Annotated in this window: 54 protein-coding genes, 1 tRNA gene, 1 pseudogene and 1 riboswitch (2 of these 57 only partly in view); of the genes and pseudogenes, 29 read left to right on the top strand and 27 right to left on the bottom strand. The window is 72.4% G+C overall.

Features of this window, described 5'->3' with window-relative positions:
• The 4 genes from ACGFI8_RS06395 to ACGFI8_RS06380 form a co-directional block, all read left to right on the top strand.
• Positions 1–863, top strand: partial view of a DNA polymerase III subunit delta' gene (locus ACGFI8_RS06395; protein WP_392800756.1) — the 3' portion only. It extends 337 nt beyond the left edge of the window; 863 of the gene's 1200 nt are visible here — the last part of the coding sequence; its start codon lies off the left edge, out of view; the stop codon is at positions 861–863.
• Between the two features lie 70 nt (positions 864–933).
• On the top strand, positions 934–1254 hold the full coding sequence (locus ACGFI8_RS06390) for a YbaB/EbfC family nucleoid-associated protein (RefSeq protein ID WP_392800753.1): 321 nt from the start codon (positions 934–936) through the stop codon (positions 1252–1254).
• Between the two features lie 276 nt (positions 1255–1530).
• Complete coding sequence (locus ACGFI8_RS06385) at positions 1531–1821, top strand: hypothetical protein (protein WP_392800751.1); 291 nt, start codon at positions 1531–1533, stop codon at positions 1819–1821.
• 133 nt (positions 1822–1954) lie between these two features.
• A complete protein-coding gene (locus ACGFI8_RS06380) occupies positions 1955–2650 on the top strand; it encodes a hypothetical protein (RefSeq protein WP_392800748.1) in 696 nt (231 codons plus the stop codon).
• Positions 2651–2752: 102 nt separating this feature from the next.
• Here ACGFI8_RS06380 and ACGFI8_RS06375 read toward each other — a convergent pair whose 3' ends face one another.
• Complete coding sequence (locus ACGFI8_RS06375) at positions 2753–4567, bottom strand: metallophosphoesterase family protein (protein ID WP_392801243.1); 1815 nt, start codon at positions 4565–4567, stop codon at positions 2753–2755.
• 86 nt (positions 4568–4653) lie between these two features.
• Here ACGFI8_RS06375 and ACGFI8_RS06370 point away from each other — a divergent pair.
• Positions 4654–4729, top strand: a tRNA-Thr gene (locus ACGFI8_RS06370).
• A gap of 175 nt (positions 4730–4904) precedes the next feature.
• Here the strand turns inward: ACGFI8_RS06370 and ACGFI8_RS06365 are convergent.
• Together ACGFI8_RS06365 and ACGFI8_RS06360 are read right to left on the bottom strand one after the other, a co-directional pair.
• Complete coding sequence (locus tag ACGFI8_RS06365; RefSeq protein ID WP_392800745.1) at positions 4905–5741, bottom strand: hypothetical protein; 837 nt, start codon at positions 5739–5741, stop codon at positions 4905–4907.
• Position 5742: 1 nt separating this feature from the next.
• Positions 5743–9738 carry a hypothetical protein gene (locus tag ACGFI8_RS06360; protein ID WP_392800744.1) on the bottom strand — a complete coding sequence of 1332 codons (3996 nt, stop codon included), beginning with the start codon at positions 9736–9738 and terminating at the stop codon, positions 5743–5745.
• Positions 9739–9921: 183 nt separating this feature from the next.
• Between ACGFI8_RS06360 and ACGFI8_RS06355 the strand changes: the two genes are divergently transcribed.
• The 6 genes from ACGFI8_RS06355 to ACGFI8_RS06330 all read left to right on the top strand — a co-directional run bounded on the left by ACGFI8_RS06355 (position 9922) and on the right by ACGFI8_RS06330 (position 20866).
• Positions 9922–10251, top strand: coding sequence for a hypothetical protein (locus ACGFI8_RS06355; protein WP_392800742.1), 330 nt, complete (start codon positions 9922–9924; stop codon positions 10249–10251).
• Complete coding sequence (locus tag ACGFI8_RS06350) at positions 10236–12710, top strand: hypothetical protein (RefSeq protein WP_392800739.1); 2475 nt, start codon at positions 10236–10238, stop codon at positions 12708–12710. Before ACGFI8_RS06355 ends, ACGFI8_RS06350 begins: the two co-directional genes overlap by 16 nt.
• Positions 12711–12737: 27 nt before the next feature.
• Positions 12738–15932, top strand: coding sequence for a tubulin-like doman-containing protein (locus tag ACGFI8_RS06345; RefSeq protein WP_392800737.1), 3195 nt, complete (start codon positions 12738–12740; stop codon positions 15930–15932).
• Positions 15929–18802, top strand: coding sequence for a hypothetical protein (locus ACGFI8_RS06340; RefSeq protein WP_392800735.1), 2874 nt, complete (start codon positions 15929–15931; stop codon positions 18800–18802). The genes ACGFI8_RS06345 and ACGFI8_RS06340 overlap by 4 nt, the downstream gene beginning before the upstream one ends.
• A gap of 115 nt (positions 18803–18917) precedes the next feature.
• Positions 18918–19319 (top strand): EAL domain-containing protein, encoded by a 402-nt coding sequence (locus ACGFI8_RS06335; RefSeq protein ID WP_392800732.1) that lies wholly within the window; start codon positions 18918–18920, stop codon positions 19317–19319.
• Positions 19214–20866 carry a cellulose binding domain-containing protein gene (locus tag ACGFI8_RS06330; protein WP_392800730.1) on the top strand — a complete coding sequence of 551 codons (1653 nt, stop codon included), beginning with the start codon at positions 19214–19216 and terminating at the stop codon, positions 20864–20866. Before ACGFI8_RS06335 ends, ACGFI8_RS06330 begins: the two co-directional genes overlap by 106 nt.
• A gap of 21 nt (positions 20867–20887) precedes the next feature.
• On the opposite strand, the gene ACGFI8_RS06325 is transcribed toward ACGFI8_RS06330, so the two are convergent.
• Positions 20888–21724 (bottom strand): stage 0 sporulation family protein, encoded by an 837-nt coding sequence (locus tag ACGFI8_RS06325; protein WP_392801240.1) that lies wholly within the window; start codon positions 21722–21724, stop codon positions 20888–20890.
• A gap of 228 nt (positions 21725–21952) precedes the next feature.
• Here ACGFI8_RS06325 and ACGFI8_RS06320 point away from each other — a divergent pair, with 228 nt between their 5' ends.
• A complete protein-coding gene (locus ACGFI8_RS06320; RefSeq protein ID WP_392800727.1) occupies positions 21953–22222 on the top strand; it encodes a hypothetical protein in 270 nt (89 codons plus the stop codon).
• 146 nt (positions 22223–22368) lie between these two features.
• Here the strand turns inward: ACGFI8_RS06320 and ACGFI8_RS06315 are convergent, their stop codons facing one another.
• The gene (locus ACGFI8_RS06315) at positions 22369–22608 is read right to left on the bottom strand and encodes a hypothetical protein (protein WP_392800724.1); all 240 of its coding nucleotides are present in this window, start codon (positions 22606–22608) and stop codon (positions 22369–22371) included.
• Between the two features lie 208 nt (positions 22609–22816).
• Between ACGFI8_RS06315 and ACGFI8_RS06310 the strand changes: the two genes are divergently transcribed.
• The 5 genes from ACGFI8_RS06310 (at position 22817) to ACGFI8_RS06290 (ending at position 27614) form a co-directional block, all read left to right on the top strand.
• A complete protein-coding gene (locus ACGFI8_RS06310) occupies positions 22817–23209 on the top strand; it encodes a winged helix-turn-helix domain-containing protein (RefSeq protein ID WP_392800722.1) in 393 nt (130 codons plus the stop codon).
• A 113-nt stretch (positions 23210–23322) separates the two neighbouring features.
• Positions 23323–23805 carry a MarR family winged helix-turn-helix transcriptional regulator gene (locus tag ACGFI8_RS06305; protein WP_392800719.1) on the top strand — a complete coding sequence of 161 codons (483 nt, stop codon included), beginning with the start codon at positions 23323–23325 and terminating at the stop codon, positions 23803–23805.
• A complete protein-coding gene (locus ACGFI8_RS06300; RefSeq protein WP_392800717.1) occupies positions 23802–25364 on the top strand; it encodes an MDR family MFS transporter in 1563 nt (520 codons plus the stop codon). Before ACGFI8_RS06305 ends, ACGFI8_RS06300 begins: the two co-directional genes overlap by 4 nt.
• Before the next feature lie 136 nt (positions 25365–25500).
• Positions 25501–27135, top strand: coding sequence for a fatty acid--CoA ligase (locus ACGFI8_RS06295; protein WP_392800714.1), 1635 nt, complete (start codon positions 25501–25503; stop codon positions 27133–27135).
• Positions 27132–27614: a hypothetical protein gene (locus ACGFI8_RS06290; protein ID WP_392800711.1), complete on the top strand. Its 483-nt coding sequence runs from the start codon at positions 27132–27134 to the stop codon at positions 27612–27614. The genes ACGFI8_RS06295 and ACGFI8_RS06290 overlap by 4 nt, the downstream gene beginning before the upstream one ends.
• Here the strand turns inward: ACGFI8_RS06290 and ACGFI8_RS06285 are convergent.
• On the bottom strand, positions 27595–28521 hold the full coding sequence (locus ACGFI8_RS06285; protein WP_392800708.1) for a Ku protein: 927 nt from the start codon (positions 28519–28521) through the stop codon (positions 27595–27597). The two genes, ACGFI8_RS06290 and ACGFI8_RS06285, sit on opposite strands and share 20 nt — an antisense overlap.
• 96 nt (positions 28522–28617) lie before the next feature.
• Between ACGFI8_RS06285 and ligD (ACGFI8_RS06280) the strand changes: the two genes are divergently transcribed.
• Positions 28618–29556, top strand: coding sequence for a non-homologous end-joining DNA ligase (gene ligD, locus ACGFI8_RS06280; RefSeq protein WP_392800705.1), 939 nt, complete (start codon positions 28618–28620; stop codon positions 29554–29556).
• The gene (gene ligD / locus ACGFI8_RS06275) at positions 29549–30436 is read left to right on the top strand and encodes a non-homologous end-joining DNA ligase (RefSeq protein ID WP_392800702.1); all 888 of its coding nucleotides are present in this window, start codon (positions 29549–29551) and stop codon (positions 30434–30436) included. The genes ligD (ACGFI8_RS06280) and ligD (ACGFI8_RS06275) overlap by 8 nt, the downstream gene beginning before the upstream one ends.
• On the opposite strand, the gene ACGFI8_RS06270 is transcribed toward ligD (ACGFI8_RS06275), so the two are convergent.
• Positions 30416–31603 (bottom strand): aminotransferase class V-fold PLP-dependent enzyme, encoded by a 1188-nt coding sequence (locus ACGFI8_RS06270; protein ID WP_392801238.1) that lies wholly within the window; start codon positions 31601–31603, stop codon positions 30416–30418. The genes ligD (ACGFI8_RS06275) and ACGFI8_RS06270 overlap by 21 nt on opposite strands.
• Positions 31604–31639: 36 nt before the next feature.
• Positions 31640–31757, bottom strand: a riboswitch (SAM riboswitch).
• A complete protein-coding gene (locus tag ACGFI8_RS06265) occupies positions 31750–32289 on the bottom strand; it encodes a hypothetical protein (RefSeq protein WP_392800700.1) in 540 nt (179 codons plus the stop codon). (Overlaps the previous riboswitch by 8 nt.)
• Between ACGFI8_RS06265 and ACGFI8_RS06260 the strand changes: the two genes are divergently transcribed.
• Positions 32264–33664, top strand: coding sequence for a PrsW family intramembrane metalloprotease (locus ACGFI8_RS06260; RefSeq protein ID WP_392800698.1), 1401 nt, complete (start codon positions 32264–32266; stop codon positions 33662–33664). The two genes, ACGFI8_RS06265 and ACGFI8_RS06260, sit on opposite strands and share 26 nt — an antisense overlap.
• On the opposite strand, the gene ACGFI8_RS06255 is transcribed toward ACGFI8_RS06260, so the two are convergent.
• Positions 33655–33963 carry a GroES family chaperonin gene (locus ACGFI8_RS06255; protein ID WP_392801235.1) on the bottom strand — a complete coding sequence of 103 codons (309 nt, stop codon included), beginning with the start codon at positions 33961–33963 and terminating at the stop codon, positions 33655–33657. The two genes, ACGFI8_RS06260 and ACGFI8_RS06255, sit on opposite strands and share 10 nt — an antisense overlap.
• Positions 33964–34134: 171 nt before the next feature.
• Here ACGFI8_RS06255 and ACGFI8_RS06250 point away from each other — a divergent pair, with 171 nt between their 5' ends.
• Positions 34135–35388, top strand: coding sequence for an AI-2E family transporter (locus tag ACGFI8_RS06250; protein WP_392800695.1), 1254 nt, complete (start codon positions 34135–34137; stop codon positions 35386–35388).
• Between the two features lie 116 nt (positions 35389–35504).
• Here ACGFI8_RS06250 and ACGFI8_RS06245 read toward each other — a convergent pair whose 3' ends face one another.
• The 10 genes and pseudogenes from ACGFI8_RS06245 to mtfM form a co-directional block, all read right to left on the bottom strand.
• Positions 35505–36242, bottom strand: a complete 738-nt coding sequence (locus ACGFI8_RS06245; RefSeq protein ID WP_392800692.1) for an alanyl-tRNA editing protein — start codon at positions 36240–36242, stop codon at positions 35505–35507.
• A 315-nt stretch (positions 36243–36557) separates the two neighbouring features.
• On the bottom strand, positions 36558–37448 hold the full coding sequence (locus ACGFI8_RS06240) for an alpha/beta fold hydrolase (RefSeq protein WP_392801233.1): 891 nt from the start codon (positions 37446–37448) through the stop codon (positions 36558–36560).
• Position 37449: 1 nt separating this feature from the next.
• Positions 37450–37776, bottom strand: a complete 327-nt coding sequence (locus ACGFI8_RS06235; RefSeq protein WP_392800690.1) for a DUF2516 family protein — start codon at positions 37774–37776, stop codon at positions 37450–37452.
• 473 nt (positions 37777–38249) lie between these two features.
• Positions 38250–38749, bottom strand: a pseudogene (locus tag ACGFI8_RS06230) (helix-turn-helix domain-containing protein); the annotation flags it as partial.
• 70 nt (positions 38750–38819) lie between these two features.
• Positions 38820–39773, bottom strand: coding sequence for an asparaginase (locus ACGFI8_RS06225; RefSeq protein WP_392800687.1), 954 nt, complete (start codon positions 39771–39773; stop codon positions 38820–38822).
• Positions 39766–40599, bottom strand: coding sequence for a 3-keto-5-aminohexanoate cleavage protein (locus ACGFI8_RS06220; RefSeq protein WP_392800684.1), 834 nt, complete (start codon positions 40597–40599; stop codon positions 39766–39768). The genes ACGFI8_RS06225 and ACGFI8_RS06220 overlap by 8 nt, the downstream gene beginning before the upstream one ends.
• A 116-nt stretch (positions 40600–40715) precedes the next feature.
• The gene (locus ACGFI8_RS06215; RefSeq protein ID WP_392800682.1) at positions 40716–41780 is read right to left on the bottom strand and encodes a YgfZ/GcvT domain-containing protein; all 1065 of its coding nucleotides are present in this window, start codon (positions 41778–41780) and stop codon (positions 40716–40718) included.
• Entirely contained in the window at positions 41774–42184 is a 411-nt protein-coding gene (locus ACGFI8_RS06210; RefSeq protein ID WP_392801231.1) for a Fur family transcriptional regulator, read from the bottom strand. Before ACGFI8_RS06210 ends, ACGFI8_RS06215 begins: the two co-directional genes overlap by 7 nt.
• Positions 42185–42221: 37 nt before the next feature.
• Positions 42222–42809: an FABP family protein gene (locus ACGFI8_RS06205; RefSeq protein ID WP_392800680.1), complete on the bottom strand. Its 588-nt coding sequence runs from the start codon at positions 42807–42809 to the stop codon at positions 42222–42224.
• Positions 42806–42910: a small membrane protein MtfM gene (mtfM, locus tag ACGFI8_RS06200; RefSeq protein WP_033363477.1), complete on the bottom strand. Its 105-nt coding sequence runs from the start codon at positions 42908–42910 to the stop codon at positions 42806–42808. The genes ACGFI8_RS06205 and mtfM overlap by 4 nt, the downstream gene beginning before the upstream one ends.
• A gap of 12 nt (positions 42911–42922) precedes the next feature.
• Between mtfM and ACGFI8_RS06195 the strand changes: the two genes are divergently transcribed.
• Positions 42923–43297, top strand: a complete 375-nt coding sequence (locus ACGFI8_RS06195) for a DsrE family protein (protein ID WP_392800677.1) — start codon at positions 42923–42925, stop codon at positions 43295–43297.
• Between the two features lie 156 nt (positions 43298–43453).
• Here the strand turns inward: ACGFI8_RS06195 and ACGFI8_RS06190 are convergent, their stop codons facing one another.
• From ACGFI8_RS06190 to ACGFI8_RS06165, 6 genes are all read right to left on the bottom strand, one after another.
• Positions 43454–44236 carry a hypothetical protein gene (locus ACGFI8_RS06190; protein WP_392800674.1) on the bottom strand — a complete coding sequence of 261 codons (783 nt, stop codon included), beginning with the start codon at positions 44234–44236 and terminating at the stop codon, positions 43454–43456.
• Between the two features lie 134 nt (positions 44237–44370).
• Positions 44371–44688 (bottom strand): DUF1416 domain-containing protein, encoded by a 318-nt coding sequence (locus tag ACGFI8_RS06185; protein ID WP_392800671.1) that lies wholly within the window; start codon positions 44686–44688, stop codon positions 44371–44373.
• 12 nt (positions 44689–44700) lie between these two features.
• Positions 44701–45564, bottom strand: a complete 864-nt coding sequence (locus ACGFI8_RS06180) for a sulfurtransferase (RefSeq protein ID WP_392800668.1) — start codon at positions 45562–45564, stop codon at positions 44701–44703.
• Between the two features lie 202 nt (positions 45565–45766).
• Entirely contained in the window at positions 45767–45835 is a 69-nt protein-coding gene (locus tag ACGFI8_RS06175) for a putative leader peptide (RefSeq protein WP_392801228.1), read from the bottom strand.
• Positions 45836–45890: 55 nt separating this feature from the next.
• The gene (locus ACGFI8_RS06170; RefSeq protein ID WP_392800665.1) at positions 45891–46664 is read right to left on the bottom strand and encodes a DUF2993 domain-containing protein; all 774 of its coding nucleotides are present in this window, start codon (positions 46662–46664) and stop codon (positions 45891–45893) included.
• 289 nt (positions 46665–46953) lie between these two features.
• Entirely contained in the window at positions 46954–48081 is a 1128-nt protein-coding gene (locus tag ACGFI8_RS06165) for a hypothetical protein (RefSeq protein WP_392800663.1), read from the bottom strand.
• A gap of 301 nt (positions 48082–48382) precedes the next feature.
• Here ACGFI8_RS06165 and ACGFI8_RS06160 point away from each other — a divergent pair, with 301 nt between their 5' ends.
• The 6 genes from ACGFI8_RS06160 (at position 48383) to pstB (ending at position 54348) form a co-directional block, all read left to right on the top strand.
• Complete coding sequence (locus tag ACGFI8_RS06160) at positions 48383–49084, top strand: winged-helix domain-containing protein (RefSeq protein WP_392800660.1); 702 nt, start codon at positions 48383–48385, stop codon at positions 49082–49084.
• A 32-nt stretch (positions 49085–49116) separates the two neighbouring features.
• Entirely contained in the window at positions 49117–50088 is a 972-nt protein-coding gene (gene mshD, locus ACGFI8_RS06155; RefSeq protein ID WP_392801225.1) for a mycothiol synthase, read from the top strand.
• A gap of 261 nt (positions 50089–50349) precedes the next feature.
• Positions 50350–51468, top strand: a complete 1119-nt coding sequence (gene pstS, locus ACGFI8_RS06150) for a phosphate ABC transporter substrate-binding protein PstS (RefSeq protein WP_392800657.1) — start codon at positions 50350–50352, stop codon at positions 51466–51468.
• 99 nt (positions 51469–51567) lie between these two features.
• A complete protein-coding gene (gene pstC / locus ACGFI8_RS06145) occupies positions 51568–52473 on the top strand; it encodes a phosphate ABC transporter permease subunit PstC (protein ID WP_392801223.1) in 906 nt (301 codons plus the stop codon).
• Entirely contained in the window at positions 52473–53555 is a 1083-nt protein-coding gene (gene pstA, locus ACGFI8_RS06140; RefSeq protein WP_392800654.1) for a phosphate ABC transporter permease PstA, read from the top strand. Before pstC ends, pstA begins: the two co-directional genes overlap by 1 nt.
• Positions 53556–53571: 16 nt before the next feature.
• Complete coding sequence (gene pstB, locus ACGFI8_RS06135) at positions 53572–54348, top strand: phosphate ABC transporter ATP-binding protein PstB (RefSeq protein WP_392800652.1); 777 nt, start codon at positions 53572–53574, stop codon at positions 54346–54348.
• Here pstB and ACGFI8_RS06130 read toward each other — a convergent pair.
• The gene (locus tag ACGFI8_RS06130; protein WP_392800650.1) at positions 54345–55109 is read right to left on the bottom strand and encodes an NUDIX hydrolase; all 765 of its coding nucleotides are present in this window, start codon (positions 55107–55109) and stop codon (positions 54345–54347) included. The two genes, pstB and ACGFI8_RS06130, sit on opposite strands and share 4 nt — an antisense overlap.
• Positions 55110–55118: 9 nt before the next feature.
• Positions 55119–55577 carry a hypothetical protein gene (locus ACGFI8_RS06125; protein WP_392800647.1) on the bottom strand — a complete coding sequence of 153 codons (459 nt, stop codon included), beginning with the start codon at positions 55575–55577 and terminating at the stop codon, positions 55119–55121.
• Positions 55578–55594: 17 nt separating this feature from the next.
• Here ACGFI8_RS06125 and ACGFI8_RS06120 point away from each other — a divergent pair, with 17 nt between their 5' ends.
• Positions 55595–55734: the beginning of a Gfo/Idh/MocA family protein gene (locus tag ACGFI8_RS06120; RefSeq protein WP_392800645.1), read on the top strand. Its footprint extends 838 nt past the window's final position; 140 of the gene's 978 nt are visible here — the first part of the coding sequence; the start codon lies at positions 55595–55597; its stop codon lies off the right edge, out of view.

Genomic DNA, 55734 nt, shown 5'->3' with positions numbered 1-55734 from the left:
GCGCGGCCAGCTCGCCGACCCAGGGCCGCTGGCAGGTGCTGCTGGTCGAGGACGCCGACCGGCTCACCGAGGCGGCCGGCAACGCGCTGCTCAAGGCCGTCGAGGAGCCCCCGCCACGCACGGTGTTCCTGCTGTGCACGCCGAGCACCCACCCCGACGACATCTCAGTGACGATCCGCTCCCGCTGCCGGGTGGTGCCGCTGCGCCAGCCGCCGGCCGATGCCGTCGCCGCCGTACTGCACCGCCGCGACGGCATCGACGAGGCGACCGCCGCCTGGGCGGCCGCCGCCTCGCAGGGCCACGTCGGGCGCGCCCGCCGGCTGGCCCGCGATCCGCAGGCGCGGACCCGGCGCGACGCCGTGCTGGCCGTGCCGCGCCGGCTGACCGGCATCGGCGCCGCCTTCGACGCCGCGAGCGCGCTCATCGAGGCCGCCGAGGCCGAGGCGGCCGCCTCCGTCGTCGAGATCGACGCCAAGGAGCGCTCCGCCCTCGAGACCGCCCTCGGCGCCGGCGGCACCGGCAAGGGCGCGGCCGGCGCCGCCCGCGGCTCGGCCGGCCAGCTCAAGGACCTCGAGCGCCGGCAGAAGTCCCGCGCGACCCGGGCTCAGCGCGACTCGCTCGACCGCGCCCTGGTCGACCTGGCCGGCTTCTACCGCGACGTGCTGGTCCACTCGTTCGACGCCGGCGTCGGCCCGATCCACGGCGACGTGGACGAGCTCGCCGACGCCGCCGCCGAGAAGTGGGCCCCGGAGAGCACCCTGCGCCGGCTGGAGGCCGTCCTGGAGTGCCGGGTGGCCATCGAGACCAACGTCAAACCGCGCATCGCCGTCGAGGCGATGATGCTGGCCCTGTGGCGCGGGTAGTTATCCACAGGGGCTGATTCGGTCTTCCGCGGTGACCGGCGGGTGCCGTACGGTCACCCAGGGAGGTTGCATGGGGCGTGAGATCGACGAGGCGTGGATCGAGGAGGCGGTCGAGCGCTACCGCCGCATCGAGGCCCTGCACGCCGAGTTCGACAAGGCGGTGAAGACCGTCGAGGTGACCGTCCACTCGGCTGACGGGCTGGTCGAAGTGCTGGTCACCGCCGATGGCACGATCCGCGACGTCCGCATCGACGGCCCGCTGCACAACCGGACGGGCGAGGCCTTGTCGCGCTCCGTCCGCGAGGCGGTCACCGCCGCCGCGGACGCCGCGGCCTGGGCCCGCAAGAAGCTGCACGCTGAGACGTTCGGCGACTATCGCTCACTGCAATGACGATCCGCGCGGCCGTCCTCGGCACACGGCTCGGCGCGCCACGACGGGGGGTGTGAGGTGCCACTGCGTGATCTGGCCGGTCGGCCCCGTCCGGCGCGGGCCGCTCGCCCTGCTTCCGGTCGCTGCGCCGCTTTCGGTTCTCGCCTGGGTTTAGGTCTTGGCCGTGGCTTCGGTCCTCGCCTCGGCTCCGGTTCCGGCGTGGGCGCGAGTTCGGCGTGGCCGGCTGCGGGCCGGGGTCGGCGTGGTGTGGTTCGGGTCGAGGCGGCGGGGGCGTAGATGCGGCTGGAGGACCTTGCGCACCGGCTGGACTCGGCCGGGGATGAGCTCGCCGGCGCGAGCACCACGCTCAGTCTCGTGGATCCCGGGGCTCGCGCGCTCGGCGCCGACGGGGCCGGAGGGCTGGCGCGGGCCGGGCGCGACCTACACCGGCTGCTCGCGACCGCGTTGACCGCGCGGGGCACCGAGGCCGCGGCGCACGGGGCGCGGCTCGCCGAGACGGCGCACGCGCTGCGGCAGGTCGCGGCCGGGTATCGCGGCGCCGAGGAAGACTCGCGGGTGGTGCCATGACCACTCCGGTGCCTCATCGAGCCAGACTGGGCGGCGCCTGGTCCGGGCCGGTCCGTGCGAAGCCTTATCGAGCCAGTCATCGGAAAACGCGGCTCTTGCGTCATGTCCCGGGCGGGCGTAGCGAGGAGCGGGCATGACCGATGCGCTCGATCGGCTGGCCGAGGTCGGGGACGACCTGTTCCGGCGGGTCGGTGACGTGCTGGCCGGCGGGGGGCTGCCGGCGGACGGGTCGCTCCGGGAACTCCTGCGGCGCGTCGGGGCGCTGCCGGATGAGGTGCTCGAGCACGCGCTGCGGCTCGACGTCGACGGGCTGCGCGCCGCGGCGCTGGAGTTGCGTGGGGTGGCCGGGCGGTTCGGGGAGCTGCCGGGGCGGCTGGAGGCCGACATCGGGCGGAGTGCCTGGGAGGGCGGGGGCGCCGAGGCGTTCGGGATCGTGTGGGGCGCCCTGGCGGCGCACATCGGCGAGGAGGGCGAGCCCGCCACGATCACCGGGCGGCTGGCCGCCACCGCCGCATACCTCGACGCGCTCGCGTCCTGGGCGGCCGGATTCCGGTACGAGCTCGCCGAGGCCATCGCGCGGGTCGCCACCTCGGCCGAGGCGGTCACGGTGCTGACCGCGCGGGGCGAGCCGGTCGGCGACAGGACCGAGGTCGCCGCGGCGGCGGGCCGCATCGCCGGGCGGGTGCTGCAGACGGCCGCCGACGCGCTCGACGCCGCCGACGAGCTGCACGGCCGGTGGGCGGGGCGGCTGGCCGAGCTCGAGTACGAGCCGCCGAGGGTGCCGAGCGGGCCGGCCGTCATCTCCGGGGTCACCCGCGTCAACCTGTGATTCCGTCGGGTGCCTTCGGCACCCGACGGAATCCGGAGGCACCCGCGTCGACCGGTGGCGTCGGCCGATCCGGGCACTCGCGTCGAGCGGCGGCGGGGTGCCTCAGCGGATCTGGATCGGGTCGTCGATGAGGTGGAGCTCCATGGCGTGGGCGGGCTCGAACCATGGGGTGTCGGGGGCGGCCGCCGGGCGGGCGTGCCAGCGGTGGGCCGTGCGGCGCACGCCGATCGGGTAGATGGTCAGGCCGCCGTCGGCCGTGAAGTGCATTCGCAGGAAGCCCTTGTATCCGGTGATGCCCTGCGCCGCGAACAGCTCGTTCACGTTCACGTCGAATCTCGACGCGATGACGAGGTAGACGGCGAAGAGTTCGCCGGCGGCGATCGCGGACAACGGGAGGTACAGGATGATGGAAAGGAGCAGGGGCAGCGGCCAGGCCAGGCCGACGAGCGGCAGGCTCAGCCAGGCCCACGTGCCGAGCGCGGCCAGGCCGACGAACGCGACGCCGTGCGACAGGCCCAGCAGCCAGTGGCGCGGCCTTCGCTGGCCGGCGGCGCGGGGCATGGCGAGCAGGCAGGTGCCGAGCACGTCCAGGACGACCATCAGCACGGCCGGCACGGTCACCAGGCGCTGCTCGACGCCGGAGACGACCCGGTCGGCGGCGTTGACGAGCGCGAGCATGGTCAGCGTCTGCAGCAGGCCCAGCAGACCCAGGAACATCGGGTTGCGCCACGGCAGGCGCCAGAAGACGCCCAGGGCCAGGCCGCGTGACTGGGGCTTGGTGGGGAAGGTGCGGCGCAGGTCGTACGTGCGCGAGGGCGAGGCGTTGCGCACCAGCGAGCGCACCGGCGGCACCGAGATCTGCTCCGGCAGCTCGTGGGTCGGGTAGAGGTAGGCGCCGCCCCCGCCGCTGGTGATGAGCTCCCGCTCCCGCCGGGAGTACCGCGCATAGTGATGCAGATCACCCGAGATCATCAGCCGCACGTCGGCGCCGGTGGGCGCGACGATCGTGCGGACGAAGTAGTCGAGGCTGTCGTACGCCTTGTGGTCGTCGGTCGACTCCACCCAGCTCGGCGACGGCGGGCAGATGATGACCCGGTCGCCCGGGCCCATCCGGGCGGCGACGGACCGGAAGTACCGAAGCTGCGGATCGTCGATGTAGGCGCCCGGCTGCACGTCCAGCCCGAGCAGCCACCATCGGTTGGGCAGCTCGACGGCGAAGTATGAGCGCGACTGCCGGGTCTGCCAGCCCCCGACCGTGCCCTCGTCGCCGCGGACGAACAGCCGCAGGAAGGCGGTCAGGCCGTCGTACCAGTCGTGGTTGCCCGGCACCGCATACAGCCTCGGCTGCGGTCCCTCGCGCGGCCGCTCCGGCAACGCGGCGCGGAACGGCCCCTTGAAGCGGTCCTCGTACTGCTGCCCGCTCGCCGTCGGATAGACCTGGTCCCCGCCGAGCACCAGCACCTCGCCCCGCGGCAGCTCGTGGCCGTCGACGGTCAGCGAGGGCTGCGCGAGCAGGTATGCGACGGAGTAGGTGGCGTTGAACCCGTCGCCGGTGTCGGCGGCGTAATCGACCCAGAGCTCGCCGCCGTCGGGCCACTCGTCGTCGTTCACCTCCCCGGCGTAGCCGGCGCTCTCGCGCAGGATCCGGGAGGGGAGGGCGTCCTGCAGCTCGCGCTTGTCGAGGTACGCGCCGAACAGGTCGGCCAGCAGCACCCGCACGGCGGTCCCGCTCAGCAGCACCGGGCTCAGCCACGGCACCGCGCGGCGCGGCGTGAACCCCATCTGGTCCGGGTCGAGCGCGGTCGGGCGCCCGCCGACCGGCATGGGCGCGCCCTCGTCCTCCTGCGGCAGCGGCAGCAGCGGCTCGCCCGGCTCGGCGGTCAGCTCACCTGGGGCGGGCGGCATATCGTCGGGCATCACGGGCCGGACGTTACCCCCGCGCGGGGCAACGGGGAAACCCCTCGCGCGCCCCCCGGGTTCGTGCCGTACACTGGTTCACCGTTGCCGCCTTAGCTCAGTCGGCAGAGCGATTCACTCGTAATGAATAGGTCGACGGTTCGATTCCGTCAGGCGGCTCCAGGGCAACGCCCTGGCCAGGGGACACCTGGCCAGGGCGTTGACTTTTTCTCGATGAGGCCCCCGACCTCCGGTCAACGGTTGTGGCGGTCAGGTTCGCCGTCCGCCCGATCGGTCCAATACTGCCCGTTTTATTCTATTCTGAGCCTTCTGTACTTGATTGGCAGGCGCGGGACGCCTATGCCTCGTCGAGGTACGGGCGCACCGCGTCGGCGACCTTCTGGTTCTTGAGATACTTGGCGACCTTGTGAAAGTCGAACACGTCGATCGACGTCTCCAGGTCCTCGTCGATGCCGTTGAAGCTCTTGCCCAGCCAGCGGGGCACCGCGATGATGTCGCCCGGGTCGGCGACGTTGATCCAGCGGGCGACGGACGGCGGGCGGCTACCGCGGCCGTCGACCGGCTCGGGCGCGAGCCTCGGGAAGATCACTCCGGGCAGGCCCAGCGGTGAGCCGAGCGTCACCAGGAGCGGCACGGGCACGTCCGGGTTCTGCCACAGCGTCTCGTAGGCGACGACCGAGCCCATCGAGTGTGCGATGACGACCGAGGGCCGGACCCGCCGCAGGGTGTCCGCCACGGTGTCGCGGACCTGTTGCCGCGGGCCGGGGTGGGCCGGGTCGAAGTACACCTTGATCTCGTTGAGCACGATGGTCACGAACAGTGCGACGAGTTCGGTGTCGAGGTTGCAGCGGCGGGCCATGCCGCTGATGATCTGGCGCACCGGCTTGAGCACGAGGGCCTCGCGTACCTCTTCGCGCGGGTTCAGCGCCAGGTCCCACCGGGCGAGCCAGTCGCGCTGCTCGTCGTCGAGGGTCTCGGGGTCCGGCGCCGCCTGGCGGTGACCGCGGCGCAGAAGATGGGCGTAGTAGGCGACGTCCACCCGGGCCGGCGGCGCCACGCCCAGCGATTGGGCCAGGCCGTTGGTCCACGCGTCGCTCTTGAGCGCCGCCGCCTCCTGCGGAGTGCGCCCCTCGAGATGGTTCCAGACGCCGTGCACGCCGACGATTCCTGCCATGTCAAACCCCCTGGTCGTGGTTGGAGAGGTCGTACACGAACACCTCCGCGCCGGCGTGGACGACCGCTCGCATCGTGCGCGGCCCGCCCCGGAACACCCACAGGTCCTGCACCGGCCCGGGTACCTCGAATCCGTCGATCTCCTGGTAGGCGCGGAGGTTGACCAGGCGCACCCAGCCGTCGCGCCCGCCGGTGAGCATGAGCTCCGAGTCGAGGGGCAGGACCGCGAGCGCGGTGACCCGGCCGTCGTGGAGCGTGACGACCCGCGGCTCCCCGTCGTCGTGCCGGACGAGCAGCGCGCCGTTCGCCGTGGGCTCCACCGTTACGATCCGGCCGTCGACCACGGTGGTGACCGTCGGGACCCGGCGCTCCTCAGGCGTGGCGAGGCCGCCGCGGGCCGGCCCGGCCAGCGCGACGCCGGTGTCCGGGTCCCAGTAGCCGACCGTCGCGTCGCCGGTCGTGCGCCGCAGGACCAGTTGCGGCCCGGCCGGCAACCAGTCGAGCCGGCGCGTCTCGCCGGTGGAGCGGATCACGATCTGCGTCGGGCGGCCGGGGCCGATCCGCGCGATCGTGACGCGGTCGCCGATCGCGGCGGCGACGGCGACGGCGTCGTCGCGCGGCGCGGCGGCGACCGGGCGGCGGGCCCGGACCGCGACGGCCGGGGGCGCATCGGCGTGCGGCGCCGCCGCGGCGAGGAGCGTGACCGGCGCCCCGGTCGAGAATCCGGGCGTGGCCGGGAGCCCCGTGGCCGGGTCGAAGGCCCGGACGGACCCGTCTTGGCCACCGCCGACGATCACCGGGCGGCCATCGAGCGTCGCGGCGCACGTCGCGGTGATCTTGCCGGCTGCGACCCCGGCGGTCCACGACTCCGCCGTGTCGCCGAACGGGTCCCAGGCCAGCAGGCGCTCGCCGAACGCCGCGGCCACCATCGGCTCGGCGCCCTCGACGGTGAGGAGATGGCGGCCGTTGCGCGGGATCGCAACGGTGGACACGAGCGCGCCGTCGCCGAGGTGGTACGTCCGGAAGCGGTCGTCGGTGCCGAGGACGGCGAGGAAGCAGGCCCCCTGCCGCGACACGATCACCGCGTCCGTACCCACGAGCGCGCCGAGCTTCTCGTGGCGCCGCCCGCGCGCGAGGTCCCACACGCCCACGGTCCGGCCCACGGTGACCGCCAAGACCGCACCCGCCGGGGCGGCGAGCAGCAGCCGCCGGACGGGTTCGCCGCAGTCCAGCAGCGGCGCGAACCGGTTTCCGTCCGCGTACCAGGACTCGACCGCCCCGCCGCTGACGGCCGCGGCCACGACCGTCCGGCCGTCCGGGCCCGCGACCGCGGCGACCGCGCGGACCTGCTCCCGGCACTCGAGATCCCGGGCGGGGCCGGACGGCAGCGCGATCATGCAGACCCGGGCGGCGCTTCCGGTCAGCAGCACCGGCCGCTCGCCGAGGCTGACCGTGGCCAGCGCCGTGACCGGCGCCGAGGCCGCGGCGGGCGGCCACGGGTGCCGGCCGCCGGTGCGCAGGTCGTAGGCGACGGGTGGGCCCAGGCCCGACGCCGTGATGACCGCCGCGGCGTTCTCGCCCTCGTCCGGCACCGGATCCGGGCGCTCGGCCGGGGCCAGCCAGCGCGGTCGCCAGGACAGCGGCGGTTCGCCGGGCAGTTCCGCGATGGCGTCGGCAAGCCCGGGCCGGCCGCTGCGCAGCGCCTCGACGACGAGCCGGCGGCGCCGGACGTCCGCCGCCATGGCCGGGTCGAGCGCCTCGGACGCGCGCGCGATGCGCAGGCCGACCGCCACCCGATCGTCCCCGGCCGCCCGGCCTTCGAGATCGACACGCGCCCGGACGACGGTCGCGGCGAGCTCGGTGAGGAAGGCGGCGTTTGACATCAGCTCACCGAGCCGCCCGGCGTCGGCGGCGTGGTCGAGCGCGTACTCGCGGGCGTAGGCCGGCGCGTGCCGCCACGAGCGCGGCAGGCGCGGATCGCCGACGGTCCGGTATATCGCCTCCAGCCCGCTTCCGGCGGGCGAGTCCGCCCGCAGGACGTCGGCGAGCCGCCGATAGCGCAGCCGGAAGGCCCGGCCGTCGGGCGTGTCGGTGACAACGAGGTACCGGTCGAGGTCGGCGAGGGCCGCGGTCAGGTCGTCCCAGGGGAGCTCGGCCGGCGCAACGCGCCCGCCCGGCATGAACGCGGCCGCGGCCGGGCGCAGCATCGCGAGCGGCATGCCGTCGCCGTGCGCCCAGGCCAGCGCGCGGAACAGCGGCACGAGCCAGTCGGCATGCCGCGCGCGCCGGCGCAGTTCCAGGTCGAACACCCGGGTCACGTCGCGCGACGCGGCCAGACCGGCGCGGACGGCGTCCTCGGGGTCCGCCGGCTGCTCGCCCGCTTCCAGCGCGTGCGCGGCGTGGACGCCCGCGGCCAGGTGGGCGCCGAGCAGGTCCGGCTCGCCGGCATCGCCGCAGACCGCCTGGGCGACGCCGAGCGCGAAGTCGCCCCACCGCTCGCCCCGGCCGGCGGCCCGGCCGAGCCGCACCACATACTCCCGCAGCGAGGCCAGCATGATCGGATGGCTCGCCGCCAGGTCGAGGTCGGTGAGGGACCCCGTTCGGCGGGCCCGATCGATGATCCCGGTCGCCGCCTCGCCGGTCCCGGTTCCGACGAGCAGCCGGCACATCGGGCCGCCGGCCGCGGCGCCGTGGCCGGCCAGCGGCTCGATGATCTCGGCCACGACGGCGGCCGGGTCGAGCGCCTTGTCGAGCCCGTCAAGCACCAGGACCGGTGGCGGCCCGGACGAGGTCAGCAACGCGGAGCGCAGCGCCGGCACCCGCCCGTCGTGGTCGGTGCCGAAGAGCTGCCGCGCTATTGCTCGAACCGCCCGCTCGAGGCTGCTGCCGGTCAGATCGACGGCCGCGAGCCGGCGCACCGGCCAGATGTCCGCGTCGGGAAGGGCGCCCGCCGTCGACCCGTGGAGCCCGGGGTGCGCGGCGCAGACGAAACGGCCGAGCAGCGCCGATTTGCCGATGCCGGACCGCCCGGTGACGACATGTATCGCCGTACCGCCCGACAGCCACGCGGACAGGACCGCGAGCTCGCCGGCGCGGCCCACGAAAATGCCCTCTTCCGTCAATTCGAGCGCATCGCCCGGAAGGCCCCACGCCGCACGGACGAAAGGCCACAGATGATGTCCACGACGAACCGGACCGGCATTTCCCGTGGGCTCGGCCGAAACGACGGCAGGCGGGATGAACGGCGCCGGAAAGAATGGCGCGGAACCCAGGTCGCGGGCCATTGAGATCGGCGTGGCGACGATATTCTGCGGATCTGATCCGTCCTCGTCCGCCAATCGGTCGACCTCTTGGGCCACCAATCGAGCGATGCGATCGATCGGCACGTACTCGTCCCCGGCGGACAGCCCCAGCTCCGGCCGCCCGGCGGCCGCGGCGCCGAGCACCCGCACGAGCGCGTCGGTGAGGCGCGCGTTGTAGGCGCTCTCCCGGCCGGTGGATGCGCAGATGGCGTGCGCCTTGGACGCGACGTGCAGCTCGCCGAGGCGCCAGCCGTCGTTGAGCGCCTGCCCGGCGAAGCACAGGTCGAGCAGGAACAGCACGTGCGGGCGCTCCAGGTGGCTGCGGAAGGCGGTGGTGCCGGCCTCCGCCCGGGTCAGCCAGGCCCGGGCCTCCGCGTCGAGGCGGCGCTGTTGGTCGCGGCCGATCACGTAGAGGCCGCCGGTGTGATCGTCGACCTGGCCGTGGGCCAGCACGTAAACGATCACGACGTCGTCGGCCGTGTGACCCTCGAGCTCCGCCTCGACCGCGGCGGCGATTCCCGCGGTGGTCGTGCTCAGCGGGACCTTGGTGGTGTACCCGAAGTCCTTCAAGAGCGTGCGAAGCTCGCTGACCTTCGCCGCGAAGGGCAGCTGCTGGAGACTGCGCAGCTCAAGTTCGCCGTCGCTGTCCAGCGCCTCTTCGAAGGCCTCGACGTGCACCATCAGAGCGGTCCTCATCGAGGGAAATGATGCGGCCCGCACGAACCGGAACGCGTCGCCCGACCGGCCGGTCGGGCCCCTACCGACGGGCAGTAGGTCCCGTCGACCGGCACCGATGAGTGCACTTCAGTAGGGTGCTACGGAATTGGGTACTCAATTAATGTCGCGACCATTCCACAATTCGTCGGCAAAGGCGTGGTCATGGCCCAGTTCACGACGATCGCGCGCGAGTCCCGTCCGCCGCGGTACCCGACGGTCCTCGCATGGTCGTCGGTGGTCGCCGCAGCCGCGTTCGTGTGGCTCTACCCAACAACGGACCACCCCGACTGGCACGTGGCCGGCTGGCTGCTCGGCGGGGTGGGGACGATGGTCTGCCTCGGCTTGTTCCGGCTGACCGATCAACGCCTCCGCCAGCGGCCGAACTACTCGCGGCCGCGCAACAGCGGGGTGTTGCTCTACGTCGCCGTGCTCGCCGGCATCGGGCTGGGCTGTGTCCACGCGTTCCGGGTGGCGCAGTGGTACTTCGGCTGACCGCCCCCGCCGGCCCTGTCCCGGCCGCGCCGCGCCGCTGGGCCACGCTGCTGATGGCGGCCGGGTGTACCGCCGCGCTCGCCCTCGCCGGGCCGGGCCCGGCCCACGCCGAGCCGTCCGGCGGCCTGGCCTCGGTGCAATCGTGCCTGCAACGGCTGGAGCGCCCGGTGCTCGACGTCCTCCTGGTGCTCGACGCTTCCGGCAGCATCAAGGACACGGACCAGCACAACCAGCGCCTGGCCGCGGTACAGATCGCGCTCGACGAACTGGCCCGGCTGGCCCACCCGGCCCAGGCGGGGCAGGTGCCGATCGACGTCGACGTCCAGCGGGCGGTCTTCTCCGGCGGCTTCAGCCCGGTCGGCGGCTGGGAGCGGATCGACGGCGACAGCGGCGCGGCGGCCGCCGCGGCCTTCGGCGCGGTCGAGCTGGCCGGCGACACGAACTACCTGGAGGCGCTGGACCGGGCCCGGGGGGTCCTCGCCGCCCGCGCGGCGCAGGAGTCCCTCGACCGGCCCGCGTGCCAGATGCTCCTCTGGCTCACCGACGGCCGCTACGAGCCGATCGACCCGAGCTTGCCCGGCTTCACGGAGCGGGTCACAGCGGGCACCGAAGCCCTGTGCCGTCCCGGTGGTGTCCTGGAGCAACTGCGCGGTAACGGCGTCACGGTGGTCACGGTCGGCCTGACCACCAAGCTCGTCGAGAAGGACGAGGCGTTTCTCCGCCAGCTCAGCGGCACCGAGCCCGGCTGCGGCCGGACCGACGCCGGCGCTGCGGGGCAGTACCTGCGGGCCGACGACCCCAAGGGGCTGGCCCGGACGTTCCTGCAGATCGCCGTCTTCAAGCACGAAGAGTCCGAGCCCTGCGTGCCGGCCCGCGACGGGTGCACCTTCGACCTGGAGCCGGGGTTGCACCACTTCGCCGCACTGATCGAACCGGGAGCGGCAGGCGCCGCGATCACGCTGCGGCCCCCGGGCGGCGGCGGTGTCACGCTCGGCCGCCCGTCGGGGTCGGCGTCCGCCGCGGGCACGCGGCTGGACTGGCACTGGTACGGCTCCGGCGACCGGGCCCTGGTCGTCCTCCACGGCGAGCTGTCGCGAACCGACACGGCCTGGGCCGGGCGATGGGTCGCGGAGTTCACCAGGGGTGGGCAGGGCGGCGGCTCGGTGTACCTGTACGGCGACGTGACGGTGCGGCTCGACGACGACCTGGTCTTCCGGCGCGACAAGCGGCCGTGGACGTTCACGGTTCACCGGCAGAACGCGGACGGCGACCTGCCGGCCCTGCCCTTGGGCGCCTCGGCGCCGACGATCACCGTCACGGTCGCGTCGCCCGCCGACGGAGCCGGGCCGCAGCCGGCCCAGGACGTGACCGAGAGCCCGGACGGCTGGACGGTGCGGTTCGACCCCCCGCAGCAGTGGCGCGGCAACCGGGTCGACATCAGCGTTCAATTGACGGTGCGGACCGCGTCCGGCATCGACATCAGCCCGTCGCCGGTGCCGGGCCGGGCGACGGTGGTGTCCGCGGTCGCGGTGACGCCCGATCCGCTGCAGTTCCCGGCGATCGAGGGCGCCGGGACCAGCCGGCGCTCGGTGACGATCCGCGGCGCCGACCGCGATCAGTGCGTCTGGATCGAGGGCGGCGGCGCCGACCTCACGACGGTGCCCGAGGTGGATCCGGTGCGGGTCCGCGTAGACGGGCCCGGCGCGAATCGCGAGCAGTGCCTGCCCGTTCCGGCGAACGAGGAGCGCTCACTGCAGCTGACCGCGAGCGCCACCGGCAGCCGCGGCTGGACCGGCCTGAGCCACGGGCAGCTGACCGTGGTGAGCGCGGACGCCGACGGCAAGGTCGAGCGGACCGAGGTCGAGGCCAAGGCACCGCTGGATGCGGCGGCGACCGTCAAGCGCAGCGTCGCGTTGGTGTGGTTCACCATGTCCGCGCTCAGCGCCCTGCCGCTGCTGCTCTTCGCGCTCATCAACATGTTCGTCCTGCCGCGGTTCGACCGGCGCGACCACTGCACGGCGCACTACGAACTGCGTGCCGTCGGCGACCGGCTCGAACGACGGGACGGCCGCCCGTGGCGGCCCAGCGACAAGGACTTCACCGTCGTCAACCACGGTCGCCGCCGGCTCGACGTCGGGCGGATCGCGCTCATCGTGCGCGTGCCGTGGGCCCGCCCCTTCGCCACGCCGGTGGTGACCTTCCGGGCGCGGTCGCGCGGCGAAGTCCAGACTCAGCCGGTCGGCGATCGGCCGCTGGACCTCGTGCTCGCGGCCGGGCCGCAGGCGGGCCTGAACGACGGCGATGCCGCCACGGACGTCGACGTCGCGGTCGTGCTGGACTCCCGCAGCGCGGTCACGCCGGCGGTGGCCGAGCTGATCCGCGAGCAGACCGAACGGGCGGTCGCCGCGCTGCCGCGCCGGCGCGGCGACGCCGTGGCACCGCAGGCGCAAAAGTCCTGACCCTTCTAGCTTCAAGGAGCGATCGCCTTGCAACGCTTTCTGTTCATCGGCGTCGGTGGCTCGGGCGGAGAGACGCTGCGGTACCTGCATCAGGAGCTGACCGCGCGGCTTCGGCGGGTCGGTATCCCCAACATGCCGAGCGGCTGGCAGTTCATGCACGTCGACGCCTCACTGGTCAGCGAGGAGTCGCCGGATCTGCCCGCGCAGCAGCGGCAGATCGCCTACAAGTCCCTGGTCGTACACCGACTCACCTATGGGGTCGTGAGCAGTACGCTGCAGCCGTCAGCGAAATCGCCCGACACCGAGTACGCCGGCTGGCTGCCTCCTTCGAACCAGGTCAACGTATCTGTGCAGCACGGTGCCGGGCAGTTCCGGGCGATCGGGCGGGCCCTGGCGCTCTACCGTAAGGACGTCCTGCACGAAGACCTCAAGATCCTTGCGCAGCGGCTCGACGGCCACGAGGCGCTGGACAGCCTGGCCCGGGTGAACGCGGCCCTGCGCGGCGAGCCCATCAAACCCGAGGATGCCGCGGATCCGATCGTGATCGTGGTGTCCTCACTGGCCGGCGGCACTGGTTCCGGTGCGTTCCTTGACATCTGCGACATCCTGCGATCGCTCGAGCAGACCTGGGCCGGTGACTCCACCGCGCTGCTCTACGCGCCCGACGTGTTCCAGAGCCTCAGCCAGGACAAGCGGCAGGGCATCCAGGCCAACGCGCTCGCCGCGGTGTCGGAGCTGGTAGCCGGTTACTGGAACACCACACACGTCAGCGACGACGCGCTCAAACCCAAGGACGAGTCGGCTCGGCGAGGCCCGGCGCGCTCGCTGCTCGTCGGGTCGGGCAACGAAGCGCTGTCGTTCGAGGAGCAGCGCGAGGTCTTCTCGGCCGTCGGGCGCACGCTCGCGGCCTGGGCCATGAGCCCCGCGATCCAGCAGCAGTACATCGCCTACATCTGGGGCAACTGGCAGCAGGCGGCGACGGGCAAGGATCCGCTGGGGTTGATGGACGGTCAGGTGGAGGCCCCTTTCTCCGCGCTGGGGTACTCCAGCGTCGGCCTCGGCCGGGACACGTTCCACCGCTACGCCGCCCAGTGCCTGGGCCGGCTCGCCGCCGAGCGCCTGCTCTACGGCGCCGGCGGCGCGGCCGTCGACGAGCCGACCCAGGCCAACCAGCGCGGCCAGCGCATCGACCGGGCGTGGCCGCAGTTCGTGGCCGGCCTCGGCCTCGACAGCCAGGGGGAGCGGGTCGCGGGGGCGTTGCTCGACGCCCTTGCCCCGCCGCGCGACACGACGGTGCTGAACGAGCGGGAGGCCATTCGCACGCGGATGCGCGACGCGACGCAGCCCCTGACGTGGTGGCGCGACTTCCTGCGCGCCCGGATCGGCGAGCGCCGGCCCCAGGTCCTGGCGCGCCAGCGCGAGCAGCTCCTCGAGCGGGCAAGCAAGTGGGCCCCGGCGATCGAGGAGCAGCTGGCCGCGAGAATCGAGCAGGTGCTGCTGATCGACGGCCTGCCCGTGGCCGTGGGTCTGGTCGAGCGGCTCCGGGTGTACGTCCGCGACGACCTCGCGCAGGTGCTCGAGGCCGAGGCGATGAGCGACACCGCCGAGGCCGATCGCTACGCCGACGAGATCGACCGGGCACTCGGCGAGGAGCCGCGGCACATGCTGCGCCGCCGCCCGGACCTGTTCGCGGCCAACAACCAGCGGGTCGAGAGCGCCCTGGCCACCGGGGCCGAGGCGGCGCTCGGCCGGGCGGGCGACGCGCAGACCCGCCGGACCGTCGCCGGCCTGCTGCGCGACCTCGACCGGCACCTGCTGGAGCCGCTGGCGGTGGCGCTCGGCCGCGGGCTGGAGCTGCTGCGCCGGGACACGGTGCCCGGCGCGGACGGCCGGCCCTCGGTCGTGTCGCAATGGCCCGCGGAGCCGGCGTTCACCGTGCCGGCCGCGCTGCAACCCACCCCCAACCAGTTCCTCATCGATCCCGTCGAGGGGTACCCGGCCCAGCTCGAGGCCCTGCTGCGCGCCAGCGCGACGGGCGCGGAGGATCCGTGGTACTACTCGCTCAAGCAGGTGCTGCGGGGCGAGGGGTCCGACGAGCGTGCGCTCGACGGCAAGCCCGTGGACCGTCGGCTGGTGGCCCGCCGGCGGGCGTGGCGGCCGGAGTTGGCCCGCGAGTGGAGCAACTCGGCGGAGGCCGAGCAGACCGCGGTCATCGAGGTCCACACGACGGCTGACGTGCTGCTGGAGCGAGCCCTGCGCTGGTGCGGTGACGACCAGCACGCACTCGGCGGCTTCATCCACCAGTCGCTGCAGCGTGCGCTCGGCGGGGAATCGCCGTCGCCCGCGGAGCACGAGCGGCTGGGGCGTTTCGAGTCCGCCTTCACCGCTGCCGTCCGCGCCTCGGCGCCCCTCGTCCGGATCGATCCCGCCTACGCCAAGCTGGTGCCCGGCTACCACCCTCGGCCGCCGCAGCCGCTCATGACGGCCATACCGCTGGCGGAGGGCACGGAGGCGTACCGGGTCGCGATGCGGGTGCTGACGAGCACCGGCGTCTTCACCGACGAGCGCGCCCTGCGCCAGTTCGACGCCGCCGGTCCCGGTCAGATCGAGATGGCGACGTTCCTCGACCGGCCGCACCACCATGCGGCGTTCCAGTCCCTGACCCGGCCGATCCTCGAGGACTGGGACATGCACCGCCGCTCCGGCCGCACGGTGACGTTCTCGCACTGGCGCCGGGCCCGGTCGCTGCCCGGCGCGGTCCCGCTGAACCCGGAGGCGCGGCTGGCCCTGGTACGCGGGTACTTCGTGGCGCTCGCCGACGACGCGCTCGCCGTGCCCCACGACGGGCAGCCGATCAGCGTTCGGCTGGACGACGGGACGACAGCCACCTTCCCGGACCCGCTGCTCGGGCCGCCCGTTGAGCCCGATGACCCCTTCGACTGCCTGGGCGGCCTGCTCGAGTCGCTTCCGCTGGCCTTCGTCGGAGCCACGATCAACGTCATGTGGCTGCGCGCCTATCAGCGCCTCACCGAGATCGGCCGGAAACCCCGGGCCGCGGTCGGTGCCAAGGACCTCGTGCCGGTGCTCAAGGACCTCAAGGAGTACGCCGTGATCAACTACCCGCTGGGCGGGGCGCCGGTCGCGAAGCGGGGCTGGGAGCTGCGCCGGGACATCCACGAGGCCCTGGACCGGCTGCTGTCGGAGTTCGGTGAGCGCCTGTGACCACGCCGACGGCGCCCGACGTGGTGACCGTGTTGTCCGTGGACCCTGGCAACGAGGCCCTCATCGACCTGATCGAGCACTGGACGGCGGCCGGGCTGCTGCATCCGTCGCTGCTCGTCGACGAGTCGCTGCTGTCGGGCCCGCAGGTCGACCCGGAGTCGCTGCGGGTCCGCCAGGTCGACGCCGCCGGTCGCCGCGAGCGGCTGCTGCGGGAGACCATCGGCGCCCGCCGTCTGAGCCTCATGCGCTTCGTCGCGGTCCGCCCGGTCGTCAACGACGACCGTTCCGGTGTGCGCGGCGACCGGCTCAACGCGATCGCGGACGCGTTCGAGTCGACGCTGTCGGAGCGGACCCGTTTCGTGCGCGTCAACCTGGTGATCCCGAGCGTGCCCGGCGTGCAGCGGCTGCCGACGCTGCTGGAGCCGCGCTGGGACGTCAACGTGGTGATCTCGCCGGAGGACCGGCCGAACGACGCCGCGATCGACCACGGCGTGGGCCGGCCCGACGCCTACGCGCCGCACGCCGCGCTCGCCTGCGCCTCGATCGCCGGGCTGTGGAAGCACGTCCCGGCGGCCCCCTTCGACGAGCCGGGCTCGTCACGGATGGTCGGCAACCACCGGCGGGTCGTCATGGCGCGCACCGCGGTCCGGCTCGTCGACAACCGCGACCTGTCCGACGTGGTGATCAACCGGATCGTCCGCGCGGACACGACGGCGCTGCTGGCTCAGGACGCGGTCGACCACGGCAAGGTCCGTGATTCGCGGGCCCTCGTCGAGGAGTCGATGTGGGCGTTCCGGGAGAACGTGGAGAAGCGGCCGTTCGACTTCCATCCGCTGCCGGAGCCGCCGCCGCCGCGGCCGCCGTTGCTGAAGTACACCCGTAAGGGCTTCACCCGCGCGATGCGCCAGCTGGTCCGCCGGCGCGTGGAGGACGCCCTGGCCGGCGTCACCGGCCTGACCGACAAGGCGGTCTCCTGGCTGGCCGGCTCCATCCCGACCTTCGGCAACCTCGACGACTCGTGGAGCCTGCCGAATGTGGCGCCGACGCCGCGGCGGGTGCATCAGATGGCGCAGTCGGCCCCCGGGCTGCTGCCGAGGCGGATTCCCGCGCCGGGCTGGGCGTGGCGGCCGCTGCGGCAGATGTGCTTCGGCCTGGTCGACGGCGGCGGGTTGCCCGATGAGATCGCCGAGATCGTAGGCGGGCGCCAGCCGCGGGTCACCCGCGCGGAGTGGATCGTGCCCTCGCCGACCGACTCGTTCCAGTTCACCACGGCTGAGTCGGAGGCGCTCATCGCCGTCGGCAAGCCGTGCGGCCGGGTGCGGGCGACCGACCTCAACGCCGCCATTCACGTGGGACTCCGCCTCGACCATGCGGTGGGAGTGGCCGCCGCGCCACCGCCGGACCCGGACGACGACGACCAGCTCATCGCTGCTGCGCCGCCTCCGCTCGACCCCGCGATCCTCGACACGCTGCAGGCCTGCCGCAAACGGTTCCGGAAGTGGGACAGCCGCTCGCGGTCCCTGTCGCTCATCGGCCAGCTGACCAACCACGTCAACAGCGAGCTGCTCAAGGCCAAGGAGGACCTCGAGCAGCGGGCCCGCGAGTACCAGGAGACCGAGGAGGACCGCGCGCGGGTCCATCGGCTGATGAACGAGTCGTACGGCACGGTGCGCAACGGCCGGCGGTGGCTGCTCCCGTCGGCGAGCGGGTCCGGGGTCGCCGCCGCCGGCTCGCTCTTCCTGCCGTGGAGCATCAGCTGGGCGCTGGCGGCGGTGCTCGCGCTTCCGGCGCTCGTGCTCGGCCTGTGGTGGGGCGCCCGCATGTTCCGCTACCTGGCCCGGGAGATCCGTCTCGAGCACAGGCTCATCCTGATCGAGGCGCGCCGGAAGGCGATCGTCGACGCCGTGCAGCGCTGGCCCGCCGAGGCCGACCGGTTGGCGACCGTCTACGACGTCCTGACCGACTGGGGCGAGATCATCGGCTGGATGCTGCACAAGCCGTTCGGCAGCGGCGACGAGGCGTTCGCCGCCGAGGCGCTCGACACCACGCGGCTGCCGCAGGCGTTCCAGCTCGCCCAGGCCACTCAGGTGGACGCGGTCATTGACCGGCTCGTGCGCCGGATGGCCGACCAGGCCTTCCCGCCGGCCTGGCTGACCGTGCTGTACACCGAGCTGCAGCTGCAGTTCCTGGGCGAGCATGCCCTGGGCGCCGAGAACGACCCCGACTATTCGCCGACCCTGGACCCCGATGACGAGGACACCCAGGCCGTCCCCCGGCCGCCGGGCGGCCGGCCGGGTTCGCCGGTGGCCGAGCCCTTCGGTGAGTATGCCGACATCTACGAGAAGCCGCCGATCCACAACGCCCGCGCTCGGCTCATCCGGCACTTCCGAGACGAGGAGTGCGGCTTCCTGGCCCGCCGCTTGATGGCCGCGCGGATCCGCCAGTTCCTGCGCCGGCTGCCGGTGCAGGAACTGGCGGAGAAGGTGACCATCCAGCGTGGCGACGACCCCGAGCCGGAGGTCGTCGCGATCCGGGACTTCCTGCAGAGCGTCCTGCCGATGTCCGTCGGGGGCCTGCTGAGTCCCGCGCTGTCCATGCCGGCGTTCACGCTCGCCGGCTTGGCGCGGGAGAAGAGCAGCGTCGATAGCGTGCAGCTGTGGTGCCCGGAGTCCTTCGACCTGACCGACGAGAACGCCGTCGATCCGCGCGTCGTCGTCATACCCGACCGGTCGGCGGCCTCGGCGGGGGAGGGCGCCGAGCGGCACCTCGTCCAGGTGACCCGGCTCGACCTGTCCGACGACTGCGTGCCCGACGACATCCGGATCCTGGCCGAGCCCGAACCGGACCCGGCGGCTCACGGCATGGGGTAAGCGCAGGGCGACGCCGGCCGCGCCGGCGCGGTACGCGTACACCCTCGGCTCGTCCAGCAGCACCGCGGACGCCGGCACCGTCGCGCGGGCCGCGGCGCCGTCGCCCCCCGTCGACGTGCTCAAGCTCGACCGCGGCTTCGTCGCGGAGCTCGACGGCACCTCGCGCGGCGGCGCGGTGGCCCAGGCGGTGCTGCGCCTGGGCCAGATCCTGAACCTGGACACGGTCGCCGAGGGCGTTGAGAGCGAGGCCCAGGCCCGCGAGCTCACGCTGCTGGGCTGCCCTAAGGCGCAGGGGGTACCACTACGCGCGCCCATTCCCGCCCGACCAGTTCCAGCGGTGGCTGCCGGCCGGCGACCTGTCCCGGTACGAGGCCGAGATCTGGGGACCGGAGGTGTGATACTCGACGGGCCATGGGAGACCACCCCCGTTTCCGCCTCGGCGCGTCGCTCGGCGCCGCCGTCGTGGCGGCCGCCGCCGCGACCGTGCTCACGCCGCTGCCCGCCGCCGCACTGCTGATCGTCGCCGCGGCGCTGGCCGGTGGCCTGCTCGGCTGGCCGGGCGCGCTGCTCGCGCTGCCCCTGCTGCTGTTCGCCGACGGCGCCGCGGCCAAGGTCGCCGTCGCGTTCGCCGGCGCCCTGCCGGCCGCCGCGCTCTACGGCTGGCACCGCTGGTCCGCTCGCGGCGAGCGGATCCGCGCCGACGCCGCCGCGGCCGAGCGGGCGCGGCTGGCCCGCGAGATGCACGACTCGCTGAGCCAGACCCTCGACGCGACCGCGCTCGGCGCCGCCACGCCGCCCGACAGCCTCGACGGGCCGGATCGGGCCGGCCGCCACGCCGCCGCGCCGCGGGACGGCGACCGCGAAACGGCCCGCGACCCCCGCGGCCCAGGCGACGAGCAGGACCGGACCGGCCGCCACGCCGCCGCGCCGCGCCGCGGCGGCCGTGAGGCGGCCCGCGATGCCCACGGCCCGGGCGACAAACTGGGCACCGGCCCGGCCGACGCGCCGCTGGAAGACCTGGTCGCGGCGATCAGCCAGGAATGGTCGGCGCGCACCGGCGTCGGCGTCATCCTGCACAGCGCCGGCCTCGACGGCGCGGCCGACGGCGACGCCGCGCCCCGGGCCGGCATCGAGCTGTGCTGGATCCTGCGCGAGGCGCTGCGCAACGTCGCCGCCCACGCCCGGGCCGAGACGGTGGCCGTGACGCTCGGTCGCGACGGCGACGAGATCACGCTGGAGGTACGCGACGACGGCGCCGGGTTCGTCATGCCGGAAGGCCTCGACGACCTGGCCCATCTGCAGCGCGACGGCCACCACGGGCTCGCCGGCATGCACGAGCGGGCCCGGCTCTGCGGCGGCCACCTCAGCGTCTGGTCGCGCCCCGGTGGCGGCACCCGGATCACGGCGACCGTGCCCGCCGCCGTGGTGGCCCGCGCTTCGCGACCCTCCGGACGCGTCCGGCTGATCGCCGCCGTGGCGGCCGCGGCGGTACCGCTGGCGGTCGTGGCTTTCCTCGCGACGCCGGACGAGCGCACGACGCCGCTCGCCGAGCAGGACACCCAGCTGCCCCTCGATCCGCGGGCGACCCACGGCCCGGCGACCGCGGGGCCGGCGCCCGTCACGCCCGGTCGCTCGCCCGCCTCGCCCGGCCCGACCCCCAGCACGTCGCGCAGCCCATCCGGGCGCCCGGCCACGCCGAGCAGCGCGCCTGCCGCGCCGGCGACCCCGGCCACAACCGTGGCCGAGACCCCCACGTGCAAAGTGACGTATGTCAAGCGCAGCGAGTGGAACCCGGGCTTCGTCGCCGACGTGACCGTGACCAACACCGGCTCGAGCCCGGTCCAGGGCTGGTCGGTGCGCTTCGAGTACACGGCCGGCCAGAAGGTCGTCGGCTACTGGAACGCGGCGGTATCGCAGAACGGCTCGGTCGTGGTCGCCGGCACCGACGGCAACAACCGCGCGCTCGGCACGGGCGCGTCGCTGACGTTCGGCGTGCAGGGCACGTGGCAGGGCAGCAACCCGAGTCCGGCCGCCTTCACCCTCAACGGTGCGCCGTGCGGCTGAGGTAGCGGTTCGGGCGCGCCGTCAGCCGTGTCGCTCCTCGTAGGCCTGGCGCGATCCGCAGACCGACGCCCGGCTGCACGAGCAGCGGGAGCCGTCGGCGTCCATGCGGACGATCACCGAGTCGCGCGGGACGCTGTGGCCGACGACGCGGCCCTCGCCCTCCGGGGTGCTGACCCGCGCCCCGACGGCGGGCGCCGTGGCCTGGAACTGCTGATACAGCGGATGTTCGTATTTCAAACAACACATCAGCCGCCCGCACGCGCCGGAGATGCGCAGCGGATTGAGCGGCAGGTCCTGGTCCTTGGCCATGCGGATGGTGACCGGCTCGAAGTCGTTGAGGAACGTGGCGCAGCACAGGTCGCGCCCGCAGGAGCCGATGCCGCCCTGCACACGCGCCGAGTCGCGCGCCGAGAGCTGGCGCAGCTCCACCCGGCAGTGCAGCGTGGCGCCCAGGTCGCGCACCAGCGAGCGGAAATCCACCCGATGGGGTGCGGTGAAGTAGATCGTCGTCCGCGCGCCCTGCCCGCCCGCGGAGTCCAGGACGTGATCTACTGCGACGACCTTCATCGGCAGCTCGTGGTCGCGGATGAGCCGCTTCGCCGCGACCTTGGCCTCGGCCTTGCGCTTGCGCAGCAGCTCGTCGCGGCGCAGGTCGTCGTCGGCGGCCATGGCCACCAGGCGCGGGAAGCCCTCGGTCTCCTCGGTGACCCACTGGGCGGCCCAGACGCACTCGGCCACCTCGGGCCCGTCGTCGGTCGGCACCAGCACCCGGTCGCCGACCTGGGGGCGGAGCTCACCGGGATCGAAGTAGAACAGCCGGCCGTAGCGATTGAAGCTCACCGCGCACAGCATGCCCATGGCGATCACAGTAACGCGGGTCACGTCCGCCGCCTATGGTCACGACCATCTGACGGGAAAAGTAGGTAAAAGTCCGACTCGGCGATCTGCTGGGCGGCGTGACGAGCGCCGTGTCCGGCACGGTCGCCGGCGTCGCCGTGGTCCCCGAGGCCATCCTCGACGCGCTGCTGCCCGGCCTGCCCGCGGTCGGCCGCGGCGAGTCCACGGTCCGCGCGCCCGAGGGCTCGCGTGCCCGCCCCGCCCGCGCCGTCGTCCTGCGGGTCGCCATCGGGCCCGGAGGCGTTCCCGCTGTCGAGCGCGAAGAACGGGTCCGTCGAGCAGCAGACGAGCGCGACCGGCCTCTACGCGAAGGCGTACTCGATCCGCGTCAAGCTGATCGTCCGGACCGCCTGGAAGTCCGGCGGGTACGGCGGCGCCCAGGGCGCCCAGCCCGACAAGACCACGATCCTGGACCTGGGCGTGTGCTCCCTGGAGGACCGCCGCCGCTCGGTGGCCTGAGGACCCCTTCGCCGCCCGTGCAGCCCGCGAGGGCTGCCCGGGCGGCGCTGTTTGCGCCGTTGCGCGCGGGCCGAAGACAAAAATGCCGCCTCGGGCGGTTCCCTGAGACGACGCGGGTATGTGGGGCGGAGCCGAACGAGGAGGGGTCAGAGGGGGCGCGGGCGATGGCGGATCGATGCGGCGTACTCCAGGGCCGTCGAGGCCACCCGTTGGGCGCCGATGATGGCCTGCTCCCAGCTGCCGCACATGCCCGACGTGAACTCGATCATCACCTCGCCGTCGTCGACGAGCATGATCAGGTCGCCCTCGTCCTCCGTGATCACCGCAGTGATATACCGCAGGTCGAGCGCGACGATCGGAGTCAGGGGCTCCTCTTCGATCGGCATGTCGTTCTCCCGCTGTCTCGGCCGGGGATGGGGGGTGGGGTGCGGCGCCCGCGCGGCTCGCAGCAGTTGGACGAGCGCCGCACCCCGGTTTTTCGGGGGTGGCGGAGACCTGACCGCCCAGCCCGGTCTCCAGCCGAGCAACACTTTATACCGAGTAGCCCTAAGGCCACAATGTGTGTGGCCGATTGACCTTCGTATGGTCGCCAGCATGATCTCCCGGAGTTCCGGCCTGTCGCTCTATCGGCAGGTCGCGGACGCGATTCGGCAACAGATCATCAGCGGCGAACTGCCGCCGGGGAGTCTGCTGCCCTCGGAGAAGTATCTGGCCGAGGAGCACGACGTCGGCCGGGACACGATCCGAGACGCGATGGCGCATCTGCGTAGCGAGGGTCTCGTCGAGAGCAAGCGCGGATATCGCAGCCGCGTCCGCTCCGTGCAGCCGCGCGAGCGCATCTGGCTGCATCCGGGCGAGCTCGTCACCGCCCGCATGCCCACGCCGGCGGAGAAGAAAGAGCACAGCATGCAAGAAGGCGTGCCCGTGCTCGTCGTCGGCGACAAGGCGTATCCGGCCGATCGCTACGAGTTCGGCCGCGAGGATTGATCCCGTAGCCGCACCGGCAGTAATGATCGTCACGCACTATTAGGTTGAAGTCGGCCGCCCGCGGTACCGATGCTTGTGGCAAGCAAGTATCGACCGACGGGGGAGCCACGGGCGTGGACGAGCACAGCGAGCACGCCGCCATCGGGCGGCAGGTCGGCCGGTTCATCCGGCTGTCCGAGCGGCTCTTCGCGACGCTCAAATGGGACGAGGCCGGTCGCGGCCTCGAGCGCCCCGCTTTCGTACTGCTGAGCCGGATCGCGGTCGACGGACCGTTCCGGCTGTCGGTCCTCGCCGCCGACGTCAGCCTCGATCTCTCCACGGTCAGCCGTCAGGTTGCCGCGCTGGAGAGCGCCGGTCTGGTGCGCCGCCTCCAGGACCCGTCCGACAAGCGGGCGAGCCTGGTCGAGGCCACCGACCTCGGGCGCGAGGTCTTCGCCGAGAACAGGGATCGGTGGCTGGCCATCTGGGAGGAGCTCCTCGCCGGATGGACGCCGCAGCAGCGGCAGCTCTTTGCCGAGCTGTTCACCCGGCTCAACGAGTCGATCGCCGAACGACTCCCGCAGACAGGCACAACCTCGGAAAGGGACGCTCGATGACCACCGCCGCGCCGCCGGAGCAAGAGACCCGGCCGACTCTCGCCCATCAGCAGATTCTGCTGCTGATGGGCGGCCTCATGACCGGGATGCTGCTCGCCGCGCTCGACCAGACGATCGTGGGCACGGCGCTGCCGACGATCGTCGGCGACCTCGGTGGCCTCGACCACTACTCCTGGGTCGTCACCGCCTACCTGCTCGCCTCGACGGCGTCGACGCCGTTGTACGGCAAGATCAGCGACCTCTACGGCCGCCGCCCGGTGCTGCTGTTCGCGATCGCGACCTTCCTGGCCGGCTCGCTGCTGGCCGGACTCTCGCAGAACATGACCGAACTGATCGCCACCCGCGCGCTGCAGGGCATCGGCGCCGGCGGTCTCATGACGCTCGCCTTCACCATCGTGTCGGACGTCGTCGCGCCGCGGGAGCGGGCGAGGTACCAGGGCCTCTTCGGCGCGGTCTTCGGCATCTCCTCGGTCGCCGGCCCGCTGGTCGGCGGCTACTTCGCCGAGCACGACTGGCGCTGGATCTTCTACATCAACGTGCCGCTGGGCATCTTCGCCCTCTTCGTCTGCGCCCGCGTGCTGCGCCTCGTCCCGCACACCCGCCGTGAGCACCGCGTCGACTACCTCGGCGCGACGCTGATGGTCGCCGGCTGCAGCGCCCTGCTGCTGGCGCTGTCGTGGGGCGGCAACGAGTACGCCTGGGACTCCGCGACCATCCTCGGCCTCTTCGCCGCGTTCGCCGTGCTGGCCGCGCTGTTCGTGGTCGTCGAGGGCCGCGCCGAGGAGCCGATCCTGCCGCTGCGGCTGTTCAAGCGCGCCACGTTCTCGCTGGCCAACGCGGGGACGTTCGTCCTCGGCTTCGCGATGTTCGGCTCGATCATCTACGTGCCGCTGTACCTGCAGATCGTCAAGGGCGCCACGCCGACCCGCTCGGGCCTGCTCATGCTGCCGATGATGGCCGGCGTCATCGTGACGTCGATCGTCTCCGGGCGGATCATCTCGAAGGTCGGCCGGTACAAGTGGTTCCCGGTCGCGGGCACCATCGTCATGGGCGCCGGCCTGCTGCTGTTCACCAGCCTGCAGGTCGACACCCCGCTGTGGCAGGCGTTCATCTACATGACCGTCATCGGCGTGGGCCTGGGCCTGGCGATGCAGCCGCTGATCCTGGCCGTGCAGAACGCCCTCGACCTGCGCGACATGGGCGCGGGCACCTCGGCCGCCACCTTCTTCCGGTCGCTGGGCGGCTCGGTCGGCGTGGCCGCCCTCGGCGCGGTCATGAACAACCAGCTGGCCAAGCAGCTGCACGGCGCCGCCGGCGGCGTGTCGATCAACGCACCGGCGCAGGTCCGGGCGCTGCCCCCGGCGCAGCTGCAGATGGTCGAGCACATCTTCGTCAACGCGCTGCACCCGGTGTTCCTGTCGGCCGCAGTCGTCGCACTGGTCGGCACGCTGATCACGCTCGCGCTGCCGAACAAGGCCCTGCAGGGCGGCGCCCCGGCGCAGGCCCCGCAGGGCGAGGAGGCCGCCGCCGACATGGAGGCGAAGGTCGCGGCGTTCTAGCCGACAATGCGGTAACAATACGAAATTTCGGATAAGTCCGGACGCATCAGCGTCCGGACTTATCTGCGTAAAGAGGGTTACCGGCCGGTAAATACCGGGGTTCCAATGTAGCGGAGCGCACATTAGCGTGCACTGCATGCGCAGCACGATGATGAAGACACCCCTGCTGATCTCCCGCATTCTTCAGCACGGCAGCACCGTCCACGGCGACTCCGAGGTCGCGACCTGGACCGGTGAGGGCGCCCGCCACACCACCTACGCCGAGGTCGGCCGGCAGGCCGCGCGGCTCGCCCACGGCCTGCGCGAGCTGGGCGTCACCGGCGACGAGCGGGTCGGCACGCTGATGTGGAACAACGCCGAGCACCTGGTGGCGTACCTCGCGGTGCCGAGCATGGGCGCCGTCCTGCACACGCTCAACCTCCGGCTGTTCCCCGAGCAGCTGATCTACATCGCCAACCACGCGGAGGACCGGGTCGTCATCGTCGACTCGACGCTGATCCCGCTGCTCGCCGGCGTGCTGCCGCACCTGAGCACGATCAGACACATCGTGGTCGCGGGAGGGGGCGATGTCGCGAAGCTGCAGAAGGACGGCGTCGAGGTGCACCGCTGGGAGGAGCTCCTGCAGGGCAAGCCGGACACGTTCGACTGGCCCGAGGTCGACGAGGACGACGCCGCGGCGCTGTGCTACACCAGCGGTACGACCGGAAACCCCAAGGGCGTCGCCTACTCCCACCGCTCGATCTACCTCCACTCGATGGAGGTGTGCATGGCGGAGAGCTTCGGCCTCGGCCCGCAGGTCCGCGACCTGTGCATCGTCCCGATGTTCCACGCCATGGCCTGGGGCCTGCCCTACGCCGCGCTCATGAGCGGCGCGTCGCTGGTGATGCCGGACCGGTTCCTGCAGGCCGCGCCGCTCGCCCAGATGATCGCCGCCGAGCGCCCGACCTTCGCCGGCGCGGTGCCGACGATCTTCACGGATCTGCTCGCGTACCTCGACGCCAACCCGACCGACACCTCCTCGCTCAAGGAGGTCGTCATCGGCGGCTCGGCCTGCCCGCCGGCGCTCATGCACGCGTACGCGGAGCGGTACGACATCCAGGTCATCCACGCGTGGGGCATGACCGAGATGTCCCCGCTCGGCTCGGTCGCCCGCGCGCCGCACGGGCTGGAGGGCCCCGAGCACTGGGCGTACCGCTACACGCAGGGCCGCCTGCCGGCCGGCGTCGAGGGGCGCATCGTCGGCCCGACCGGCGAGGTCATGCCCAACGACGGCAAGGCGGTCGGCGAGTTGCAGGTGCGCGGCCCGTGGATCACCGCGCAGTACATCGGCGAGGACGGCCCCGACCCGGACAAGTTCGACAACGGCTGGCTGCGCACCGGCGACGTCGGCACGCTCACGCCCAACGGGTACCTCACCCTCACCGACCGCGCCAAGGACGTCATCAAGTCCGGCGGCGAGTGGATCAGCTCGGTCGACCTCGAGAACGCGCTGATGGCCCACCCCGCCGTGCTCGAGGCCTGCGTGGTCGGCGTGCCCGACGACAAGTGGGGCGAGCGCCCGCTGGCCACCGTGGTCCTCCGCGACGGCGCCGCCGCCGACGCCGCCACCCTGCGCGAGTTCCTGTCCGCGAAGGTGGCCCGCTGGCAGCTGCCGGAGCGCTGGTCGTTCATCGAGGCGGTCCCGAAGACCAGCGTCGGCAAGTTCGACAAGAAGCGCGTCCGGGCCGACTATGCGGGCGGGGGCCTGGAGGTGGTACAGATCAACGGGTGATGCAGCGGGTCACAAGACCGGCGAAGATCGCCCTCCTGATCACCGCGGCCCTGTCGGCCTGCGTGATCGCGGCATGCGGCGTGGCCCTGGCACTGCGGGACTGGGTGCCGGGGCTCGCCGGCTGCGCGGACCCCACCCGCCCGCCGAAGACCGCCGTGTTCACGGCGACGGTCCGGATCGAGCAGATGTACCCCCAGCTCAAGCCGATCCGGTCCGTCCACTGGCAGGAACACGAGGCGCGCGCCCGCAGCTGCCCCGAGATCGGCCCGATGGACTACGAGATGAACGGCCTCGCGGTCATCACCCCGGACCGCGCCGCCGAGCTCTCCACGACGGCGGCGTCGGCGGCGCCGCCCCCGGACATCCCGGCGGACCTGCGCCCGTTCGCCCCCGCCGACCCGCACTGGCAGCCCATCGGCCAGGGTCTCCTCCTGGACCGCGAGTCGGCGACCGTCTACTTCACGCGGATTTCTTCGTAGCGGTCTTCTTCGCCGTGGTGGCCTTCTTGGCCGGGGCCGTCTTCTTCGCCGGGGCCGCCTTCTTCGCGGTCGTCTTCTTGATCGGGGTCGGCTTCTGCTCTTCGGCCTCCTCGGCGGCGGGCTCCTCGCCGCGCGCCGCCCGGGCGCGCTCGACCGACGCGCGCAGCGCCGCCATCAGGTCGACCGCGGCGGCCGGGGCCTCCTCGGCCTCCTCCGGCTGGACGACCTCGCGGCCGGCCACCTTCGCGTCGATGACCTCCTGCAGGGCCTCGCGGTAGTTGTCCGTGTAGGAGGACGGGTCGAAGTCGGCGGCCATCGATTCGATGAGGGAGCCGGCCATCGCGAGCTCGGCGGGGCGGGCCGTGACGTCCTCGTCGAGGATGTCGAACTTCGCGGCGCGGACCTCGTCCGGCCACAGCATGGTGTTGAGGACCAGCACGTTGTCCCGCACGCGGAGGGTGGCCAGCTGCTCGCGCTGGCGCAGGGCGACCTTCACGATCGCGATCCGCTCGGTGTTGGTGAGGGCGTCGCGCAGCAGGGCGTAGGGCTTTGCGGCCGTCTGTTCCGGTTCGAGGTAGTACGCCTTGTTGTAGAGGATCGGGTCCACCTGCTCGGTGGGCACGAACTCCAGCACCTCGATCGCCCGGCTGGTGGTCAGGGGCAGGTCGGCGAAGTCGTCGTCGGTGAGGATCACCATCTCGCCGCCGCCCAGGTCGTAGCCCTTGGCGATGTCGTCGTAGGCGACCTCTTCGCCGTCGACGGAGCAGACCCGCTTGTACTTGATCCGCCCGCCGTCGTCCCGGTGCACCTGGTGGAAGCGGATGTCCTTCTCCTCGGTCGCCGAATACAGGCGCACGGCGATCGAGACCAGCCCGAAGGAGACCGCGCCCTTCCAGATCGCGCGCATGGAGATCCCTTTCCGCAGCCTGTGGACCTTGTCCCACCAGAATCGCATCGTTTCGAGCCGGGCGCGAGGAACTCTCAGGCGAACTATCGTGTGGGGATGGCAGGCCCGCCGGCACCGATGCTCGCCTCGAGCGGTGCGCTGCCCTCCGGGCCCGGCTGGGCGTACGAGTTCAAGTGGGACGGCATCCGCGCGATCGCGATTGTCCGCGAGGGCGCCACCAGGCTTTTCGCCCGCAGCGGGGCCGAAGTGACGGCCGCCTATCCCGAGCTCGCGGGCGTCGGGCGCGGCTTGGCCGACTCGGTGCTCGACGGCGAGGTCGTGGCGATGGACGAGGCCGGGCAGCCGTCGTTCCAGGTGCTCGCCGAGCGCATGCACGTGCGTGAGCCCAACCGCGCGGCCCGGCTCGCCGCCACCGTCCCGGTCACCTACCTGGTCTTCGACGCCCTGCGTGCCGAGGGGGAGGAGCTGACCGCCCTGCCGTACCGCATCCGCCGGGAACGCCTGGAGGGCCTCGCGCTGGGGGCCCGCGCGGTCGTGCCCCCGTCGTTCGACGACGGCGCGGCGACCGTGGCCGCCAGCCGGGAGAACCGGCTCGAGGGCGTGGTGGCGAAGCGGGCCGACTCGCTGTACCACCCCGGGATCCGCACCACCGACTGGATCAAGGTGAAGCTCGAGGAGAGCTGCGAGTTCGTGGTCGGCGGCTGGCGGCCGGGCAAGCGCGCGCTGGGCGCGCTGCTGGTCGGCGTCCCCGCGCAGGGTGGCTTGGGTGGCCTCGCCTACCGAGGCCGGGTCGGCGGCGGCATCTCCGGCGCGGCGGAGCGGGCGCTGCTGGCCGCGCTCGGCCCGTTGGAGACGAGCACAAACCCCTTCGGCGCATCGGTACCGCGGGAGGACGCCCGCGGCGCCGTATGGGTCGACCCGCAGCTCGTGGTCGAGGTCAAGTTCGGGCACCGCACGCGCGACGGGCGGCTGCGCTTCCCGCGGTTCCTGCGGATCCGGCCCGACCTGTCGCCCGAGGAGGTGCGCGATGCCTGACCGCCTGCGGGTCGAGGTCGCCGGGCGCCAGCTGGAGATCTCCAACCTCGACAAGGTCCTCTACCCGAGGGCCGGCTTCACCAAGGGCGAGGTCCTCGACTACTACACGCGCATCGCGCCGACGCTGCTGCCGCATCTCGACGGGCGCCCGCTCACCCGCACCCGCTATCCCGACGGCGTCGGCGGCATCAGCTTCTTCGAGAAGAACGCCCCGGCCGGCACCCCGGACTGGGTGCGCACGGTGCGGCTGCCGGTGCCCGGTTCGTCCAGAAACCGCGAGAAGATCGACTTCATCGTGGTCGAGGAGCTGGCGACCGTCGTCTGGCTGGCCAACCTCGCCGCGCTGGAGCTGCACACCCCGCAGTGGCGGGTCGACGAGGACGGCCGGGCGCTCGACCCCGACCAGCTCGTCGTCGACCTCGACCCGGGGCCGCCGGCCGGCCTGCCCGAGTGCTTCGAGGTCGCCCTGCTCATGCGCGAGCGGCTGGCCGCCGACGGGCTGGAGTGCGCGCCGAAGACGTCCGGCAAGAAGGGCATGCAGCTGGTCGTGCCGCTGCCCGGCGACGAGAGCGCGGACGAGATCAGCGGCTACGCGAAGGCGATCGCCGAGGAGCTGGCCGGCCGGCACCCGCGGCTGATCGTGGCGAAGATGGCCAAGCAGCTGCGGCCGGGCAAGGTGTTCATCGACTGGAGCCAGAACAACGCGTTCAAGACCACAGTCACGCCCTACTCACTACGGGCCGGCGAAACCCCGACCGTCAGCGCGCCGCTGGCCTGGGACGAGGTCGAGGCCGGCGAGCTGACCGCCGCCGACCTGACCCCGTCCGTCGTCCTCGACCGGGTCGCGACGCTGGGTGACCTACTGCAGGGCGGCCAGTAGCCGGTCGATGTGCGCCTCGGTGGTACCGAGGCCGAAGCTGGCCCGGATCGCCTGGGCGGGCGGCCGCTCGGCGCCGAGACGGTCGGCGGCCTCGGCCAGCAGGCGGCGGGTGAGCGGGTGGGCGCAGAACAGCCCCGTCCTGACGCCGATGCCGTGATCGCGACCGAGCGTGACGGCGAGCTCGCCCGGGTCGGCCCCGAGGACGGCGAACGACACGATCCCGACCCGCTCGGCGTCGGCCGGGAAGAGCCGCAGCTCCTCGACGTGCGGCAGCCGCGCGAGGCCGTCCCGGAGCCGGTGCAGCAGGGCGTCTTCCCGGTGCTGCGGGTCGACCTGCCGCAGTGACCTCAGCGCCGTCGCGAGCGCGACCGCGCCGACGAGGTTCGGGGTGCCGGCCTCGTGCCGGGCCGGGCCGGTCGCCCAGTGCACCGCGCCGTCGTCGGCCACGTGGGCACTCGCCCCGCCACCGGCCAGGTACGGCTCCGCCGCGTCGAGCCAGTCCGCCCGGCCGGCGAGCACGCCCGCCCCGAACGGCGCGTAGAGCTTGTGGCCCGAGAACGCCGCGTAGTCGGCGCCGAGCCCAGCCAGGCGCGCCGGGGCGTGCGGGGCCAGCTGCGCCGCGTCGACCGCGATGCGGGCGCCGAAGCGGTGCGCGACCTCCGCGAGCCGCGCGACCGGCCAGACCTCGCCGGTCACGTTGCTCGCCGCCGTCACGCTCACGAGCAGGTTCGGACCTTGGATGCCGGGCAGCGATCGCTCCAGCGCCTCGACCGCCTCCTCGGGCGACCTGGGCGCGGCCAGGCGCACGGTGCGGCGCCAGGGCAGCAGGTTGGCGTGGTGCTCACCGCCGAACGTCACGACCGTCGCATCCTCCGGCAGCGCCCGCGCCAGCAGGTTGAACGCGTCCGTGGTGTTGCGCGTGAAGATCACCGTGTCGTCCGAGCCGTGGCCGAGGAGGTCCGCGACGGTCTCTCGGGCCTGCTCGTACTCCCGGGTGCAGCGCTCCGACAGCGCGCCCGCACCGCGGTGCACGCTGCCGTAGTAGGGCAGCAGGTCGGCGACGGCGTCCGCGACGGCCCGCAGGCACGGCGCGGTGGCGGCGATGTCGAGGTTGGCGAAGTCGACGGACCGGCCGTCGCGCAGCTTGACCTCGCCCGGCGACAAGATCGCAGGGGACAGCAACTCGGACACGGGTCACCCTCTCGCTCGCGCTTGCCCGGGCACACCGTGTGCCGGGCCGGGTCATCACCCGGGGCACCCCGCCGCGAACGCGAGGGTTGCCGGCCAGCAAGCCGGGGCTTGTGCGCTGGCACTCATGACCTGACCAGACCGTACCGCAGATAAGGTTGCGTCATGAGCGAACTCCCGCCGGATGGGACGCCGAACTCGCCCTGCTCCGAGCCCCCGTCCTCGGAGACCGGTGCGACCCCGGTCTCCGACGCCGGCCCCTGGGCGGCGCCGGGCAGCGCGCCCCCGGCGGCGGGCGGCGGCTCCTCGGCGCCGAGTGCCGGGCAGTGGGGGCAGGCGGCGCCGCCCCCCGCGCCGACGTCGGGCCCCGCGCCGTGGCAGTCCGCGGCCATCGGGCCGGCGCCGAGCCCGTGGAGCTCGCCGTCCTCGCCATCCTCGCCGTCCTCGCCGTCCTTGGGCCAGCCGATCGTGCCGCAGGCGCCGGCCAGGTCGGCCTCGGGGCCGCCGTTCCCGGGGTCCGGGCCGACCGGCGCGATATCGCCCGGCGGGCCGATGATCCATGCCGGACCGCCTGGGCCGGCTGGACCGCCTGGGCCCTCGCCGTGGCCGTCGGCGCTGCCCGGCGTCGCGGTGCCGAACGTGATCGAGGCAGCCGAGCCCAGCACCGGCCAGCAGGAGTACCCGACCGCCGCCCTCGCCCTGGCCGCCGCGCCGCCCGCCAAGCGCACCGACCGGCGCCGGCTGTGGACGCTCATCGGTGTCATGGGCTTCATCGCCCTCTGCGGCGCGGCCGTGCTCGCCTTCTTCGGCGTCAGCGGCGGCTGGACGGCGCTGCTCGTCGGCGTCGGGTCCGCCATTATCCCGGTCCCGGTCCTCGTGTCCTGCTTCCTCTGGCTGGACCGCTACGAGCCGGAGCCCGTGAAGTACCTCGTCTTCGTCTTCGGCTGGGGCGCCTGCGTGGCCACCGGCGTGGCGCTGGTGGTCAACACCGCCGGCAGCTACTTCGCCGAGAAGGCCGGCCTGTCCGGCGCCCTGGTCGCCGTGCTGCTCGCGCCGCTGATCGAGGAGAGCATGAAGGCCCTCGGCCCGGTGCTGCTCTTCTGGCGCCGCCCGCGCGCCTACTCCGGCATCATCGACGGCATCGTCTACTGCGGGCTGTCGGCGACCGGCTTCGCGATGGTGGAGAACATCCTGTACCTCGGCTTCAAGGGCTACGGCGATTACGCCGAGAAGTCAGGTCCGGCCTCGGGCGCGGCCGCGCTGGTCGGCATCTTCATCGTTCGCATCCTGATGAGCGGGTTCGCGCACCCGCTCTTCACCTCGATGACCGGCATCGGGCTGGGCGTCGCGTCGCGGTCGTCGACGAAGGCGGTGCGGTTCCTGGCGCCGCTGGCCGGCCTGCTGACCGCGATGATGCTGCACGGCTCGTGGAACCTCATGTCGGTCGTCGCAGCCAGCTCGACCAAGCCCTGGGTGCCGCTGCTGTACGGCTACTTCGCGGTGATGATGCCGATCTTCTTGGGCATGGTCGGCTTCGCGCTCTGGCTGCGCGCCAACGAGGGCCGGCTCACCGAGCGCGTGCTGGGCGAGTACGCGCGGGCCGGCTGGTTCTCCCCGCCGGAGGTCGCCGCGCTCGCCACCCTCGGCCGGCGGCTCTCCGCCCGCCGCTGGGCGAAGCGGGTGGCCGGCGACGCCGGCGCGCAGGCGATGCGGGCGTTCCAGTTCGACGCGACGCGGCTGGCGCTGCTGCGCGACGGCCTGCACCGCGGCCTGGACAAGGAGCCGAAGCGGCGGATGCAGACGCTGGCCGAGGAGCGGCAGCTGCTGACCGCGCTGGACGCCTATCGCCAGGTGTTCGTCGGGCGGGATCCGCAGTCGCCGCGGGCGGTGTGGGACGGGGCGCGCTATCACATCACGTTCCCCGATGGCGTGGTGCGCGTGCTCGACGCCCCGCCGACCCCGGTCGTGCCGGTGCCGGTCTCGCTGGCCGTGCCGCCGCCCCCGCCCCCGGCCTACGCCGGCCCGCCGTACTACAGATAGAGGCCGGTCGAGTCGGGCTCCACCCGCCGGGCCGCGACCGCGTGCACGTCGCGCTCGCGCAGCAGCACGTAGTCGCGGCCCTGCAGCTCCACCTCGGAGCGGTCCTCGGGGTCGAACAGCACCCGGTCGCCGGTGACGATGGAGCGCACGTTGGGCCCGACGCCGACCGCGGTCGCCCACGACAGCCGGCGCCCGACCGATGCGGTCGCCGGGATGACGATGCCGGAGACGTGCCGGCGCTCGCCCTCGGGGCCCTCGAGCCGGACGAGGACACGGTCGTGCAGGAGCCGGATCGGCAGTGCGTCCTCCGGTCGGGCGGCAAATGGAGCGTCGGTTGACGCCTGGTAACCGGCGGCGGGTTGTGCTGTCACGCTTGCGACGCTACCGCCTTGGTACGTGCCAACGACGTGCGGCCCGGTCTACCGTGAGGAGTCCTGGCCGGATGGCTGAGCGCGTCAAGGAGGCGATACGTGGGCCGGTTCGACACGGTGCGGGCGAATCTGCGCCGCGCCTATGTCCAGCGAATGGAAGCGGCGAAGGCGGAGCGCGAGGCCGCGGCGTTGGCCGAGGAGGATCCCGAGCCGGAGCCGGAGCTGGCCGAGCTCGAGCGGGAGTTCAGCCACGCGACGACGACCAGCCGGGATGACGCCGAGGTACCGCACGGTCTGCGCATCGCCGCCGCCTGGTCCTGGCGCCTGCTGATCCTCGTCGCCGCGGCCGCGGTGCTGCTGTGGCTGGTCGGCCGGCTGAGGACCGTGCTCATCCCGCTGAGCATCGCCCTGCTCCTGTCGGCCCTGCTCGCGCCGATGATGGGCGTCCTGCGCCGCCGGGTGAAGCTGCCCCCGTCGCTGGCCGCGTTCGTGGTGCTGATCACCGGCCTGGCCGCCGTGGCGGGCGTGCTGACCCTGGTCGTCACCGAGTTCGTGGCCGGGTTCCCGGCGCTGTCCGACAAGGCGTCCATCGGCGTACAGCAGATCCAGGACTGGCTCACCACGGGCCCGCTGCACCTCAGCGGCCGCCAGCTGGACGCCACCTTCGCCGCCGCCAGCACCTGGCTCAGCGACAACCGGGGCAGCCTCACCAACAGCGCGGTCAACACGGCCACCGCCACCGTGGAGTTCCTGGCGCTGATGCTGCTGATCCTCTTCGTCACGTTCTTCTTCATGCGCGACGGCAAGCGGATTTGGCACTTCGTGACCGGCATCCTGCCCACCCCCGCCCGCGACCCGATCCGCCGCGCCGGCGAGGCCGCCTGGCGGACCCTGGTGGCCTACGTCCGCGCCACGGTCCTGGTGGCGTTCATCGACGCACTGGGCATCGGCCTGCTGCTGTTCTTCTTGCACGTCGACTTCTGGTTCCCGCTGGGCACCCTCGTCTTCCTGGGCGCCTTCGTCCCGATCGTCGGCGCTACGGTCTCCGGCGCCGTGGCGGTCCTGGTGGCCCTCGTGGACGACGGGCCGGTCACCGCGCTCGTCGTGCTCATCGGCGTGATCGCGGTGCAACAGTTGGAGGGCCACGTGCTGCAGCCGCTCATCATGGGCCGCGCCGTTGCGGTCCACCCGCTGGCCGTCATCGTGGCGATCGCGACGGGGGTGGTGCTGGCCGGCATCATCGGGGCGCTGGTCGCCGTGCCGCTGGTGGCCGTGCTGAACACGGGCATCCGCCACCTGGTCGAGCACCGCCGCGAACCCCCACCCGACGCCGTGATCGTCCCCTCCGATTGAGGACTCACCGGACGAGTGCGAACTTGTCGTATTTTTCCGGCTCACGATCGCGCGCTGCGGTGGCCGGACGCCGCGGCGCGGCCGCGTCGTGGGGTGGCCGCCGCGCCGGTGGGAGGTCAGTCGGTGAGGCGGACCCGGACGCGGCGGTTGGCCTTGCCCTTGCTCTCCACCTTCACGACCTGCAGCCGCCCGATCTGTGCCGTCGACGCCACGTGCGTGCCGCCGTCCGCCTGCGTGTCCAGCCCGATGATGTCGACGATGCGGATCTCCTCCTCGTCGGCCGGGATCAGGTTGGACTGCGTGCGGATGATGTCGGGCAGGGCGAGGGCGTCGTCGCGGGCGAGCACCTTCGTCACCACCTTGCGGTCGGCGACCACCTCGGCGTTGACGAGCTCCTCGAGCCGGGCCTTGAAGTCCGGCGGTACCTCCGGCAGGTTGAAGTCCATGCGCGCCTCCGCGGGCTCCATCGAGCCGCCCGTCACCAGCGCGCCGAAGTCGCGGAACACGACGCCGCACAGCACGTGCAGGCCGGAGTGGGTGCGCATGAGCTTGGTGCGCCGCTCGTCCTCGACCGCGCCGGTCACCTCGGTGCCCACGGGCGGCAGCGGGTCGCCCTCGGCGGGCTGCAGGTAGAGATCGTCGCCCTTGCGGGTGCCGACGATGCGGGTCTGCACGCCCTGCCAGAGCAGGACGCCGTGGTCCGGGGGCTGCCCGCCCCCGCCGGGGTAGAACGCCGAGCGGTCGAGCACGATGCCGTCCTCGGCCGACGAGTGCAGCACCGTGCAGGTCCACTCGCGCAGCGTCGGGTCGGCCAGGTCCAGCCGGTACGTGCGGCCGTGATGTGTGACACCCATGAAAGCCGACTATATGCGGCGGGTCGGGCCCGCCCAGCATTGCGAAGTGGTCATGCAATACAGAATCCGTCACCCCTCATCCTGATACGCGTCAGAGGGTCACCCATTCGGTCACTACCGGTGAGCCGTTCGCCGGGTGGACGTACCGACTCAGCGGCGGCGAGCGGCAGCGTCCCGGGCGGCCTGGTCGCCGCCGCGCGCCCGGTCGACCAGGGCCAGCAGCGTCGGGTCGTCGCGCATGGTCTCAATGATGCAGGTCATAGCGCCCTATGGATGCGGGGACGGCGCCGGTGATGCGGGGACCGGCGCCGCAAATCAGGCGTTGAGGAACGCCGAGATCCGCGTGCGCAGGTCGGCGCGCTGCGTCCAGAGGATGCCGGGCCGGTCGTACACGTGCAGCCGCGCCCGCGGCAGCGCCGCCGCGAGCTGCTCGGCGACCGCGGCCGGGTGCAGGTCGTCGCCCCGGCAGCCGATGACCAGGCAGTCGGCGGTGACGTCGGCCAGCTCGGCCCGGTCTTCGATCGCCGCCTGCTCCGGCAGGCTGGCCAGGCCGGCCGCGAGCCCGTCGCGCATGAGCTGGTCGAGCCGCTGGCGCAGGAACGCCCAGACCGCCGGCGTGTTGCGCAGCTGTGCCGGGACCTCCTGCGAGATCACGTCGGCCACCGCCGCCGCGTCGCCCGCCTCGATCGCCTCCAGCAGCGCGGTGAGCCGCTCGTGGGCGGCGGCCGGGCGCGGCGCGTCGAGCACGGCGGGCAGGAAGAACACCGCCCGCTCGAAGCGCCCGGGGTTGTCCGCCAGCAGCCGGGTGAGCGCCCCGGCGCCCATGCTGACGCCGAGCGCCCGGGTCGCGCCGGAGAGATCGGCGATCGCGCGGAGATCGCGGGCGAGGTCGGGGTAGGTCCACGTGCCCCCGGGCGCCGCGGACTGCCCGTGCCCGCGGAACTGGAAGAAGACCTTGCGGCCGTGCACGGCGCTGCCCAGCGGGCGGGTCTCGGCGATTCCGCTGCCGAGGCCGTGGGCGAACACGGTCACCGGGTCACCCTCGCCGGTGACGAGCTGCTCCAGCTCGACGCCGTGCGGCGTGGCGACCAGCTCGGTCGGGGGCGCGGGGAGGGTCGGCCGGCCGGTCTGTGGCCCCCGGCTCACGGGCGGGCGAAACCGATCGGGGCGCCCGTCCGGTGGGGGCGGCCAGCGGAAGTCCATCAGCTCACCAGGAGCCGTGGCCGTCGACCGCGTCGCGCAGCGCGGGGCGGATGTCGAGCAAATACACGGCGAAGATCCCGACCGCGATGAGCGAGAAGATGCCGAGAAAGCCGAACCCGAGATTGGGCGAGATCGCGGTGAGCAGCTCGCCGCCGCCGATCATCGCCAGCCAGATGGATTTGGACATCGTGCCGATCGCCGCGAACGCGTCGGTACGTTGCACGACGCAGTGCAGGAACGCCGCGGCGCCGAGCACCAGGCAGAAGATCCACACGCTGAGCGAAATGTAGTTCTCGACCCGTAGGTAGAAGATCGGGACGGCACTCACCATGCACCGAGCTTATGCCGAAGCCCCCCGGCCCGTGCGCGACGGTGCCGGAGGGCTCCCGAGAAACACCGCTACTTCTTGGTGTCGGCCTTCGGCGCGACCTTCTTCGCCGTCGTCTTCTTGGCCGGGGTGCGCGGCGCGGCCGGCTCCTCGGTCGCGGTGACCGCGGCGGTCACGGCCTTGCGGCCCGGCTCCAGCTCGATCTTCGCCTCCGCGCCCCGGGCGGTGCTGACGACCTTCTCGCCGCGGGCGACCAGGTCGGTGTACATGGCCACGGCGCGGTCCTGCGCGACCTGAGCGCCGGCCTGCGCGCTGGCCAGGAAGCTGGCGGCGTTGCGCCGCGCCATCCCGCGCAGCCGGTCGAGGTCGTCGCGCAGGTTGCCCTCCGACACCGCGCCGGCCACGGCCGGGCGCAGCTCCTCGACGCGGGTGCGCAGATGGGCGACCTGCGCGGGCAGCTTGCGCAGCTGCTCGTACGCCAGGTCGCCGGCGCCCGCCGCGGCGTACAGCGGCGTCGGGATCTTGCGGGTGGTGCTCTTCGTGGTGGTCTTCGCGGTCACTGTGACTCCTCGTGGGAACGTGTCGGCTGCTCCGGTTCGGGCCCCGAGGTGGCACCGGCGCCGTTCTCGGGATCCGTAGAGTTCCGCGCGTTTTCCCGGCGGAACGTTTCGTAGATCTGGGTGAGCGATTGCTTCTGCGCGACGGTGAGGTCACCGTCGGCGGCGATCGCGGCGAGCACGTCGTGCCCCTCGCGCTCGAGCAGCCCGGCCCGCAGGTACATCAGCGGGGTCGAGACCCGCAGTGCGCTTGCGAGCTGAGCCAGCACCTCCGCACTTGGTTTGCGCAGGCCACGCTCGATCTGGCTCAGGTACGGGTTGCTCACCCCTGCCTGCTCGGCGAGCTGGCGGAGCGAGATGCGCGCGTTGCGGCGCAGGTCACGAATGAACCCACCCAGGTCGCGCGGCTCTTCTGTCACGCTTACCGACGGTAGCGCGGGCTGCTAACTCCTGCAAGCAAAATGCTTGCCAGAGTTAGCGTGAACCCAGTCACCACACTGAGCGAACCACGCCGACCTCGCGTCCGCCCCCCAAAACCGGAACCTCCACCCGCCCGGGCAGCGCCACGCCGAGCCGGGCCATTGCCGAGGCGAGCACCGGCAGCCGGGCCCGAATCCCACCGTCGTCGATTTTCAGCGCCACCGCGCCCACGCCGGGCAGCGCCGCCGCCGCGACCCCCTCGAATCCGAGCTTGAGCAGCAGCCCCGGGACCGCCCGCATGAGCCGGGTGTCGTCCTCGGCGGGGTCGTCGCCGGAGACCAGCACCGGGTGCGCCCGCATCGCGTCGGCGACGGCCCGCTCCCGGCTGCCGTCCGGCGCACTGACCAGCCGAAGGAACGCGCCGGCCAGGCCGCGCAGCGAGAACGCGAGCAGCGGCGCGCCGCAGCCGTCGACCCCGGTCGCGCGCACCGGCTCGCCGGTCAGCTCCTCGATCGTCGCGGCCAGCTGCCGCTGCAGGGGGTGGTCGGGGTCGAGGTACGTGGGCAGGGGCCAGCCGTTGGCCTTCGCGGTGCGCAGCATGCCGGCGTGCTTGCCCGAGCAGGTCATGAACAGCGGCTCGCGGCCGTGTCCGGCGCGCACCACCGCGTCGCGGGCGTCCTCGGACAGCGGGTAGTCCGGCGGGCAGCCGAGGGCCTCGGCGGGGATGCCGGATTCCTCGAGCATCCGCCGTACCGCGGAAAGGTGGACCGGCTGCCCGCGGTGGCTTGCGGCGACGAGCGCCAGCTCCGCGTCGGTGGCGACCAGCCCGGCGCGCAGCATGCCGACCGCCTGCAGCGGCTTGGCCGAAGAGCGCGGAAAGATCGCCCCGAGCACGTCGCCGGCCCACGCCGCTACCTCGCCGTCGGCGTCGAGCACGACCACGGAGCCGTGGTGGCGGCTCTCGACCACGCCGCTGCGCACGACCTCGGCGAGCAACTCCCCGCCTGCGTACAGGTCAGACATTGCCGATCCCCAGCATGGCGCGGGCGTCGCCGGTGCTCATCGGCGGGCGCTGGGCGAGCCGGGCGAACCCGCCGGCCCGCGCGACGAGCTGGGCGTTGCTCTCGACGGGCTGCCCCTTGGCGTACGTCACGGTGTCCTCCATGCCGACGCGCAGGTGTCCGCCGGCGGCGAGCGAGGCGAGCAGGACCGGCAGCGAGGAGCGCCCGATCCCGGTCGCGGAGAAGGTGGTCCCCTCGGGCAGATCCCGCAGCGCGGCCTCGCAGGCGGCGAGGGCCGCGACGGTGCCCGGCATGCCGCCCGGCACGCCCATGACGAGGTCGACGTGGACGTGCCCGCCGGCGGGCAGCCCGTGCTTGTCGAGCAGCCGGCGCAGGGCGGCGATCTGCCCGAGGTCGAAGATCTCGTACTCGGGGACGATTCCCCGTTCCTGCATGCGCGTGTGCAGGTCGACGATGAAGCCCCATCGGTTGAGGAACACGTCGTCGCCGAAGTTGACGGTACCCATGGTGCAGGACGCCATGTCAGGCTGGGCGTCGAGCACGCGGAGCCGGTCGGCCTCGGGGTCGGTGACCGCGCCCCCGGTCGACAGCTGCACGATCAGCCCGGTCTCGGCACGCAGCGCGGCGACCGCCTCCCTGAGCCGCCCGAGGTCGAGCGTGGGCTCCGCGGCGTCGTCGCGGAGGTGAACGTGGATCACGCTCGCCCCCACCGCCTCGCAGTCCCGACCGGTCGCCACCAACTCCTCAAGCGTCACGGGCAGCGCGGGCACGTCCGATTTGCGCGATTCAGCGCCGGTCGGAGCCACCGTGATCAACGTCGTTGTCATCACGTCGCCGATCCTGCCATGCCGCCCCCGAACCGGCTCGCGACCCCGTGACCTGCCACTCCCGCCCGTGCGGCGGTCACCTCTTCGCGGGGGAAGGGGAAGCGGGTAGCGAACGGCTACAGGGCGAGGTCGATGGCGGCCGTTGACGGGCCTACGCGCAGGGTCGAGTCCGGGGTCAGGTTCTGCTTGACGACCGCCAGGGCGATCATCCCCAGCTCATAGTGGCGCACCGCGGTCCCCACGAAGCCGACCGGGCGGTCGCCGCCCTCCAGCGTTACGGGGGTGTGGCGCGCCGGGAGTTCGTCGGTGGTGATGCCGTCCAGGTGGAGCAGCACCAGCTTGCGCGGCGGGCGGCCCAGGTGGTGCACCCGCGCTACCGTCTCCTGGCCGCGGTAGCAGCCCTTCTCCAGGTGTACCGCCGGAGCCGTCCAACCTACCTCGGCCGGCAGCGTCTTGTGGTCGGTCTCGAACCCCGCCCGCGGGCGGCGCGCGGCCACGCGCAGCGCCTCGAAGGCCCAGATGCCGGCGAGTGGCAGGCCCGCGGACTCGATCACGTCGGGAACGGCCTGGCGGGGGACCAGCAGGTCCGCGCCGTACGTCATGCGGCGCACCCATCCGCCGACGGGCAGCGGCGCGGCCGAGTACACCGCGGTGGGGCGCGGCGGGACCGAGCCGTCGGCGAACTTGGCGTCGGGCACCGCGAGCAGATCGGGCGGGAGCAGCGGGCCGACGCCGAGTGTGACGAGGGCCTCGTCGGTCTCGGGGCCGACGATCGACAGCAGCGCCCAGTCGGCGGTGACCTCGGCCGGCTCGACGCGCATCAGGAACCGCATGCGCTCCAGGAACGTGAGCAGCCCGGGCGCGTCGGCGGTGTCCAGCCAGGTGGTGGTGCCGTCGTCGGTGAGCACCGCGTGGTGCTCGACGTGGCCGTGTGGCGAGAGCACCAGCAGCTCGGAGCCGGTCATCGGGGCGAGGTCGGTGAGGTGCTGCGTGGTGAGGCTGTGCAGCCAGGTCAGCCGGTCGGCGCCGGGAACGGCCAGCACCCCGCGGTGCGAGCGGTCGACCAGGCCGGCGGCGGTGTCCAGGATGCGCTGCTCCCGGGCCGGGTCGCCGTAGTGGGCCACGGCGCCGGCGTCGGGGTCGTTCGGGTCGAGGGCGGCGACGGGTACGGCGCTCAGCATGGTTCTCCTCGGGTAGTACCGCAGTCACCGCAGAGGCCGAACAGCGCGACGTGCCCGATGTCCAGCCGGAACCCGCGGCCGTCCAGCAGCTCGCTGGCGAGGCCGTCCAGGACCGGCGAGGGCAGCTCCTGCACCGAGCCGCAGTGCCGGCACACCAGGTGGGCGTGCTGGTGCTCGTCGACCGCGTGGTATGTCGGTGCGCCGTGCGAGAGGTGCGCGTGCGTGATCAGCTCGAGCTCCTCGAGGAGCTCGAGCGTGCGGTACACGGTGGTGATGTTGACCCCGGCGGCGTGCTCGGCCACCTCGGCGTGGATCTGGTCCGGCGTGGCGTGGCGCAGCCGGTAGACCGCTTCCAGCACAAGCTGCCGCGGCGCGGTCAGCCGCAGCCCGCGCGACCGGAGCATCTCCGCGAGGTCCACGTCGTTCAATCTATCCCGCCACCTATCCCGCCACGCGCTCCAGGCGCGCCGAGAGGTGCACCTGCAGTGGCTGGCCGACTGCGGCCAGGTCGAAGGTGTACAGCAGCGCGCCCTCGATGATGCCGTAGAGCCGCTGGCCGCCGCGCACCTCCTTGGCCGTCGCCGTGCGGCCGATGCCGTCGGTGGCCATCTGCCACTGGGTCGTGCCGCGCGCCTGGCCGGAGTACAGCTCCACGATCCCGGTGGGCGCGGACAGCAGGATCTCGAGCTCGTCGGTCGCCTTGCCGTCGACGATCACCGGGCGCCACCAGCCGACCTCGCGCTGTGCCGGGCGGATCGGGTTGGCGTCGGCGTCGATGATCCACGAGCGCGACTCGTAGAACAGGAACGGCCGCCCGTCGTGGCTGAACCGGACCTCCTGCCCGTAGTGGAAGCCCTCGATCGTCGGGTAATCGCCCTGCCCCCGCCCGCGCCACACGCCGACCAGCGGCAGCAGCCCCAGCAGCGCCGGGTGCAGGTCCGGCCCCTTGCGAAGATCGTGCGTCTCCTCGAACGGATACTCACCGACCTGGGCGAGCCCCGCCCACGGCGGCGGCTGCACGTCAGTCACCAACGCCCCCTCGACACCCGAACCGCGAGATAGATCAGGCCGCCGGCCAGCGCACCCATGCCGGCGACGAGCAGGCTCACGAACCCGATCTCAGTTACCATCACCCGAATCCTATGCTGCGAGACATGACACGTTCTCTCGTCGTCAAGGCAACCGCCGGATCCGATGCCCCGGAGCGCTGTTCGCAGGCCTTCACCGTAGCCGCGACGGCCGTCGCGGGCGGCGTGCCGACGTCGCTCTGGCTCACCGGCGAGTCGGTCTGGTTCGCGCTGCCGGGCCGCGCCGCCGAGTTTGAGCTGGCGCACGCCGCACCGCTGCAGGACCTGCTCGAGGCGATCCTGGCCGGCGGCTCGGTCACCGTCTGCACGCAGTGCGCCGCCCGCCGTGACATCGGGGCGGACGACGTCATCCCGGGCATCCGGATCGCCGGCGCGGCGGCGTTCGTCGAGGAGGCGCTGCAGGACGACGCCCAGGCCCTAGTTTATTAGGCACGTTTGAGACACGGGACTCGGGCCGCGTCACCTGAAGACCGTTCTTCCCACGAGACACCGGTCGGCGCTGGCGCTCGCCCAGTCTGGCTCGACGAGGCTTCGCGCCGGTCGATCCGGACCAGGCGCTCCCTGCCGGGTCCGCGGTGGCAAGGGCTAACAACCCGCGGTGGAGCTGACGACGAGCGAGTCGTGCTCCGTGCGCAGGGCGACGCCGGCCGCGCCGGCGCGGTACGCGTACACCCTCGGCTCGTCCAGCACCACCGCGGACGCCGGCACCGTCGCGCGGGCCGTGGCGCCGTCGCCCGACGTGACGGCCTCGACCGTCCACAGCGCGCCGCCCGCCGGGCAGCTGAGCCGGTGCGTGCGCCACTCCGAGGCTGGCTTGCCAAGCGTGTCGAGCACCGCCTGCACCGGCGCCCGGTTGGCGTTCTGCGACGGCGGCGTCGCCTCCGTGACCCGCTCGTCCTGGATCCGGCAGCCGGTGTCCGCGGTGAACCGCAGCTGCCCGGGCTCGGGCACGCCGCCGCGCACCGCCACGAAGTTGCCCGCGTCGGCGCTGAGCAGGTCGGTGCCGCCGCTGTGGACGACGGACGCCTTGTATGCCGCGGGCAGGGCCGCCTTGACGCGGTCGAGGGTGGCGCCCTCGGAGGACTTCTTGACGTACACGGTGAGATCCCGGGCAAACCGGGTGCCCTCACGGGCCGAGGTCACCCGGCAGCTCACCTCCGTGCGCCGGTACCCGCCGAGCACCGCCACCGACGACGCCGGGTCGAGGGCCGAGTAGATCCGGCCGAGCGCCCCGTCCACGGTCGGCAGCGCCTCGGCGATCGTGGTCTGCTCGCGGGCGGTCGGCCGGCCGTGGAAGTGCGAGTACAGGGCCAACCCGGCCACGACCGCGGCCCACGCGACGACTCCGGTGACGATCCAGCGCTTCACGGCCGCCATCCTCCCAGCCGGAAAGCGCGACGCCGCCCGCCGGGGTTGGGCCCGGCGAGCGGCGTCACGTTTTGCGTGTGGAGCTCTTCCCGCGAAAACCCCTGCGGCACAGGGCGATTCCCGCCGGAGAATCGTCAGCCGACGGAGACGGCGACCTCGTTGATGCCGCGGTCCGCGGCGAGGGTCGCGTTGCCGTTGCCGGCGCGGGACAGGGCGCGCAGCGTCCAGTTGCCCGGCGCGGCGAAGAACCGGAACTGCCCGGCCGGCGAGGTGACCACCTCGGCGGTGAACTCGCCGGTCGAGTCGAGCAGGCGCACGTACGCGCCGGCCACCGGACCCTCGCCGGAGCTGACGACGCCGGTGATCACGGTTTCCTTCTCGACGTCGACGCTCGCCGGGAGCGGGGCGCTCTGGTCGGGGGCGGCGCAGCTGTCAGCGGAACTCATCGTCATCTACCTCTTCCCTCAGGCCTGGCTGTCAACACTGCCGGGCTCGTCGCCCAGCGCCACGGGCACGCCGACCAGCGAGCCGTATTCGGTCCACGAACCGTCGTAGTTGCGCACGTCGCCGTGGCCGAGGATCTCCTTGAGCACGAACCAGGTGTGCGACGAGCGCTCGCCGATGCGGCAGTACGCGATCGTCGGCTTGGCGTCGTCGAGGCCGGCCGCGGCGTAGAGCTCGCGCAGGTCGTCGTCCGACTTGAACGTGCCGTCCTCGTTGGCGGCCTTGCTCCACGGCACGGACAGCGCCGTCGGGATGTGGCCGGGGCGCTGCGCCTGCTCCTGCGGGAGGTGGGCCGGGGCGAGGAGGCGGCCGGCGTACTCGTCGGGCGAGCGCACGTCGACGAGGTTGTACGCGCCGATGGCGCTGACCACGTCGTCGCGGAAGGAGCGGATCGACAGGTCCTGGTCGTGGACGGCGACGTAGGTGGTGGCCGGGCGGTCGACCGCCTCCTTGTCCAGCGGGCGGGCGTCGAGCTCCCACTTCTTACGGCCGCCGTCGAGCAGCTTCACGTCGCCGTGGCCGTAGAGCTTGAAGTACCAGTACGCGTACGCGGCGAACCAGTTGTTGTTGCCGCCGTACAGGATGACGGTGTCGTCGTTGCCGATGCCCTTGCTGGACAGCAGCGCCTCGAACTGGGCCTTGTTGACGAAGTCCCGGCGCACCGCGTCCTGCAGCTCGGTCTTCCAGTTGATCTTGACGGCGCCGGGGATGTGGCCGCCGTCGTAGGCGGTGGTGTCTTCGTCGACCTCGACGAACACGACGCTGGGCGTCTCGATGTTCTCCTCGGCCCAGTCGGCCGTGACCAGGGCGGATTCGCGACTCATGGGTGTTCTCTCTCCCAGGAACGATGTGGTGGGTTCGAGTCGCCACACGGGCAGGAAGCCGCGCGCGACCCGAGGGGGACGGATCACGGTTTCGGCGATGAGTCTGTGAATGCCTGCGGACGGAGAGCTCGCCGGCCAGACCCACCGGTCTGGGGCGCCGCTGCCTCGAGCCGTATTCAGAGCACGCTGCAGGGCCGCACCATCAAGCGCGGCAACACAGGCAGGTGGCCACGCGGCACAGGTCGACCGCGCGCCGTCGGGTGAGCAGCATGCTCATGGTGTGGCAGCGTAGCATCGCCGAGCGTGCCAGCGCAGCGTCCGCTGGGTCACTGTCCGGTGAGCTTGACGTCCGCGGCGGACGCGCTGACCTGCAGTCCGGCGTCGGTGGTGTTGACGGAGTTCACCACCAGGTTGTACGGCAGGCCGGGCAGCTTCAGGTTGATCTGCAGCCGGTTCTGGTACTGCCTGATGAAGTTGTTGACCTGCGGCGGCAGGCTGCCCTGGTCGGTGTCGACCGACTCCAGCTTCAGGCGCACCTTCCCGGTCTCCACGACCATGCTGCCCCTGGCCACGATGTTGAACCCGACCCCCTGGATCGTGACCGGCACCCGCATCTCGATCTTGTTGTTGACCACCCGCAGGTCGACCTGCGACGGGTCGACCGAGGACGGAAGCCCCGCGACCTCCATCAGCGGCCGCACGTCGTCCCAGCTCATCGACGCGTTTCCAACAACCTCGCTGGCCACGACGTCGCCCTTGCCGTTGAGCAGATCCTGCGCGTCGGCCTTGACCGACCGCGCCTCGACCGTCAGGGTGTCGAGCTTGATGTTGTTCAGCTGCGGCTTGCTGAGCCTGATGGTGATCTTCTGGTACTCACCCGCCACCACCTGCGTCAGGAACGGAAACCCGGCGATCGACACCTGCGGATCACCCTCGTACTTGATGTCCTTGGCCGCGAGCTGGGTGCGCGTCTCCTGGGCGATTCGACCCTCGGCGGCGCTGGCCGCGATTCGATCGACGGCCACGAACACGCCGATCAGGATGAGCGCCAGGACGATCAGCACAATGCCGGCCTTGGCTCCTCGTCGTCTCGCCGCCACGGCGCTCCCTTCGGTTTCGGTTCCAGCCGTCGTACCCAAGCACGAGGATTTCGTACCGCGACAACTCTGGCGCTCCCGGCACCCACTATTGGCGCGAATCCACGACCCGTGCCACCTATCTTGACCGCTTCGCCACATTCGCCCACATTCGAACCGGCCGGCGACCCACGACCCCGCGTGGTCCACCCCGATCGGACACCTCGTGTCCGATTTTTCGCCTGACAGGTGAGAAATCCGGCATGGATGGTGCGCCAGGCGTCGGGCGGGTCGGCGCCCGACAAAGGAGGCGTCAGAGAAGGAGCAGGGTGCTGGCGACGTACGCGGCCGGGGCGGCGAAGGCGATCGCGCCGATCGGGCCCTGGATGTGCCTCGCCAGCCACAGGGCCGGTTCGTCGCCGTCGATGATGCGGCTCGCCTCGGCATACCCCACCGAAAGGTCGACCATGACCGCGACGATCGCGGTGGCCAGGCCCGCCAGGGCGCTCGGCAGGGGGCTGATGCCGTCCAGGTAGTTGCCGATGGCGCCGGCCACGGCCGTGCCGACCATCGTTCCCAGGACGACGCCGGCGCCGCCGCGCGGGACCTGAGGTGCGATTCTCGGCAGGGCGGCGATCGCGTCGCTGAAGCGGGCGATGAACAGCGCCGTGCCGGCCGCGGCCAGGCAGGCGACGATCGCCTGGGTGCCGTGCGGGATGCGGCCGAGCACCACCAGGCTGGCGAAGGCCACGACGCCCAGCGTCACCACCAGCGAGGAGCCGAGCGATTCGGTGACCCGCTGGCGGCCCGCGGGGCGGGTGAGCTGGCCGACGACGCCGATGATGAAGCCGGCGGCGGTCACGTACGCGAGCGGGGCCAGCGACGCCGGCCGGGTCAGCACGGCGGCCACGTCGGTGCCGATCGCCACGGCGATGCCGACGATGCCGACGACCCTCGGCGCGGGCGGGCGGCTCGCGATCGTCCAGACGCCGACGAAGAGGGCCTGGACGCCGAAGATCACCACGGCGTACGACTCATGGCGGGTTTGCGCGCCGACGATGAGCGCGATCGTCACGAGCGCGGCGAAGCCTGCCACGCCGAGCGAGACGAGGCGGCGGACCGGGGGGAGCGGGGCGGTGTCCTCCGGGGTGTCGCCGGTGTCGGCAGGATCATCCGGGAGAGGGTCACCGCCGGGGTGAGGTTCGGGGTGGTGCCCGTTGCTCCCGTTGTTGTCATTGTTCCCGTGGCCGCCGTTGCGCGAGGCGCGGTCGCGGCGGCCGCCGTCACGCCCGGCCGGGTCGCGCCGGCCGGTGTCGCGTCCGGGCTGGTCGCGGCGGCCGGCTTCGCGCCCGGCCTCGTCCCGGCGGCGGCGACGGGAGGCCGGCTCGGTGGCCGGGGGCCAGGGACCGAAGTCCTCGGCGGGCGACGGGGTTGCGGGCACGCACCGATCGTGCCAGAACCGGCCGGTAACGACCCCGGCGGGGATGACCTGGAGGCATCGGTCGCTCGTCATTGCCCCCGCGCGCGAATATCATGTCACCGGAAACGGTGGGGTGTGGCTCAGCCAACTGTCTCGAACTGCGGTTCGACCGGTCGCAAAGCGCGAATACTCAGATATTCTCGTGCGGGATACAACCCACAACCTCCCGTCAGAGTGGCCGGGACCTGTAGCGAGCCGCCGCCCTGTCAGGGGCGCCACAGCGCCCGAGTGATCAGGTGCGCCGCGGCCACGGAGGTGACTCGTGGAGATTCTGCTGCTGACCGCGGCTCCCGCGGGCCAGGTGGTGCTGCCGGGCCTTGACCTGCTGCCCCACACGGTGCGCACCGCACCTCGAGACGTCCGCACACTGGTGAGCGGCCCCAGCCCCGACGCCGTCGTGGTCGACGCGCGCACCGAGCTGGCCGACGCCCGCGCCACCTGCCGCATGCTGCACGCCACCGGCCTCGGTGTCCCGCTGCTGGCCGCTGTCACCGAGGCCGGGCTGGTCGCCCTGCACGCCGACTGGGGCCTCGACGACGTCATTCTCGCCACCGCCGGCCCCGCCGAGATCGAGGCCCGGCTGCGCCTGGCCGTGGGGCGGCTCAACTCCGCCGCGGCCGCGACCGGCGGCATGATCAAGGCCGGCGAGCTCACCATCGATCCCGACACCTACGCGGCGAAGCTCAAGGGCCGCCCGCTCGACCTCACCTACAAGGAGTTCGAGCTGCTGAAGTTCCTGGCCCAGCACCCCGGCCGGGTGTTCACCCGCGATCAGCTGCTGCGCGAGGTGTGGGGCTACGACTACTTCGGCGGCACCCGGACGGTCGACGTCCACGTGCGGCGGCTGCGGGCGAAGCTCGGCTCCGAGTACGAGTCGATGATCGGCACCGTGCGCCAGGTGGGCTACAAGTTCGTCGTCCCGCCGGCCCGTCCGCTGCACGACTCCGAGCCGGTAAGGGTCTGAGGGCGTACGACGAGTTACCGGGCGCGGGCTACATTGATCGGGTGATCCCAGCGCCCGCCGTACGCCGTGCCGAGCACCTCTCCCCGGACCAGGTCGAGCAGGTCCTGGCCCTGATGCGGGCGGCGGGCGACACCGACGGCGCGCTTCCCCTGTCCGAGCACGTCGTGCTGCACCTTCGGCACGGGGGCGAGGTGCCCGCGGTACACCTGCTGGCATACGACGAGGCGCAGGGGCAGATCGTCGGGTACGCCCACGTCGACACGACCGACGCCGTCGAGGGCGCCTCGGCGGAGCTGGTGGTGCACCCGCTGCACCGCCGCCGCGGGCTCGGGCGCGCCCTGGTCACCGCGGCCATGGCCGTCGCCGACGAACGCAACGATGGCCGGCTGCGGCTGTGGGCGCACGGCGACCACCCGTCGGCCTCGGCGCTGGCCATCCGGCTCGGCTTCGACCGCGCCCGGGTGCTGCTGCAGCTGCGCCGCTCGCTGTTCGCGCCGCTCGACGAGGTCGTGCTGCCCGCCGGAGTGCACCTGCGCGCGTTCCGGCCCGGCGCGGACGACGAGGCCTGGCTGGCGCTCAACGCCGCCGCCTTCGCCGAGCACCCCGAGCAGGGCAAGTGGACACTGGACGATCTGCACGTGCGGATCCGCGAGCCGTGGTTCGAGGCCGCCGGCTTCCTGCTCGCCGAGTCGGACGACGGCCGGCTGCTCGGCTTCCACTGGACCAAGGTCCACGGGGAGGAGCACGCCAACCCGCACGAGGACGGGGAGCCGCATGCCCGTGAGCCGATCGGCGAGGTGTACGTTCTGGGGGTTGCCCCGGACGCCACCGGCGGCGGCCTCGGCCGGGCGCTGACCCTCGCCGGGCTGTGGCACCTGCGTGACCGGGGGCTGGCTCAGGTCATGTTGTACGTCGACGAGAGCAACACCCGCGCCCTGGCGCTGTATCAGCGCCTCGGGTTTGTCCGCTGGTCCAACGACGTCTCGTTCCAGCGCACGCTGTAGGGGCGCTGATCACGAGCGGTGAGCGCGATCCTGCCACAAAAGGGACACCGCGCATCACGGCCGGGCGGTTCACCCAATGGCCAACTCGCCTCCGACCAGCCGTCATCTGCGGCCCTGGACCTGTTCACCCTGCGTTCATCCACCTCCAGAGGCATGGTTACCTGCCGCTCTTAGCGTCCCTGTCAGTCGACGACCTGCGTCGGCCTTCCGCCACCTCCCCAGGGCAACGGAAGTCGGTATATCCCCGACGAAGGGACCGCAGTGAACCTCAAGCGGCACGGCCTCATCGCCGGCATCGCGCTCACCGCGACGCTCGCGCTCGCCGCGTGCGGCTCGGACAACAACGAACCCTCGACCTCGGCGACGAACGGCCCGAGCGGCGGGACCGCCGCCGGCCCGACGTGCGCGAGTGGCTCGCTTACCGCTCAGGGCTCGACCGCGCAGAAGAACGCGATGGACGAGTGGATCAAGTCGTACCAGTCGAAGTGCTCGGACGCCAAGATCGACTACCAGGGCACCGGCTCCGGCGCCGGCATCACCGCCTTCTCCGGCGGCACGGCCGACTTCGCCGGCTCCGACTCGGCGCTGAAGGACGGCGACGAGAGCACCAAGGCGGCCACCCGCTGCGGTGGCGCCCCGGCGCTCAACCTGCCGATGGTCACCGGCCCGATCGCGATCGCGTACAACCTCGACGGCGTCAAGGACCTGCAGCTCAAGCCGGAGACCCTGGCGAAGATCTTCAGCGGCGACATCAAGACCTGGGACGACGCGGCCATCAAGGCCGACAACCCCAGCGCGACGCTCCCGTCGACCCCGATCCTCTCCGTGCACCGCTCGGACTCGTCCGGCACCACGGACAACTTCACCGGTTACCTGACCGCGGTCGCCCCCAGCGCGTGGACCGCCGGCAAGGACAAGGTGTGGAAGGCCCAGGGCGGGCAGGCCGAGAAGGGCTCCGACGGCATCGCCGCGGCGCTGAAGAAGTCCGCGGGCTCGATCGGCTACGTCGAGTGGTCGTTCGCCAAGGCCAACTCGCTCAGCACTGCCAAGATCTACAACGGCGCGGGTGAGTACACGGCGCTGACCGCCGAGGCGGCCGGCAAGACCATCGCGGGCGCCAAGGTCACCGGCACCGGCGACGACATGAAGCTGTCGATCGACTACGCCACCAAGGAGGCCGGGGCCTACCCGATCGTCCTGGTGACCTACGAGATCGTCTGCAGCAAGGGCACCGCCGCCGACAAGCTCGCGCTGGTGAAGGGCTTCCTCGGCTACACCGTCAGCACCGACGGCCAGGCCTCGCTGGAGAAGCTGGGCTACGCCCCGCTGCCGGAGACGGTCCGCGCCAAGGTCGAGTCCTCGATCAAGAACCTGGCCTGACAGGAAGACTCCTTGAGCCAGCAGACTCTGCCCGCCACCTCCGCCGGTTCGCCCGGCGGAGGTGGCGGTCTTCCGCCGCGCAAGCGGTTCAGCGGTGACATGTTCTTCCGCGGGACCGCGACGGCCGCCGGCTCGATGGTGCTCGTCATCATCGCAGCGATCGCCGTCTTCCTGGTCGTCAAGGCCATCCCCGCCATCAACAAGGACACGGTCAACTTCTTCACGTACAAGGAGTGGTTCACCGACGGCGACGAGCCGAAGTTCGGCATCGCCGCCACGGTGTTCGGCACGATCCTGACGGCGGCACTGGCGCTGCTGATCTCGGTACCGGTGGCGCTCGGCATCGCGCTGTGCCTGTCGCACTACGCGCACCGGCGGGTGGCCACCACGCTCGGCTTCGTCATCGACCTGCTCGCAGCCGTGCCCAGCGTCGTGTTCGGCCTCTGGGGCCGCGACTACTTCTACGACCCGATCACGGATCTGTCGAAGTGGCTGCACGACGTGTTCGGCTGGCTGCCGATCTTCGGCAGCAACGGCCCGTACGGCAAGTCGGTACTGCTCGGCTCGGTAGTCCTGGCGATCATGATCCTGCCGATCGTCACGTCACTGTCCCGCGAGGTCTTCCTGCAGACCCCACCGGAGAACCAGGAGGCCGCGCTCGCGCTGGGCTCCACCAAGTGGGAGATGATCCGCACGGCCGTCCTGCCGTACGGGCGCGCCGGCATCATCGCCTCGGTCATGCTCGGCCTCGGCCGGGCCCTCGGCGAGACCATCGCCCTCGCCCTCACGCTGGGCAGCGTCTTCGCCATCAACTGGGACGTCCTCGGCCCCGGCGGCATCACGATCGCCTCGAACATCGCCAACCGGTTCGGTGAGGCCAACGACGTCGGCCGCGGCGCGCTCATCGCGTCCGGCCTGGTGCTGTTCGTGATCACCCTGATCGTCAACATGGGCGCACGCGCGATCGTCTACCGGCGCCGCGAGTTCGTCGGAGGCGCTGCGTAATGGCCGTCGAAACCCCCGTCCGGCTAGGCGTGACCGACGCGCGCCAGCTGCGGGCCAAGTCGCTGCCGGCGTGGACGCCCTGGGCGGCCGTCGTGGCGGCGGTGGCCGTGTCGTTCGTGCTGATCAGGCTGACGGACGCCGGCGGCTGGGTGCTGACCGGCGTCGTCGCCGCGATCCTGTTCGTGGTCTTCGTCGGCATCGCGGCGAGCATCGTGGAGGGCACCCGCTCGGCGCGCAACCGCATGGCGAGCGTGCTGATCTACGGCGCGTTCATCCTGGCCCTGCTCCCGCTGCTCTCGGTCGTCTGGACGCTGCTGAGCAAGGGCAGCAAGCGGCTGGACGTGAACTTCTTCCAGACGTCGATGAACAACATCGGCGCCTTCGACGAGAAGGGTGGCGCCTACCACTCCATCGTCGGCACCCTCGAGCAGGCGGGCATCGCCACGCTCATCACGGTGCCGCTGGGCATCCTCGGCGCGATCTACATCGTGGAGTACGGCCGCGGCTTCCTGGCCAACGCGATCCGCTTCTTCGTCGACGTCATGACCGGCATCCCGTCGATCGTCGCCGGCCTCTTCGTCCTGTCGTTCTGGGTGTTCACCGTCACCCCGCTGTGGAACAACGGCAGGGCGGCCTACTCCGGCTTCGCCGCGGCGCTGTCGCTCAGCGTGCTCATGCTGCCGACCGTGGTGCGCTCCACCGAGGAGATGCTGCGGCTGGTGCCGGGGGCGCTGCGCGAGGGTTCGTACGCCCTCGGCGTGCCGAAGTGGAAGACAATCACGAGGATCGTGCTCCCGACCGCGTTGCCCGGCATCGTCACCGGTGTCATGCTCGCGGTAGCGCGTGCCGCGGGGGAGACCGCGCCGGTCCTGCTCGTCGCCGGCGGCCTCAACTCCATCAACTTCAACGTCTTCAGTGGCAACCAGTCCTCGCTGTCCCTGTTCATCTTCGAGCAGGCCGGCGTCGCCTCGGAGTTCGCTCCTGGGCGTGCCTGGACGGCGGCCCTCACCCTGGTCGTGCTCGTCCTGGTACTCACCGTCGCGGCGAAGCTGCTGGCCCGCCGCAACAAGCTCGCCCGATAATCACTGGAGCGCCCCCATGGCAAAACGGATCGAAGCCCACGGCGTCACCTCGTACTACGGATCGTTCAAGGCGATCGACTCCGTGTCGATGACGATCGAGCCCAAGTCGGTCACCGCCCTGATCGGGCCCTCGGGCTGCGGCAAGTCCACCTTCCTGCGGTCCATCAACCGGATGCACGAGGTCCTGCCGAACGCGCGGATCGAGGGCCAGCTCCTCATCGACGGGCAGAACATCTACGACCGTGACGTCGACGTCACGGCGGTGCGCCGGATGATCGGCATGGTGTTCCAGCGGCCAAACCCGTTCCCGACGATGTCGATCTTCGAGAACGTCGTCGCCGGCCTGCGCCTCAACGGCGTGCGCAAGAAGTCGGTGCTGGAGGAGATCGCGGAGAAGGCGCTGCGCAGCGCCAACCTCTGGAACGAGGTCAAGGACCGGCTGGGCCGCCCCGGCGCGGGCCTGTCCGGCGGTCAGCAGCAGCGGCTGTGCATCGCCCGGACGATCGCGGTCGAGCCGCAGGTCGTGCTCATGGACGAGCCCTGCTCGGCCCTCGACCCGATCTCGACCCTGGCGATCGAGGACCTGATCACCGAGCTGAAGAACCAGTACACGATCGTGATCGTCACCCACAACATGCAGCAGGCGGCCCGCGTGTCCGACCGCACCGGGTTCTTCTCGATCGACAAGACCGGGGAGCCGGGCCGGCTCATCGAGTACGACGACACCGCGAAGATCTTCACCAACCCGTCGGTGAAGAAGACCGAGGACTACATCACGGGCCGCTTCGGCTAGGCCGTCGGGCGGATGGCGTCGGCCGGGTCACGGGCCGGCGCCGTCGCCAGGACGCCGTCGATGCCGCCGGCCTCCGCGAGCTCCTGCAGCGTGTACCGCGTCGGCGGCAGCATCGTGTAGCGGCCGTCGGCCGCCTCGGCCGGCGGGCACCACACGGTGTCGTCGGCCTCACCGCCCACGTCCCGGGGCACCTGGCCCTTGGGCAGCAGGGCGAGGAAGAAATACGTGTCGAAGCGCCGCGGCTCGAACTCCGGCGTGATCCAGCGCGACCACGGCACCAGCAGGTCGCTGCGCAGCACCAGCCCGCGGCGGCTGAGGAACTCGGCGAAGCCCAGCTCCCGCGCGATCAGCGCCAGCCGCGCCTCCTCCCAGTCCGGTCCGCTGACGTCGCCGACCACGGTGCTCGCGTCGGGGCCGGCCAGCAGTACACCGGACTCCTCGAACACCTCGCGCACGGCCGCGCACACCACCGAGCGCGCCACCGACTCGTCGAGACGCAGCCGCGCCGCCCACTCCGCCGGCGACGGACCGGCCCAGCCCGGGTGCACCGCCGCATCGCGCGGGTCGACGCCGCCGCCGGGGAAGACGTACATCGACGCGGCGAACGCCATCGTCGCCACCCGGCGGATCAGGTATGCCTCGAACGGCTCCCGCAGCAGCACCACGGTGCTGGCCAGGCGCGCTTCGACGGGCACGCCGCCACGCTCGGCGAAGCGCCGGGCGTGCTCGGCCAGCTCGGGCGGCAGCTGAAACTCGACCATGGGCCCACGTTACGGGGTCGGCCCAGATTCCGGAGCAGCACTGTGGCCGGGGCGGCCGTGGGTGCGGCGGCGCTCCTTCATCTCCGCCTCATACAGGTGCCGCCGCCCGCCGGCGATGTGCTCGCGCGCGGTCCGGTCGAGCTCCCGGAACAGCGCGTAGTACCCGTCGTCGAACTCCTCGACCAGCTGGAACGTCCAGCGGCCGTCGATCACGTTGCGGCCGATCAGCTCCGACTCGATGCGCTCGGCGAGGTCCGGGTGGCCGGCCTCCCGCAGCAGCGACACGGCGTCGTCGAGCATCAGGTCGGCGTGGCCGATGAGCTGGTGCAGGTCGTAGAGGCGGCCGCGGGCGCGCTCGACGGTCTCCAGCGCCTCGCTGAGCTTGCCGAGCGCCTCGACCGTCTCGTCCGAGACGCCGGCGGGGCGCCGGTGGGCCTCGTCCGGGCCGTCGTTGGCAAACGATGTCACCTGCCTAAGCTACGACCATGAGCGATCGCATCCGCTGGGGAATCCTGTCGACCGGCTCCATCGCCGCCACGTTCGCCGAGGACCTGCGGCTGCTGCCGGACGCGGAGCTGGCGGCGGTCGGCTCCCGCAGTGCCGAATCGGCGGAGCGGTTCGCGGC

It is taken from the genome of Dactylosporangium sp. NPDC048998, from assembly GCF_043197855.1.
Lineage (GTDB): Bacteria > Actinomycetota > Actinomycetes > Mycobacteriales > Micromonosporaceae > Dactylosporangium.
Note: the sequence above shows the minus strand (reverse complement) of the source record. Positions and strands in the feature narration are given on the sequence as shown.

Excerpts from the sequence above, each read along its gene's own strand:
- ACGFI8_RS06310 (WP_392800722.1), top strand. The coding sequence starts at position 22,817 with ATGATCTCCCGGAGTTCCGGCCTGTCGCTCTATCGGCAGGTCGCGGAC.
- ligD (WP_392800702.1), top strand. The coding sequence starts at position 29,549 with ATGCCTGACCGCCTGCGGGTCGAGGTCGCCGGGCGCCAGCTGGAGATC.
- ACGFI8_RS06315 (WP_392800724.1), bottom strand. The coding sequence starts at position 22,608 with ATGCCGATCGAAGAGGAGCCCCTGACTCCGATCGTCGCGCTCGACCTG.
- pstC (WP_392801223.1), top strand. The coding sequence starts at position 51,568 with ATGTTCTTCCGCGGGACCGCGACGGCCGCCGGCTCGATGGTGCTCGTC.
- ACGFI8_RS06195 (WP_392800677.1), top strand. The coding sequence starts at position 42,923 with ATGCTGCGAGACATGACACGTTCTCTCGTCGTCAAGGCAACCGCCGGA.
- mtfM (WP_033363477.1), bottom strand. The coding sequence starts at position 42,910 with ATGGTAACTGAGATCGGGTTCGTGAGCCTGCTCGTCGCCGGCATGGGT.
- ACGFI8_RS06385 (WP_392800751.1), top strand. The coding sequence starts at position 1,531 with ATGCGGCTGGAGGACCTTGCGCACCGGCTGGACTCGGCCGGGGATGAG.
- ACGFI8_RS06330 (WP_392800730.1), top strand. The coding sequence starts at position 19,214 with ATGGGAGACCACCCCCGTTTCCGCCTCGGCGCGTCGCTCGGCGCCGCC.
- pstB (WP_392800652.1), top strand. The coding sequence starts at position 53,572 with ATGGCAAAACGGATCGAAGCCCACGGCGTCACCTCGTACTACGGATCG.
- ACGFI8_RS06210 (WP_392801231.1), bottom strand. The coding sequence starts at position 42,184 with ATGCTCCGGTCGCGCGGGCTGCGGCTGACCGCGCCGCGGCAGCTTGTG.
- ACGFI8_RS06375 (WP_392801243.1), bottom strand. The coding sequence starts at position 4,567 with ATGCCCGACGATATGCCGCCCGCCCCAGGTGAGCTGACCGCCGAGCCG.
- ACGFI8_RS06220 (WP_392800684.1), bottom strand. The coding sequence starts at position 40,599 with ATGACAACGACGTTGATCACGGTGGCTCCGACCGGCGCTGAATCGCGC.
- ACGFI8_RS06225 (WP_392800687.1), bottom strand. The coding sequence starts at position 39,773 with ATGTCTGACCTGTACGCAGGCGGGGAGTTGCTCGCCGAGGTCGTGCGC.
- ACGFI8_RS06180 (WP_392800668.1), bottom strand. The coding sequence starts at position 45,564 with ATGAGTCGCGAATCCGCCCTGGTCACGGCCGACTGGGCCGAGGAGAAC.
- ACGFI8_RS06285 (WP_392800708.1), bottom strand. The coding sequence starts at position 28,521 with ATGCGCGCGATCTGGAAGGGCGCGGTCTCCTTCGGGCTGGTCTCGATC.
- pstA (WP_392800654.1), top strand. The coding sequence starts at position 52,473 with ATGGCCGTCGAAACCCCCGTCCGGCTAGGCGTGACCGACGCGCGCCAG.
- ACGFI8_RS06185 (WP_392800671.1), bottom strand. The coding sequence starts at position 44,688 with ATGACGATGAGTTCCGCTGACAGCTGCGCCGCCCCCGACCAGAGCGCC.
- ACGFI8_RS06390 (WP_392800753.1), top strand. The coding sequence starts at position 934 with ATGGGGCGTGAGATCGACGAGGCGTGGATCGAGGAGGCGGTCGAGCGC.
- ACGFI8_RS06295 (WP_392800714.1), top strand. The coding sequence starts at position 25,501 with ATGCGCAGCACGATGATGAAGACACCCCTGCTGATCTCCCGCATTCTT.
- ACGFI8_RS06325 (WP_392801240.1), bottom strand. The coding sequence starts at position 21,724 with ATGGGCATGCTGTGCGCGGTGAGCTTCAATCGCTACGGCCGGCTGTTC.
- ACGFI8_RS06380 (WP_392800748.1), top strand. The coding sequence starts at position 1,955 with ATGACCGATGCGCTCGATCGGCTGGCCGAGGTCGGGGACGACCTGTTC.
- ACGFI8_RS06355 (WP_392800742.1), top strand. The coding sequence starts at position 9,922 with ATGGCCCAGTTCACGACGATCGCGCGCGAGTCCCGTCCGCCGCGGTAC.
- ligD (WP_392800705.1), top strand. The coding sequence starts at position 28,618 with ATGGCAGGCCCGCCGGCACCGATGCTCGCCTCGAGCGGTGCGCTGCCC.
- ACGFI8_RS06130 (WP_392800650.1), bottom strand. The coding sequence starts at position 55,109 with ATGGTCGAGTTTCAGCTGCCGCCCGAGCTGGCCGAGCACGCCCGGCGC.
- ACGFI8_RS06235 (WP_392800690.1), bottom strand. The coding sequence starts at position 37,776 with ATGGTGAGTGCCGTCCCGATCTTCTACCTACGGGTCGAGAACTACATT.
- ACGFI8_RS06360 (WP_392800744.1), bottom strand. The coding sequence starts at position 9,738 with ATGAGGACCGCTCTGATGGTGCACGTCGAGGCCTTCGAAGAGGCGCTG.
- ACGFI8_RS06215 (WP_392800682.1), bottom strand. The coding sequence starts at position 41,780 with ATGCTGAGCGCCGTACCCGTCGCCGCCCTCGACCCGAACGACCCCGAC.
- ACGFI8_RS06245 (WP_392800692.1), bottom strand. The coding sequence starts at position 36,242 with ATGGGTGTCACACATCACGGCCGCACGTACCGGCTGGACCTGGCCGAC.
- ACGFI8_RS06300 (WP_392800717.1), top strand. The coding sequence starts at position 23,802 with ATGACCACCGCCGCGCCGCCGGAGCAAGAGACCCGGCCGACTCTCGCC.
- ACGFI8_RS06365 (WP_392800745.1), bottom strand. The coding sequence starts at position 5,741 with ATGGCAGGAATCGTCGGCGTGCACGGCGTCTGGAACCATCTCGAGGGG.